Here is a 57,671-nt window from a genome sequence, read left to right on the forward strand (position 1 = left end):
ATTATTTTTCTTGGTGGTTTGCCCCCCCGCGCCCGGGCTGCACCCCGGGCGGTGTGTGGGGGGGGGGCCCGCGGGGGGTTTTTTTTAAACCGGGGGGGGGGGGGGCCCCCCCACCCCCCCCCCCCCCCCCCGCTCCCAGTTGGCTCGGGCTCAGGCCCGACGGGCCGTCAGACCTCCACGACCACAGGCAGGATCATCGGCCGGCGCCGGTAGGTGTCCGAGACCCACTTGCCCAGCGTGCGGCGCACGAGCTGCTGGAGCTGGTGGGGTTCCACGACGCCGTCCTGGGCGGAGCGTTCGAGCACTTCCGTGATCCTGGGGACCACGTCGCCGAAGGCGGAGTCCTCGATGCCGGAGCCGCGGGCCTGGATGTGCGGGCCGCCGGTGATCTTCCCGGTGGACGAGTCGATGACCACGAAGACCGAGATGATGCCCTCGTCTCCGAGGATCTTGCGGTCCTTGAGGGCCGGCTCACCGACGTCACCGACCGAGAGGCCGTCGACGTAGACGTATCCCGCCTGGACCTTGCCGGAGATCTTCGCCTTGCCCTCGACGAGGTCGACGGCTACGCCGTCCTCGGCGATGACGATGCGGTCGTGCGGGACGCCGGTCAGGGCGCCCAGCTCGGCGTTGGCCCGGAGGTGGCGCCATTCGCCGTGCACCGGCATCAGGTTCTTCGGGCGGCAGATGTTGTAGAAGTACAGCAGCTCGCCCGCGGAGGCGTGGCCGGAGACGTGGACCTTGGCGTTGCCCTTGTGGACGACGTTGGCGCCCCAGCGGGTGAGGCCGTTGATCACGCGGTAGACCGCGTTCTCGTTGCCAGGGATCAGGGACGACGCGAGGATCACCGTGTCGCCCTGGACGATGCGGATCTGGTGGTCGCGGTTGGCCATGCGGGACAGGGCCGCCATCGGCTCGCCCTGGGAGCCCGTGCAGACCAGGACCACCTCGCTGTCCGGGAGGTCGTCGAGGGTCTTGACGTCCACGACCAGGCCCGGGGGGACCCTCAGATAGCCCAGGTCCCGCGCGATGCCCATGTTGCGGACCATGGAGCGGCCGACGAAGGCCACACGGCGGCCGTACTCGTGTGCCGCGTCCAGGATCTGCTGGATGCGGTGCACGTGGCTGGCGAAGCTCGCGACGATGATGCGCTTGCGGGCGCCCGCGAAGACCTGACGCAGGACGTTGGAGATCTCCCGCTCGGGCGGGACGAATCCCGGCACCTCGGCGTTGGTCGAGTCCGAGAGGAGGAGGTCGATGCCCTCCTCGCTCAGGCGTGCGAACGCGTGGAGGTCCGTGAGGCGGCTGTCCAGCGGGAGCTGGTCCATCTTGAAGTCGCCGGTGTGGACCACCATGCCCGCGGGGGTGCGGATGGCCACGGCCAGCGCGTCCGGGATGGAGTGATTGACCGCGATGAACTCGCAGTCGAAGGGGCCGATGCGCTCGCGGTGCCCCTCCACCACCTCGAGGGTGTAGGGGCGGATGCGGTGCTCCTGGAGCTTGGCCTCGATGAGGGCGAGGGTCAGCTTGGAGCCGATCAGCGGGATGTCCGGCTTCTCGCGCAGGAGGAAGGGGACGCCGCCGATGTGGTCCTCGTGCCCGTGCGTGAGCACGATGCCCTCGATGTCGTCGAGGCGGTCCCTGATGGACGAGAAGTCCGGCAGGATCAGGTCGATTCCGGGCTGCTCCTCCTCGGGGAAGAGCACTCCGCAGTCGACGATCAGCAGGCGGCCGCCGAATTCGAAGACCGTCATGTTCCGGCCGATTTCGCCCAGGCCGCCGAGCGGGGTGACACGCAGGCCGCCTTCGGGGAGCGGCGGGGGCGTGCGGAGTTCGGGATGCGGATGACTCAAAAGACTCTCCTCACCACGCACGCCACGTACCGGTAGGGCACGTGGCGCGCGTGACGTTCGTGCAGAAGCAGTTGTCTGTGTGGGGTGCGCGGGCACCGGTGGCCCGCTTATTCAGTTGTGAAGCAGTTGCGCGGGGGTCCGCGCGAAGTCTGATGTCAGAGCTGTACCCCGCCGGCAGCAAGATCGATCTTGAGTTGCTCGATCTCCTCGGGCGCGCATTCGACCATAGGCGCGCGCAGAGGCCCGGCGGGCAGTCCCTGCAGGGCGAGCGCCGCCTTGGTCGTCATCACGCCCTGGGTGCGGAACATGCCCGTGTAGACGGCGAGCAGCTGCTGGTGGATCTCGGTGGCCTTCTGGACGTCGCCCGAGGTGTACGCCTCGACCAGGGCGCGCAGCTCGGGGGTGACGACGTGCCCGACGACCGAGACGAAACCGACCGCGCCGACCGAGAGCAGGGGCAGGTTCAGCATGTCGTCGCCGGAGTACCAGGCGAGGCCGGAGCGGGCGATGGCCCAGCTGGCGCGGCCGAGGTCGCCCTTTGCGTCCTTGTTGGCGACGATGCGCGGGTGCTCGGCGAGGCGGACGAGCGTCTCGGTGCTGATCGGGACGCCGCTGCGGCCGGGGATGTCGTAGAGCATCACCGGAAGGCCGGTGGTGTCGGCGACGGCCGTGAAGTGCCGGTAGAGGCCTTCCTGCGGGGGCTTGTTGTAGTACGGGGTCACGACGAGCAGGCCGTGTGCGCCGGTGCGCTCCGCGGCCCGGGCGAGTTCCATGCTGTGGTGGGTGTCGTTGGTACCGACTCCGGCCACCACGTGGGCGCGATCGCCGACCGCCTCCAGGACCGCCCGTACGAGATCCGCTTTCTCCGCGTCGCTGGTGGTCGGGGACTCGCCGGTGGTGCCGTTGATGACCAGGCCGTCGTTGCCTGCGTCCACCAGATGGGCGGCGAGCCGCTGCGCGCCGTCGAGGTCGAGTGCGCCGTCCGCCGTGAAGGGCGTGACCATGGCGGTGAGGACCCGCCCGAAGGGGGTCTGCGGAGTCGAGGTCGGAGCCATGGGTTACACGCTACTCGTTGCTCAGGACCGGGTCTGCCCATGGGGCAGGCGACAAGTCGCGACAAAGGTGGAGCCCGGCACTGCCTGCTCGGGGGTTCAAGCAGTGCCGGACCCGTTTGATCAGGCTAGATGAACTTCTCCAAATGCCGCAATACGGACACTTCGCGCGGCTGAACCGTACATCTGTACCTGATCGGGAAAACCTGGACGCGTTACGGCGCCACGCGGCCGTTCGCGTTGAAGGCGGCGTAGGTGAGCGGCATGAGCCGGGACCACTCGGCCTCCATCTTCTCGCCGACCATCTCGATCTCGCGCTGCGGGAAGGACGGGACCTTCGCCAGCTCGTGCTGGGTGCGCAGGCCGAGGAAGTGCATCAGCGAGCGGGCGTTGCAGGTGGCGTACATCGACGAGTACAGGCCGACCGGGAGGACCGAGCGGGCCACCTCGCGGGCGACGCCGGCGGCGAGCATTTCCTGGTAGGCCTCGTACGCCTGCCGGTAGGAGTCCTCCATCACACGGCCGACCAGTTCCTGCTGGGCCTGCGTGCCCTCGACGAAGACGTACTTGCCCGGGCGGCCCTCCTGGACCAGCTTGCGGGACTCGTCGGGGACGTAGAAGACGGGCTGGAGCTCGCGGTAGCGGCCGCTCTCCTCGTTGTACGACCAGCCGACGCGGTGCCGCATGAACTCGCGGAAGACGAAGATCGGGGCGCTGATGAGGAAGGTCATCGAGTTGTGCTCGAAGGGGCTGCCGTGCCGGTCCCGCATCAGGTAGTTGATCAGGCCCTTGGAACGCTCGGGGTCCTTCTTCAGCTCGTCCAGGGACTGCTCGCCCAGGGTCGAGACGCGTGCGGCGAAGAGGACGTCCGCGTCGGACGCGGTGTGCTTGACCAGCTCGACGGTGACGTCGCTGCGGAAGCTGGGTTTGAGGTCGTCGGCGGGAGTGTCGGTCACGGTTGGCAGGGCCTTCCCATCTCGTCGTGTGGCGACGCCACTCTACGGCCCGGCCGATTCGGCGCGATCGGTGCCGTGCCGCAATGAAGTCGGTGAAACAGGGCACCTCTGAGGGAGTTCGTTCGTCTCTACAGACGAAAGTGATCCGTCCCACCCTTGAAGGAGACATACCCCTGATGTTCGGTCGGCGTGAACCCGTACCGTTTGCCTTCGTCGCCGAGGCCGACAGGTTCCGCAGCAATGTCACTCCCCCACCGCGCGAGCGGTCGTCCTTCGGTCAGATGGCCGGGCGTTGGCTGCTGGGGCTCACCATCGTGGCGGGGCTCGTGGGGTCCCTGGTCATCGGGACGCCCGCGCTGACGCCCGACAAGACGGCTGATCAGCCTCAGCAGTCGCAGGCGTCCGACAAGCGCTGAACCCCACCGGGCCGGCGGTGACTCCATCCGGCCCCCCGCCAGTGGTGACCGGGGACACAGATCGGTAGCCTCACCGGGCACAGCCCACGCATGGATCGAGTGAGGACCAGCCGTGCCCCTGCCCTTCCTGACGGCCGACCGCGTTTTCGAGGCGGCGGACGACGTTCCGTTGCCCCACGAAGACCGTGACCGCTGGCGGCGTCCGTACCGGCCCGGGCCGTGGCGCGTCGTGGTGGCCGCCCTCGCGCTGCTGCTCGCCTCGTTCGTGCTGTTCGCGGCGGTCATCATCGCCGCGACGGCCCAACTCGCTTCGGCGGCCCTGGTGTTCGGTCTGGCGCTGCTCGTCATCGCCGTGGCGCTGCGGCTGCTGCGGGTGGGTGTGTGGGTCAGCCCACGCGGGCTGCGGCACGTGGGGTTCCTCACGACGCGTACGGCGTCCTGGGAGCAGGTCGTCTCCGTGCGTACGGTGCAGCAGCCGGTGCGCTGGCTGGGACTGCCCCGGACCGTACAGGGGCAGGCGCTGCTGCTCGGGCGCCAAGGCCGGGAGGCGGGCGATCTGCCGCCCTTGATGACCACGCACAACGCGGACTTCCTGGGGCGCTCGGAGGCCTTCGACCGTGCGGCCGACTCGGTCGAGGCGTGGGCCGCGGACTACGGCCCGCGCTGACGTCTGAAGCATGACGGACATGACGGAGGGGCCGGACCGTGAGATACGGTCCGGCCCCTCCGTCATGGGTGGGCGGCGGTTCAGGCCGCTTCGGGCTGCTTGCCGTCGTGCAGGGCGATCGCGCGCTGCATCGCCTTGCGGGCGCGCGGGGTGTCACGGGCGTCGTGGTAGGCGACGGCGAGACGGAACCAGGTGCGCCAGTCGTCGGGGGCGTCTTCCGTCTCGGCCTTGCGCCGGGCGAAGACCTCGTCGGCCGAGTCGCGGTCGATGCGCCCGCTGGGGGTGCGCCGCAGTTCGTCGACGGGCAGCCCGCCCTCGGCGTCGAGTTCGGCGGCGAGTTGATCGGCCCTGCGGGCGAACTGGGTGTTCTTCCACAGGAACCACAGGCCGATGACCGGCAGGATCAGCACCGCGACACCGAAGGTGACGGTGAGGGGCGTGCCGATCTCGATGAGCAGGACGCCGCGGCTGCCGACCAGGACGAAGTAGACGACCAGGACGGCGGCGGTGAGGGCGTAGGTGAGCTTCGCGCGCATGACGGTCAGGGGCTCAGTTCAGGTCCAGGAAGTGTTCGAGGCCGAACGTCAGGCCCGGGGTGCTCACCACGCGGCGGGCGCCGAGCAGGATGCCCGGCATGAAGCTGCTGTGGTGGAGCGAGTCGTGGCGGATGGTGAGTGTCTCGCCCTCGCCGCCCAGCAGGACCTCCTGGTGGGCCAGCAGGCCGCGCAGGCGGACGGAGTGCACGGGGATGCCGTCGACGTCCGCGCCCCGCGCCCCGTCCAGGGCCGTCTCCGTGGCGTCCGGTGCCTGGACCGCACCCGCCTCGGCACGAGCCGACGCGATGAGCTGGGCCGTGCGCGTGGCGGTGCCCGACGGGGCGTCGACCTTCTTCGGATGGTGAAGCTCGATGACCTCCACCGACTCGAAGTACGGTGCCGCGATCTGCGCGAACCTCATGTTCAGTACGGCCCCGATGGAGAAGTTCGGCGCGATGAGCACGCCCGTCTCCGGGGAGGCGGAGAGCCAGCCGTTCAGCTGCGCGAGGCGCTCGTCGGTCCAGCCGGTCGTGCCGACGACCGCGTGGATGCCGTGGCCGACGCAGAAGTCGAGGTTGGCCATGACGGAGTCGGGCGTGGTCAGTTCGACCGCGACCTGGGCGCCGGTTTCGGTCAGCGTCTCCAGCTTGTCGCCCCGGCCGAGGGCGGCGACCAGTTCCATGTCCTCGGCGGCTTCGACGGCTCGTACGGCTTCCGAGCCGATCCGGCCCTTGGCGCCGAGGACCGCCACGCGCAGCTTGCTCATCTCTTGTGCTTCCTTCACCAGGGGATCGTCAGGCGACGGCGTCGTCGAGGCGGGTCGCCTGTTTGTCCTTCAGCGGGCCGATGACCGACAGGGAGGGCCGCCGTCCCAGGATCTCGCGGGCGACCTCCCGGACGTCGTCCGGGGTGACCGACGCTATCCGCGACAGCATGTCGTCGACGGACATCTGCTCGCCCCAGCACAGCTCGCTCTTGCCGAGACGGTTCATCAGCGCGCCGGTGTCCTCAAGGCCGAGGACCGTGGACCCCTGGAGCTGGCCGATCGCACGCCCTATCTCGTCGTCCGAGAGGCCGTGCTGGGCGACCTGGTCGAGTTCGTCGCGGCAGATCTTCAGCACGTCGTGCACCTGCGAGGGCCGGCAGCCGGCGTAGACGCCGAACAGGCCGCAGTCGGCGAAGCCGGAGGTGTACGAGTACACGCTGTAGGCCAGGCCGCGCTTCTCGCGGACTTCCTGGAAGAGGCGGGAGGACATGCCGCCGCCGAGGGCGGTGTTCAGCACGCCCAGGGCCCAGCGGCGCTCGTCCGTGCGGGACAGGCCCGGCATGCCGAGCACGACGTGCGCCTGCTCGGTCTTGCGGTCGATCAGGTCGACGCGGCCCGCGGTGCGCAGGGCGCGCTTGCCGCTGCGCGGGGCGACCGGGTCAGCGGCCGGGTCCTTGAAGGCACCGGCCTTCTCGAAGGCGGCGCGGACCTGCCGTACGACCTTGGCGTGGTCGATGTTGCCGGCGCAGGCGACGACCAGGTGGGTCGGATCGTAGTGCTTCTTGTAGAAGCGGCGGATGCGGTCGGCGGTGAGGGCGTTGACCGTGTCGACCGTGCCGAGGACCGGGCGGCCGAGGGGGTTGTCGCCGAACATCGTGTGCGCGAACAGGTCGTGCACGCAGTCGCCCGGGTCGTCCTCGGTCATGGCGATCTCTTCGAGGATCGCGCCCCGCTCGACGTCGACGTCGTCCTCGCGGATGAGCGAGCCGGTCAGCATGTCGCAGACGACGTCGATGGCCAGCGGCAGGTCGTTGTCGAGCACGCGTGCGTAGTAGCACGTGTACTCCTTCGCCGTGAACGCGTTCATCTCGCCGCCGACCGCGTCGAGTGCGGCGGAGATGTCCAGGGCCGACCTGCGGCTGGTGCCCTTGAAGAGCAGGTGCTCCAGGTAATGGGTGGCGCCGTTGAGAGCCGGGGTCTCGTCGCGGGAGCCTACGTGCGCCCAGATGCCGAAGGTCGCGGAGCGGACCGAGGGCTGGGTCTCGGTGACGATGCGCAGGCCGCCGGGGAGGGTGGTCTTGCGGACCGTACCGATGCCGTTCTCGCCCTTGATGAGGGTTTGGGTACGGGCGACGGCCCGCGCCTCCGAGGAGGTGCGGGCCGTCGCCTGGAAGCCACGGGACGTCACTTGTCGCCGTCGTCCTTCTGCTCGTCGCCGTCTTCGCCCTCGATGACCGGGATCAGGGAGAGCTTGCCGCGGGAGTCGATCTCGGCGATCTCGACCTGGACCTTGGCGCCCACGCCGAGAACGTCCTCGACGTTCTCCACGCGCTTGCCGCCGGCCAGCTTGCGGATCTGCGAGATGTGCAGCAGACCGTCCTTGCCGGGCAGCAGGGAGACGAACGCGCCGAAGGTGGTCGTCTTCACGACCGTGCCCAGGTAGCGCTCGCCGACCTCGGGCATCGTCGGGTTGGCGATGCCGTTGATCGTGGTGCGGGCGGCCTCGGCGGAGGGGCCGTCGGCGGCACCGATGTAGATGGTGCCGTCGTCCTCGATCGTGATCTCGGCGCCGGTGTCCTCCTGGATCTGGTTGATCATCTTGCCCTTGGGGCCGATGACCTCGCCGATCTTGTCCACGGGGATCTTGACGGTGATGATCCGCGGGGCGTTGGGGGACATCTCGTCCGGCGTGTCGATCGCTTCCATCATCACGTCGAGGATGTGGAGGCGGGCGTCACGGGCCTGCTTGAGGGCCGCGGCCAGGACGGAGGCCGGGATGCCGTCCAGCTTGGTGTCGAGCTGGAGGGCGGTCACGAAGTCCTTCGTGCCGGCGACCTTGAAGTCCATGTCGCCGAAGGCGTCCTCCGCACCGAGGATGTCGGTGAGGGTGACGTAGTGCGTCTCGCCCTCGATCTCCTGGGAGATCAGGCCCATGGCGATACCGGCGACGGGGGCCTTCAGCGGCACACCGGCGTTCAGCAGCGACATGGTGGAGGCGCAGACCGAGCCCATGGACGTCGAGCCGTTGGAGCTCAGCGCCTCGGACACCTGGCGGATCGCGTAGGGGAACTCCTCGCGTGTCGGCAGGACCGGCACCAGGGCGCGCTCGGCGAGGGCGCCGTGGCCGATCTCGCGGCGCTTGGGGGAGCCGACGCGGCCGGTCTCGCCGGTGGAGTACGGCGGGAAGTTGTAGTTGTGCATGTAGCGCTTGCGGGTCACCGGGGAGAGGGTGTCCAGCTGCTGCTCCATGCGGAGCATGTTCAGGGTGGTGACGCCCAGGATCTGGGTCTCGCCACGCTCGAACACGGCGGAGCCGTGGACCCGCGGGATGGCCTCGACCTCGGCGGCCAGGGTGCGGATGTCGGTGACACCGCGGCCGTCGATGCGCTTCTTCTCCTTGATGACGCGCTCACGGACCAGGGTCTTGGTCAGCGAGCGGTACGCGGCGGAGATCTCCTTCTCGCGGCCCTCGAACTCCGGGAGGAGCTTCTCGGCGGCGAGACCCTTGACGCGGTCGAGCTCGGCCTCGCGCTCCTGCTTGCCGGCGATGGTCAGCGCGGAGGCGAGCTCCGGCTTGACGGCGGCGGTGAGCGCCTCCAGGACGTCGTCCTGGTAGTCGAGGAAGATCGGGAACTCGCCGGTGGGCTTGGCGGCCTTGGCGGCGAGGTCCGACTGGGCCTTGCAGAGCACCTTGATGAAGGGCTTCGCGGCTTCCAGACCGGCGGCGACGACCTCCTCGGTCGGCGCCTCGGCGCCGCCCTCGACCAGCTTGATGGTCTTCTCGGTGGCCTCGGCCTCGACCATCATGATCGCGACGTCGCCGTCCTCCAGGACGCGGCCCGCGACGACCATGTCGAACGCGGCGTCCTCGAGCTCGGTGTGCGTCGGGAAGGCCACCCACTGGCCGCGGATCAGCGCGACGCGGACGCCGCCGATCGGGCCGGAGAAGGGCAGGCCGGCCAGCTGCGTGGACGCGGACGCGGCGTTGATCGCGACGACGTCGTACAGGTGGTCGGGGTTGAGCGCCATGATCGTGGCGACGACCTGGATCTCGTTGCGCAGGCCCTTCTTGAAGGAGGGGCGCAGCGGGCGGTCGATCAGGCGGCAGGTGAGGATGGCGTCCTCGGAGGGACGGCCCTCACGGCGGAAGAAGCTGCCGGGGATCTTGCCGGCGGCGTACATCCGCTCCTCGACGTCCACCGTGAGGGGGAAGAAGTCGAGCTGGTCCTTGGGGTTCTTGGAGGCGGTGGTGGCCGACAGCACCATGGTGTCGTCGTCCAGGTACGCCACGGCGGAGCCGGCGGCCTGCTTGGCCAGGCGGCCCGTCTCGAAGCGGATGGTGCGGGTGCCGAAGGCGCCGTTGTCGATGACGGCCTCGGCGTAGTGGGTCTCGTTCTCCACTAGCGTTATCTCCTCGTCTTCGTCCTTGTCGCTGCCCGTGTGGCAGGGGGACGGTTGCGGAGAAGCGCTCCGGGCTGTGCGGGCCGGTCTTCGATCGAAGCACCCGGGGCTCGCTTCCCCCGGGGGCCACTACCGAGGACCGGCGGCGGCTGGGTGCGCCTCTCCTCTTCTTGTTGTGCTGTGTCGTCCGTATTGCGTTGTGCTACCACACTACAAAGCAGTGGTGACACTCCGCACGTACAGCAAAGGGAGCGGCCCCCATTCTCCGGGAACCGCTCCCCTTACGGCGTCTTACTTGGCGCCCGCCGCACCACGGCGGATGCCGAGGCGGTCGACCAGCGCGCGGAAGCGCTGGATGTCCTTCTTCGCCAGGTACTGGAGAAGGCGGCGACGCTGACCCACGAGGATCAGCAGACCACGGCGGGAGTGGTGGTCGTGCTTGTGGGTCTTGAGGTGCTCGGTCAGGTCCGAGATGCGGCGCGAGAGCATGGCGACCTGGACCTCGGGGGAGCCGGTGTCGCCCTCCTTCTGGCCGAACTCGGTGATGATCTGCTTCTTCGTAGCGGCGTCGAGCGGCACGCGTACTCCTCGTAGTCTGTGATGGCCACCGAGTGCCCCCGGTCTGTGTCTCGGGGGAGCTTCCATGACTCGGAAGGCGGGGATCCGCTGGGCGCGGCCTCCAGAGCGGTGGGCTCCGGGGGTGCGTACACAAACGGCCGTCGACCAGGGTACCAGGCGACCGGGGTCCTGTTTGCCCTGGTCTCCCGAACCTCCCGGCCGGAGCGGAGGTCGCCACTAGGGTGAGCGGATTCGGACCGTTCGTACGTCGGGAAGGGGTCGCTGCGGCATGGCGGAGACGGCTGAGGAGATCAAGGCACGCAAGGAGCGGGAGCGGGACGAGCTCTACGCCCTCGACATCTCCGGTGTCGAGTGGCACAGCGCGCCGGGCACCGAGGAGCACGAGGAGCGGGTCGAGATCGCCTATCTGCCCGAGGGGGCCGTGGCGATGCGGTCGTCGCTCGACCCGGGCACGGTGCTGCGCTACACGGAGGCGGAGTGGCGGGCGTTCGTACTCGGGGCGCGGGACGGAGAGTTCGATCTCGAGCCCGGCTCCGCGCAGTAGTGGCCACGCGCGCGTGGCCCCTGTCCGGGGCACGCGCGCGTAACGATCAGGCCACGACCACGGCCGCGCCGCCGGCGGCACAGCCCGCGGTTTCCTCACCCGCCGGCACAGACTGCCGCTGTCGTACGCGTCCGTGCCGGCCCAGGTGACCGGTGGCAGGGCCCGACCTCGTCGTCGGGAGTGACGGCGCCGCGTTCGGAGACGAGTCGGCCTGCCGCACCGGCTTGCCGTCACCGAGGTCGACGAGGGCCGCGTGTCGCGGAGGGCCTCCTTGCCACTGCGGTCGTGGAAGAGGACGGCGCCTCGGTTCTCGACGGTGACATGACGGGTCTTTCCGCTGATCGGTCCGCCGAGCCGGAGCGCTGAGGTCCCGTCGCCCACAGCCGCGTCTGTGCCCAACTCGAATCCGAAGGCACCGCTCCGTCATCTCCCGGAAGTCGAGCCTGCCCTGGCTCGGTGCGGCCGCGGGCTTGAGGTCCCCGTGCGCCGTCTCGGGCCCCCACAGCCACACCGCGGGACGACATCGGCAACGCAGCGGCGATCACGGGGATGCGCTTCCTGCGCGGCCGGTCGGCCGCCACCAGGACCGGGTGAGCACGGACGAGAGCGCGCCGAAGCTCAGCTCGGCGATCCCTTCGCTGGTCGGCGCAGACGGCGGCTCAGTTACCGGCCATGGACCGCGCGGACGCGTACACGTCGAACACGGCGAGTGTCAGCGGGACCAGTGTCAGCAGGACGAAGGTCTCGGCGATCTCCGTGAAGCGCCCCCAGAAGGGAGTGACTCCGCTGCGCGGTGCGATCAGGCCGATCGCCGTCAGCAGGCCGGCGGTCGCGGCGATCGCGGCCGCGAGCCACACCGAGCGGATGTCCAGGCCGGTGGTGTCGCCCTGGATCGCGTCGCGCAGGAATTCCCCGGGCGGGTTCAGGGCGAGCCCGAGACCGAGGAAGACGAGGGCGGCGAGACCGGCGGCAAGCGTGGCACCGACCTGCGCGGTGTAACGGAACAGGTGGGCGCGCATCAGCATGGCGATACCCGTGGCGAGGGCGAGGAGCTGCGCCCACACGTCGTCGGAGAAGCCGAGGACGATGGACGCGCCGACCGTGACGAGCGCGCAGCCACCGACCAGACCGACCAGGAGTTCGTGACCGCGGCGGACCTGAGCAGCGATGCGCCGGGCGTCGACGGGCTCGTGCTGACCGGTGGGCTCCTCGGTGGTGTAACCACGGCCCGGGTTGGGCGGTTCGAAGCCGATGGGCAGCCTGGCGAAGCGCATGGACAGGCCGGGCAGGAACGCGAGGGCGCTGACCGCGAGCGGCGCGCAGACAGCGGCCGTCTCGATGGGCTTCAGCTGCGTGAGCATCGCGACGAACGTGGTCAGCAGGCCGATACCGGAGGCGAACACGAACGCCACGAACGGGCCGTCTCCGCTGGGCGACACCAGCGTGAGGACCAGTGCGGCGACGAGGACGGCCGCACAGGCGAGCAGGAACTGCAGGCGTCCGATGCCCTGGCCCTCCGACAGCGGGAGCAGTCCGGAGCCGGCCACGGCGATGTTCGGCAGGGCACCCAGGCCCAGGGCGACGGCCGATCCGCGGTCGTCGTAGACCCGCGCGCGGACGCACGAGATGGTGATGAGGAGGAGACCGGTGACGGCGGCCAGGACGCCCTGGAGGCCGTTCATGTCGTGGCGGATCTCCGAACTCCAGACCACGAACGCAAGCAGCGCAGGCAGGACCCCGCCGGCGACCAGACCGGCGGCCCGGGTGAGGGTGCCGCTCCACAGCGTGCGGTCCTCGGTCACAGCGGAAGCGACCGCCTCGGAGACGTCGTCGTGGACCGCGGGCGGCAGCGACTCGGCGAACGGACGCAGTGTCAGCAGCTCGCCGTCGAGGATGCGCTGGGCGGCGAGGGAGCGGGACCCGTCGAGGACGGTGCCGTCCCGGCGCACGAGGTGGTAACCGACCGGGGCACCCTCGGCGGGGCTCTGCCGGGAGAACCGCAGAATCTCCGGGTAGAGGTCGGCGACTGACACGTCGTCGGGCAGCGCGACGTCGATACGGCTGTCCGGCGCCACGATGGTGACTCGGCAGAATCCGAACCCGGTGCCCGCCCCGGAAGGAGCTCCGGTGCCCGCTCCGCCGGTCGTGCCGGTCGGCGCGGAGGCCATCATGCTCACCTGCTGTTCCCCCTCGTCGATGGTGCGGCGCTCGCGGCGTCGAGCGCGCGAGCGCCGATAACGATGCTGTCGGGTCGCGCCTTGCCACCACCCGGGCGGCCGGTCGTATGAGCCCCGTCTCCCGGGAACAGGCGGCGAGCACTCCCCCACGAACAGTGCGGAATGTCTGGGTCTTCGGGCGCCCGCTTCGCAACTGCTCACTTGTCTCACGGGCACCCTACCGCCCACCGGTGTCACTGGTTGTCAGTAGGATCGCGCTTCGCGATCGACGCTCGCCGGACACGGGGCGGCGGACGGAACGGTCGGTCCGGCAAGGGAATTGGTGCGAAGTGAGCCACATCGTCGTCAAGCGCCCACCGAGGGCTCTGCCGCGGGAAGTGCCCACGGACGAGGTCCTCTTGCAACCGCCGCCGGAGCTGCCGCGCGGGGAGCGGGAAGGCGCCATGATGCAACTCCTGCCCATGCTCGGCATGGGCGGGTCGGTGGTGTTCTTCTTCAACCCTCAGGCTCAGCCCTTCATGAAGATCATGGGCATGGTCATGGTGGCCTCCACGATCGCGATGGGCATCGCGATGCTGATCCGCTACCGGCGGGGCAGCCAGGGCCAGATCGCCGACATCCGCCGCGACTACCTGCGGTACCTGTCGCAGACCCGGCGTGCGGCGCGGAAGACCGCCGAGGCACAGCGCGACGCCCAGTACTACCTGCACCCTTCGCCGGAGCAACTCTGGGCGCTGGTCGCCGAGGGCAGCCGGGTGTGGGAGCGCCGCTCCGGCGACGAGGACTTCGGGCAGGTGCGTGTGGGACTCGGCGCGCAGTCCCTGGCCACCCCGCTGCTCCCGCCGGAGACCGCGCCGGTGGACCAGTTGGAGCCATTGACGGCGGGCGCCATGCAGCGCTTCCTGGCCACACACAGCACGCTCGAGGATCTGCCGATGGCGGTATCACTGCGGGCCTTCTACCACGTGTCGATCAGCGGTGAGCCGGACACCGTGCGCGGCACGGCCCGCGCGGTGACGGGCGCCCTGGCCTCGCTGCACTCCCCCGAGGATCTCGTCATCGCCGTCGTCACCGGGCGGGATTGCGCACCCGAGTGGGAGTGGACGAAGTGGCTGCCACACGTACAGGCCAGGGGTGAGGCGGACGGCGCCGGCAGCCTGCGTCTGATCACCACGAACCCGCTCGAGCTGGAGGACCTGCTGGGGGCCGGGCTCCAGAGCCGCCCGCGCTTCCACCCGAGCGCGCCGCCGGTGCCCGAACAGCCACACGTGGTGGTCGTCCTGGACGGTGTCTCGCTGCCGCCGACGTCCCTGCTCGCCAGCCCTGAGGGGCTGCAGGGCGTGACGGTCCTGGAGGTCGTACCCGGCGAGCTCACCGCCGGACGCGGCGACCTGTCCGTCGTCGTGCGCCCGCGCGAACTGCGTCTGGAATCGGCGCACGGCATGGTCTACGAGGGCACGCCCGACGTCCTGTCCCACCCGGCGGCGGAGGCGCTCGCCCGGCAGCTGGCGCCACTGCGGATGGCCTCCGGCGGTGAGGACGACGAACCGCTCCTGGCCAACTTGGAGTTCACCGACCTGCTGAACCTCGGGGACGCCGCTGCCGTCGACCCGAGGCGCACCTGGCGGCCGCGTTCGCAGTCCGAGCGGCTGCGCGTGCCGATCGGTGTCGGCGAGGACGGCCGGCCCGTGATGCTCGACCTCAAGGAGGCCGCCCAGGAGGGCATGGGGCCGCACGGCCTGTGCGTCGGCGCCACCGGTTCCGGCAAGTCGGAGCTGCTGCGCACCCTGGTCCTCGGTCTCGCGGTCACCCACTCCTCCGAAACGCTGAACTTCGTCCTCGCCGACTTCAAGGGCGGTGCGACGTTCGCGGGCATGTCCCGGATGCCGCACGTGGCCGCGGTCATCACCAACCTCGCCGACGACCTGACCCTCGTCGACCGCATGGGCGACTCGATCCGCGGTGAGCTCAACCGCCGCCAGGAGATGCTCCGCGACGCGGGCAACTACGCCAACATCCACGTCTACGAGAAGGCCCGCGCGGCCGGTGCCGCGCTCCAGCCGATCCCCTCGCTCGTCCTCGTCATCGACGAGTTCAGCGAACTGCTCACGGCCAAGCCGGACTTCATCGAGATGTTCGTGCAGATCGGCCGTATCGGCCGGTCGCTCGGCGTGCACCTGCTGCTGGCCTCGCAGCGCCTGGAGGAAGGACGTCTGCGCGGCCTGGAAACCTACCTCTCCTACCGGATCGGTCTGCGTACGTTCTCGGCGGCCGAGTCGCGCGCCGCGATCGGCGTCCCGGACGCTTACGAGTTGCCTAACGTGCCGGGTTCCGGCTTCCTGAAGTACGGCACGGACGAGATGGTCCGCTTCAAGGCGGCGTACGTCTCCGGCGTGTACCGCTCCAGCGCCCAGCAGGCAGCGTCGTACGGCGGTCCGCTCCCGGTGGACCGCCGGCCCGTGCTGTTCACCGCGGCGCAGGTGCCGGTCCATTACGTGCCGGTGCCGCAGCAGCGGCAGGAGGAGGAGCCCGAGCGGACCGACGACGCGCTCGCCGACACCGTGCTCGACGTGATCGTGCGGCGGCTGGAGGCGCAGGGCCCGGCGGCCCACCAGGTGTGGCTGCCGCCACTGGACAGCCCTCCGTCGCTGGACTCCCTGCTGCCCGGCCTCGCCGCCGTGCCCGGCCGCGGGCTGACGCAGCCCGGGTACGAGGGCGCGGGCCGGCTGGTGATTCCCGTCGGCATCGTCGACAAGCCGTACGAGCAGCGCCGTGACTCGCTGTGGACGGACTTCGGCGGCGCGGCCGGCCACATGCAGATCCTCGGCGGTCCGCAGTCCGGCAAGTCGACCCTGCTGCGCTCGATCGTCGCCTCGTTCGCGCTGACGCACACCCCGCAGGAGGTCCAGTTCTACGGCCTGGACTTCGGTGGTGGCGGTCTGGCTTCCGTGGCGGGCCTGCCGCACGTCGGCGGCGTCGCCTCACGCCTCGACCCGGAGAAGGTCCGGCGCACGGTCGCCGAGGTGTACGGCATCATGACTCGCCGCGAGGAGTACTTCCGCACCTCGGGCATCTCCTCGATCGCCGAGTTCCGCACCCGGCGCGCACGCGGCGAGATCTCCACGACCGACCAGCCGTGGGGTGACGTCTTCCTGGTCGTCGACGGCTGGGGCAACTTCCGCCAGGACTACGAGGGTCTGGAGCCGGCCGTCGTCGACATCGCTGCGCGCGGCCTCGGTTACGGCATGCACCTGATCCTCACCGCCTCACGGTCGATGGAGGTCCGCTCCAACCTCAAGGACCACCTGATGAACCGCCTGGAGCTGCGACTCGGCGACGCGATGGACTCCGAGTTCGACCGCAAGGTGGCGGCCAACGTGCCGACCGGTGTCCCCGGGCGCGGCCAGACCCCGCAGCGGCAGCACTTCATGGCGGCGGTCCCCCGCATAGACGGTCTGTCCTCCGACACCGATCTGGCCGAGGCGACACAGGCGCTCGCCGCCGAGGTCTCCCGGCACTGGCAGCAGCCCGCTGCCCCAGCGGTGCGGCTGCTGCCCCGGGAGTTCTCGGCGCAGCAGCTCCCGCCCGGTAACCGCTTCCCGAACCGCGGCGTCGCCTTCGCGCTCGACGAGGACAACCTCGAGCCGGTGTTCGTCGACTTCGAGCAGGACCCGTTCTTCCTCGTCTTCGGCGAGAGCGAGTCCGGCAAGTCGAATCTGCTCAAGCTGCTCATCCAGCGGATCACCGAGCGCCACAACGGCAACGAGGCGAAGCTCTTCGTGGTCGACAACCGGCGCTCGCTGCTCGGCGTGACCCCGGACTCACATCTGGCGGAGTACATCCCCATGTCCAACCAGATGCAGCACCACATGGACGCGCTGGCCAACCTGATGCAGCGCCGTACGCCGACCGCCGATGTCACTCCCGAGCAGCTGCGCGACCGCAGCTGGTGGCAGGGCCCCACGGTGTACATCGTCATCGACGACTACGACCTGGTGTCCACGTCCAGTGGCAACCCGCTGGCAGGCCTCACGGAAATGCTGCCGTTCGCCCGGGACGTCGGTGTCCGCTTCATCATCGCCCGCTCCACCGCGGGCGCGGGTCGCGCGGGCTACGAGCCGTTCATGCAGCGTATGAAGGAGCTCGGCGCCCAGGGCGTCATCCTCGCCGGCGACTCCGCCGAGGGCGACCTGCTGGGGGGCGTACGGCCGCGTCCGATGCCCGCGGGGCGGGGCGTGTTCGTGTCGCGGAAGCGGGGGAAGCCATTGGTCCAGGTGGGGTTGGTGGCGGACGGGCTTCGGTGACGGGCACCGCCGGCTCGGCTCGGGGTCGCTTCGCTTCGACGGGGCGGCCCCGTTGCCGTGAGGTTCTGGGGAAACAGGAGACGGACAGGACGCGGAGGGATCCCGTTGGCCTGTGGTGACTCCCCCAAGGCCTCGTGGCACGCCTCGTCCCGTTCCCACACACAGCAGGGTGGGCGCCTCCCGTGCGCGCCCACCCTGTGCTCGTCCCGCGAACAGCCGTCCTTTACAGGAAGTAGCTGGCGGCCTTCTTGTCGCCTTCCATGTACGTACCACCAGACTGGCCGACGACGTGGCCGATGCCCGTCAGTGCCTGGTGGATGTCGTTTGCTTCCTTGTCCCAGCGGGCCAGCTTGTCGCCGAAGGTGCCCTGGGCTTGACCCGCCCAGTACTGCTTGCTGCTCTCGACCAGCTTGCGGAGCTCCGCCAGGTCCTGCTCCAGCTGCTTCGCCTCGTTGCCGATGTTCGTGGCCGCGAAGTCCAGCGCGTCATAAGTTACGGAAAGACCGTCACCGTTACGGCTCATGCCTACCTACCTCGTATCGCTCGTGTGCGGTGGGTGATGTGGGGTGAACTGTCATGCTCGATGCCCTGAAACCGGACCGGAGGTCTCGGTTCGGGCCACTCACATCGAGTTGAAAGCAGACGGCTGAACCGTAGGAGCACCGTCCTGGAGGTTGATGCGGTTGACTGCCGCGCGGACCTCGTCTTCCTTGCTGTCCTTGATGTTGCGCGTGGTGGTCATGGCATCCATGACCTCACCGAGGATGTTGCCGATCTTGCCGAGGGACTCGTTGATCTCGTACTGCTTCCGGTCGAACTCGGCGCGACCAATACCCTGCCACTGGCCTTCGAGGCCGTCGATGACGCCCTGAAGGTTGTGCACCCGCTTGCGGATGCTCTCGTACTTCTCGAACATCTGCTTCTGCAGCCTGACTACTGCTGCATCTTCGAGCTTCTGGTCCATCGCCATGGCCAGCCGTCCCTTCCGCTGTGTGTTGTCTGGTCGATTGGTCCCGCGTCACCTCGAGGTTCGGAGGAGGCGAACGCGATGTTGATACCGAGCCGAAGGCCCCGTGGCTCACGCCCAGGTACTCAGTCGGCTCGGGCGGCTGGTCCAGTCACCTGGCGCGGCGCGCCCGCAGTACGGCTGCGCCGGCACCGCCGATCACGATCACTGCGCCTGCGGCGCCCAGGGCGATCCACAGGGTGCTGTCGCTGCTGTCGTGGGCGGCCACTTCCGCGTTCGATCCTGCCGCCGAAGTACCGTCGGCTGAACCCTTTTCTGGGGCCTGTGACGCGGCTGATGCAGAAGCGGAGGGGGTGGAGGAGGAGCCGGCCGCGTTGTCGACGTTGTCGTTGTTGCGTGCGTCCCGTGCCCCTGCCTTGGCCAGTACGTCGCCGCCATTGATCTTCGCCAGCGGGTCGACGTCCGGCGCGCCGGCATCGTAGTCGGGGTCCGCCAGGACGACTCGCGGACGGACCATTCCATAGCCCGCGTACTTGCTGGGTTCATCCTTGGGCCAGCCGCGTCCGGCGGTGTCGATCAGCGCTCGGGTGACCTGGTTGACGGTCCAGTCGGGGTGGGCGGACCAGATGAGGGCGGCGGAGGCGGAGACGAGGGCGGCTGCGTGGCTCGTCCCGCGCTGTTCGCAGTACGAACGGAAAGCCTCGTCGCACCACCCAGGCACTCCGTCACCGGGCGCCACCAGGTCGGCGAAACCGTGCGATGACTTCTTGGCGAAGTCCGAAACGTTGTAGGAGGAGCCGACTGCCGCAACACCCAGTACGTAAGGGTAGATGGCCGGCGCATCGGGGAATCCGTCGTTTCCTACGGACGCGACAAGCAGCTTACCCTTGGAGGCAGCGTATTTCACGGCCGCCTTGCCCTCCTTGGAGTTCATTCCTCCGAGGGACATGTTGATGATCTTGGCGTCGCTGTCGGCCGCGGCTCTCAGGGCCTGCGCGGAATCGGGCGTCTTTCCGTACTCCGCCGGATCATTCTCCAGTCCGTCGAGAGCAACTCGGTAGGGAACGATCTTCGCTCCGGGCGCCAGTCCCTGAATGCCCCCGCCTGCTCCCGTGCCGGCGATCAGCTCCGCCATGGTGGTCCCATGGCCGGTGAAATCCTTGGTGACGTGATAATCGACAGCCTTGGGGACTTCGCCGGTCAGTACCTGGCTCTTGAGCGATGACGTGTTCGGGTTGACACCGGTGTCGATGACGGCAACCTTGACACCCTCCCCCGTGCTGACGTCCCACATCTGGTCGGTCTTCATCGGCCCCAGGTACCACTGCATCGACTGGGCGTCAGCCGCGGAGGCGTTCGGGGTCAGCCCTATGCTCAAGGCAGCCAGGGCGCCGGAGAGCGCGCTGATCGAACGCGCCCAGCTGCCGCACCGTGTCCCGAGCAGCGTCGTCGCTGACTTCATGGTGTTGTCAATCCTCGCTAGCACTCAGTTGACGAGCGGCGGCACATCGCGCCGGGGCTTATTGGGCAGGTGCGTTTCCTCGTCCTCGACCACATAGTCGGGACGCTGTGATCCCTGCGTCTCACTGTCGTCGCCGGGCTTGCCCTTGCCGCCAGGCCGCCGGGTGAGACCCGCGCCGCCTTGCGTCATGCCGTTGCGTTCCGCCTGGACAGCGGAGTTACGTCCCGTCGGGCTGCCTGTCACAGGCTTGGCCCCTCCCACGGCACCGCCGCGAGAAGCACCGCCTGCGCCGGCACCGGGCCTCACGCCGGCCTGAGGCGCGCCGAAGACGCCACGCTGTCCGGGACCACCCGTCGACGGCCTGGGACTGCTCGCCGGACCAGCGCCGACCACCGTGGCTCCGGGAATTCGCGGCCCGTTCTTCGCTCCGGTACCCCCGGTGGCTGCGGGCCGACCTCCGACCACGCCGTTCGCGCGGCCCGCGCCCGTGGCCGGGCCGCCATTGGCTCGGGCCCCCGTCATACCGCCGGGCCGGGGGGTGCCCCCGGAGACGCCTGAGTGGCCCATCGGGAAAGGCTTCGAACCAGCAGTGCCCCCCTTGGCGAGCGACTGTCCGGTTACCGTCGGACGGCCCATCGAGTTGGTGCCACCAGGACCCGAGGTCCGTCCGGTAGCGGGGTTGATCAAGCCGGACTGACTGCGCCCCTGGGCGGGGCCGGGAGTGCGCGGCCCAAGGGTTCCACCCGTAGGCCTTCCCTGGGACCGACCGGCGATCGAGGGCCCGTAGTTGTCGAACGATCCGGACTGGCCGCCCACTGCGGGTGGGGTACCGGTGACCGGCGAAACGGGCCCGGTAGCCGGCGTGGTGGGCGGCAAGGTACCGACGCTGTCAATGTTTGTACCGACAAAGTCGTCCGGATACGTGACCGTTCCGTTGCCGCGAATGCCCGGAACAGTTGTATCGCTTGTCCCCTGCACTCCTGCACGCCCGGCTGCTTCAACCGGCGCGTCGTAACGTGCGGTTGCTGCGGCGCTGCCGCTCGCTGCGGCAGACCCGGCAGATTCCGAGGGCCCAGCGGATCCTGCCCCGTAGGCAGCCGACGGCACCGGGACATTCGGCACCGTCCCGAACGTCGGGGGCTTCTCCTGCAACGCCGCGAGCTGCTGACTCGAGACCGCGTAGTACGACGCCAACCGATTCATCTGGTTGATCGCCTCTTGGCGGTCCTTCTCCACCTGTACTGCAGCGTCGTAGTCGTCCTTCTTGGCAGTTTTCTCTGCGTCAGTGAAGTTTTCCGGACGCTTGAGGTTCTTGGAGTCACGAGCGGGCATGGCCTTGCGTACCGATGAGAGACCCATCGAGGCAGCGACGAGCTGTTCGCCCGCCTTCCCGGCGAATTCACTCAGGTCGGTCGAGCCCGTGACGAGCGACTCACTCCATGCCCGGAAGGCCTTGCCACCTTCACCGACCCACGTGACACCTTTGACATCCTCGCGCAGTGTGTCCGCCGCAGTCTTGATGGCGGTCCGTGCGTCCAACAGTGCGTTGCCCGATGACTCCAAGTCCTCGGGGTCCGTCTGTTCGACCAGGTCGATCATCTCGTTGAGGTCGAGGTTTTTCGCGGCGAAGTCGGTGCTGGCGAAGACCGCCTTGCCAGGAGCGGTGGATCCGACCACCACTCGGAGAGGATCAGTCACCATCCGGGGGAAGAACCCGCTAACGCCCGAGTGTTCGACGTTCCGGGCGATGTCGGCGAAGGAGTTCTGGTTACGGGCGCGCTCGAGGTCGTCCTTGTGCTGTTCGTCGGTCATCGTCAGGCCCCAATCCCGGACTCGTGTCCGGCGGAGTGCTTGCGACTCGTCTGCTTCTCGATCTGGTCGATCTGCGACCGGATCTCCCAGAACCGCCGACGCTGCTCGTCCTCGAGCTTCTCGTAACCGTGGGCCGCACCCTGGACCGCGATTCCGATCGCCTCTATGTGAAGGTGCAGCGTCTTGGACAAGGTGGTGAGCTGCTCATGGACGCTGTTGTACTGGGTGTACATACTGCGCGCTTCAGGGAAGGCGTCGGCGCTCCCGCTGCTCAGAGAGGAGGCCTTGATCGTTTGCGCTCCTACCCTCTTCGGGTTGCCTGCCGACTCCTCAAGTGTCCGTAGCACCGCGTCCACTTGAGACACGAACTTCCCGAGCGCCTCGTTGCTCGCCTCCAGGTCCGCCTTTCTGGCCGCAGACGCGCCCCCCATCATGTCCGCTGGCAGCACGATGCCCCTCCCCGTTTCCCCGTGACATCCCGTCGAGGCCGATCACATCCGGGCCGGCCGCTCGCTCGCCATACGATCGCAAAGCGAGCTGCGCCTAACAACGCGTTTGCCACTCTAGTCAACCTGCACAACAGGTCCAACCGTGGTGCGTGATGCCTCAGTTACGAGGCCTGCGTGCGCCACCGTAAACCCGTGTGCCACGTTGCTCAGGTGCCGGTCGCCGCCATCGCGAAGCCGCCTCCGTGATCTTCGCCATACCTCGACAGGCGGGGCACAACAGCGCCCCGGGAGGAGAAAACCAGCCACAGACAGGCAACTCTGCGCCAACCTTGCACACGCACACATCACGACAAAGATCGGCACCGCTCCTCCTGTCGGCGTTTCCGTCTCTTCCACCGCAGATCCTGGGAACCTTCATGCCGGACAATCCGCACACCTGGAGACCTTCGATCTTCCCCGGTCCTACCAGGTTGCTAAGCTCCGGGAGCCGAGCAGCACGGGGGAAGAGGACGACCCATGGCATGGGACGAGTGGGAGCAGCTCAAGACTCAGGCTGCCGAACGGCAGTCCACGCAGATGCAGTTGAACCAGCTCGACCCGGGGGACGGATCGCCGGGTACGGCGGGAGGACCGTCGTCGTACGGCGATCTGAAGGTCGCCAACGCTTCGCTGACGAAGATCAGCAAATCCGCGCACAGCTTGTACAACGCGCTGTGGGACAAGGCTCGTGTCTCTGTCCCCAGCAGTGACTCCGCAGCCAGTGACCTGTCGAAGCAGGGCTTCGCGCTCGGGGCGGGGCTGCAGCACGTTTCGAACCGGTGGGAGGAACAGCTCAAGTCCCTCATGGACGCGTGTGCACAGATCACGAACCATCTGCAGGTCACCAAGAGGATCCACGCCGGCGACGACAACTTCATCGTGCGCCAGATGAGCAGCATCGACACCTTGGACACCGGCTTCGACGAGCGCGTGGGGCAGCCCGGCGAGAAGAACCCCGTGTACGGGGAGAAGAAGGACGAGAAGAAGAAGGACGAGTAGCGGCGGCCCGGGGGACGCCGGTGTGGTTCCCCGCGTTCCGGCCGGAGACCGGCACACGGCTCACCGACTCGCTCAACCGCGGCTCGACACTTCTGCAACTCCTGGACTTCTGGGGATAGAGACCGATGGACCTCGAAACACTGCGCGACGCCAACTTCAAGCTGCTCGACGACGCCGTCACGGACTGGTCGACCCTGGTCAAGCACCTGGAGACGCTGAAGAAGGACGCCGAGGAAGAACTGCACCAGGCCGCGAACAAGGCGGACTGGGCGGGTGTGAACGCTCAGGTGTCGAAGGAGTTCATCGGCAAGACGGCCGGTGAGTTCAGCGACGCGCACACGCAGGCGACGACCATCCACAAGATCCTCGAGGACACGCGGACAGAGCTGAAGGGCTATCACCAGCAGCTCGTGAGCGCGATAGACGGCGGCCGGAAGAACAATTTGACGGTCATCGGCTACGAGGGCGGGTTCACCGTCACCACGAATGTGCCGCCGGAGGGCCGGGCGCGGCAGGACAAGGACAACCAGTCCGAGATCAACGCGCTGCGCGATCAGCTCCAGAAGATCCTCGACAAGGCGACCGAGAGCGACAACTCGGCCCAGACCGTCCTGCAGGCCATCGCCGACCAGAGCAAGCTCGGTTTCTCGGACGCCTCGTACAAGGACCGGGACAGCGCCGCTGAGGCCGTCAAGCAGGCTGACGAACTGGCGAAGCTGGCGCGGAAGGACCCCAAGGACCTCAACCCCGAGGAGTTCGACCGGCTCCTCAACGGGCTCAACAAGTACGGCAACGACGATCTGTTCACCGAACGGTTCGCCACGACGCTCGGTCCGCAGAAGACCCTGGAGTTCTGGACCGGCGTCAACGACGCTCACAGGGGCAACTACGAGCTCGGGCAGGGACGGGGGGAGAAGTTCGACGATCTGCAGCGCAGCCTTGGCACGACGCTCGCCAACGCCACGCAGAGCGACTCGGTCGCCATGACCGAGTGGAAGCGCACGATGATCGACATCGGCGACAAACCGGTCTTCGGCACCAACGGCGGCGGCCCCATGGGCTTCCAGGTCATGAGCAACCTGATGCGGACCGGGGACTACGACGATCAGTTCCTGAAGGACTACGGCAACAAGCTCATGGCCACCGAGCGCAAGCTCACCGGCAACGGCGAGCACCAGAACATGGCGTGGCAGCACATGGGCGCGGACCCCTGGCTGAACCGCATCGGCGAGGACAGCGGCTCCGACCCGCTCACCGGCTACCTGAAGGGCCTCTCCAACAGCCCGGACGCGGCCACGGACTTCTTCAACCAGGAGTTCGTCAACAAGGACGACAAGGACAACCCCTTCGAGCGGGACACCGACGGCGACGGCAAGAACGGCAAGGTCACTCTCTCCAACTTCCAGTACCTCTTCGAGGAGCGGGAGTGGCCGCAGGAGAGCAATCTCAAGGGCGACGATCTCCACACCGGCGAGAACAACCTCGCCCTCGCACTGGAGGCGGCCACCACGGGTCACCCCGCGGGCGAGATGCCGACCATCGACACGCCGGCTCACAGCGCCGATCAGGCCAAGCTCATGCAGAGCCTGGTCGCGTCGATCGCGGACGATCCGGAGCGGCTCACCGGCCGTGGCTTCATGACCGACAGCGTCGGACAGATCACTTCCGAGTACCTGCCGGATATCAACCGGTCCATGACCGACGTCGAGCGGAGTCCGGACTCGGACAAGTGGCGGGAGGTGGAGAAGCTGTACCCCGTCGCCGGCTCCGAAGCCGAACTGGATCACGCGTCCGTGAGCAAGCTGCTCTTCGCCGTCGGCCAGAACCCCGAGGGATACGCCGCGGTCGAGGTTGGCCAGAAGGCGTATATGGGCAAGCTGATGGACTACCACCTGAACCCGGACCTCCCGGAGGCCCAACGACTGTCAGACGACGAGGAACTCGTGATCCGGCAGATTGCCGGACGGTCCGGCGAGGTGTCCGGCACTCTCGCGCTCGGCGCGCAGGAGTACATCGGACAGGAGGCCTCGGACAAGGACAAGGAATACGAGCACGCCGTCGCTCAGAAGAAGAACATCATCTCCGGCACGGTCGGCACCGTGGTCGGCGTCGGTACGTCCTTCGTCGCCACGCCCTGGGTCGGGGCAGCCGTCGGCGGCGCAGCCGGCACAGTCACCAGCACCGTCCTGGAATCGGTGTTCAAGGACGCAGAGGGTCACGCCATGGACCAGGCGCAGCAGACGGGCGGCGAGTACTGGCAGGAAGGCCTGACGCGGAACCTCACCATCACTGAGGACGCCGCCCGGACCGCGGCGGACAGGTACCACACGATGGACACGAGTGATGCCGGTATCACCGCCCGTGAGGCGGCACGCCAGGGTTACATCAACGCACGCGCCATCGTGGACGGACAGGCGCCCGGTACCATCGCCGCCTTCTGACCATTGCGGCTCGACGAAGGGGATCTTGTGAGTGTTCGCCCTGCGCCGTCGCGAAAGCGAGGCATGGTTGCCGTGTCGGCGATCACCGTCCTTGTCGCCGTGCTGTCGGGGTGTGGCGGTGACCAGTCCGAACGCGACTACGCGATTCCAAAGGATTTGTGTGGAGTCGCTGTTGACGCCGGTGAACTGGGCCCGTTCCTCCCGGACGGCAAGGAAATCACCGTGCGGGACAAGTCCGGTGGCGGGACGAAGGTGTGCGAGGTCGTCGTGGATGACGACCTGGCTCTGAGGGCTACCCAGGCGTGGGTGGAAGAGGGAAAGACCACCGCGTACTTCGCCTCCGGCCAGACGCTCACGCCTCCTGAGGAGTCGGCCGAGGGCGATCGCTTCCGGTACTCGGGGAACGAGGCCTTTGGTAAGACGAAGGGCTGCGTCGACGAGCAGCACGGCCAGGAGTTGTACACAGCGGTTCAGGCCCAGGGCTCGGAACATAAGGACGCCGATGCGATGAAACGGCTGATCACCGCCTATACGAGTGGGGTGGAAGACTCGGCCGAGTGCGAAGCGGAGGACTCGGAGTGATAGATCTCGGTCGAGGAGCACGCCGTCTGCACCGGCAGGTTCTCGCGTCCTGCGCGGCCCTCGCTCTGCTGGTCGGCTGCGGCAGTGTCGACGGCAGCGGCAGCGGCACCGGCACCGCGGGTGAGTCCGGGCCGCTCAGTGCCGAGCAGGTCGCGGCAGCCCTCCCTGACGCGAAGGCGGCCCCGGGGTGGGAGGTCACCTCGGAGCCGGTCGCGTATCCGCAGAAGAAGGCGCGGGAATTGAGGGTGGCCCGGTGCTACGAAGGGCCCGACGAGTGCTCGAAACCGCAGGTCACCGGGGTGTCGGCGCTGGCGGGCGGCCGTGGCAAGCCCCGGCTGGACTTCGTGCTCATCGCGTACGAGGACGCGGAGTCGGCGCGGGCTTCCTATGAGCCGGTATGGAAGGCTTGGCGTGGTCGGAGCGTCAAGCCGCGCGAGCTGGACCTCGGAAAGATCGGGGACGAGAACGATGCTGTGAGCGGTGTGCATCCCTCGCTCCAGGACGGGGCTGGGGCAGCCACCGCACAGGTGCGGGTCGGCAGTGTGATCATGGTGACAGTCGGTGAGGCAGGGCCTGGTATCGAGTTGCCGGGCACGCTCGAGAAGTTCACCGCCGTGTTCGCCGAACGCGCCGAGCAGGCCCAGGACGGAAAAACGCCTTCCGCAGCCCTGGACGACGCCGCCTGACCGGTCAGCACGCCCCCTCACGGGACGTCACCGTGAGCCGGTAGCCCAGCTCGGTGTACGTCCCCTCGCCTCCCGTGATTCCCGGTGGCGTGTAGTCGTCCTCCTTCGAGCGCACGCGCTCGATGTGGACGCAGAACTCGGCGTCGGCTCCGTTCGCGGAGACGGTGAAGTACGCGTCGGCGTCCGTGTTGCCGTCGGCAGCTGAGGCGGCGACGCCGTCCTGTGGGGCATCGCCGCCGTTCTCGACGACCTCGCTCTCGACGAGCGCCTCGTATTCGTAGATGCGGACGACGGGTTCGCCCGACTCGTCGACCCGGTACAGGAACCCGTCGAGCTCGTACGTGGCCTGTTCCACCGCGCTCTTCAGCTCGTCGTCGCTCCACTTCCAACGGTCCTGCAGGCCGAGGCCTCGAAAACCCATCACTGCGCAGACCGCCGCCATGGCTATGAGGACGATGCGGGCGACGACGAACGCCGCGTCCGGGACCTCCGGCGCGGACGGGTTCAGGGACTCGCGCCAGGAACGGACCCGCTGCGCCTTCACACAGGCCATGAGGAGCAGCAGAGCCGCCAGCACGAAGAGGATGATCGACAGTTGCGTCAGCATGCCGGGCCTCCCAGGCCTCTCCGGCGACGGCGCGCGTCCCGCACCGCCACCGCCGTCCCGCTCAGCCCCGCTGCCAGGACGAGGCCTCCGACCACGACGTAGGTGCCGAGGCGGGTGTTGCGTTCCTCCGGTGTCTCGCCGAAGTGGACGGGGGCCACCGAGGGTGCTTCGGCGCCGACCGGGTTCTGTTCGGGGCGGGGGGACTCGACGGGATGGGCCGGATCGACGTCGGTGAGGGCCTTGACCGGGTCGACGACGCCCCAGCCGACGAGGATGTCGTGGCCGGGGATGGTGCGTTCCGCGGTCTGTTCGATCTGGGCGACGATCTGCCGGGCCGTCCACTTGGGATACTTGGCCTTCAGCAGGGCGGCTACGCCGGCGACGTACGGGGCCGAGAAGCTGGTGCCGTTGTCGGAGCAGTGGCCGTCGCCGGGAACGGTGGAGATCATGTCGACGCCGGGTGCGGCGACCCCCACGAAGCTGCCGGACTGGGAGAAGGGGGCGCGCTCGTTGTTGCGGTCCGAGGAGGCCACGGCGAGGACGCCCTGGTACGACGCCGGGTAAGTGACCTTGACGTTGCCGCCGAGTCCGTCGTTGCCGGCCGAGGCGACGATGACCACCTGCCGGCCGAGGGCATAGTTCACCGCCTGTTCCAGCTCCTCGGCCGGTTTCACGGCGTTGGCCGTGTCCTGAGAGATGTTGATGACGTCCGCGCCCACGTCCACTGCGTGGCGGATCGCCTGAGCCAGGGTGAGCGCCGTGCCGTTGCCCTCCGCGTCGTTCTGCTTGATCGGGATGATCGTGGCCTCGGGGGCCAGGCCCACGAAGCCGCTCCCCTTCACCGGGCGGGCGGCGATGATGCCGGCCACGCGGGTGCCGTGGCCGACGGTGTCCGTCGTGCCGCTCGCGTTGCCGCGCTCGATCTTCTCGCCCTTCTTGTCCTTCTCAGGGAGGAGGTTTTTGCCCTTCGACGCGTCGACGGCCTCGGTGAGCTGGGGATTCTTGACGTCGACACCCGTGTCGACGACGGCGACCCGGATACCTTCGCCCTTCGTCTGCGCCCACAGCTCGTCGAGGTTGATGCGTTGCAGCGACCAGGGGCGGCCCTCGTACTTCTCCGAGGGGAAGGTGCACTGGCCGCTGTCGTCCGCCCGGGCCTCGTGGACCGGGAGGGCGAGTTGGGTCGTCGCGGTGAGGGCCGTCGCGGCGAGCAGCGTCACCACCAGCGAGCGGCTTCTGGTCCTCACGTCGCCTGCTTTCAGCATCAGTTCGCTCTCCTACCGGACGCTCGCGACTACGAGCCCTGCGGCTGCCGCGCCGCCGACTCGGACAGGCGGGGGCCCGTGGGCAGGAACCGCGACCACGCCAGAGGGACGGGGGCCGGGTCGACCTTCTCGTAGCCCAGCCTGGTCTGGGCGATCTTGGCCTCGGTCAGCGCCTGCTCGCGCTGCTCCTTGGAGGTACCGATGCCCTTGTCCTCGGTGGCGCTGTCGCTGTTGGACTGCAGCGCGTAGCGCAGGCCGGTGTCGGTGACCAGGAAGACGCTGCCTGCCTTGGTCTCGGTGCCCTGGAACTGGCGGTAGAGCTGTCCGGAGCCGGCGGTGACGTAGGCGCTGGAGGAGCCGGTGGGCAGCGACGCGGGGAAGTCGGTGCCGACCCAGGTGGACAGGGTGGTCGTGCCGTTCTTCGCGTCGACCGAGCGCAGGACGTTGCAGACGGTATTGCGGCCGGTGGTGGAGCTGGTGCCGTTGTTGACGGTCTTCGGCTTGTACGTCGGCCACTTCTTCTGGCCGCGGAAGGTGGTGCTGTCGACCACCGCGCCGGGGGCGACCTGTTGTGCCTCGCCGGTCTGCCCGACGGCGACGAGCTTGCCGCTGTTCAGCAGGAGGGTGGCGGTGAACTCGCTGATCCGGGCGACCTCGCCGGGGAGGACGACGTAGTACTGCATGCGCGTGCCGTCGTAAGCCTTGATGACCATGCCGACTTTGTCGTACTCGCCGAGGCTGTCGGACGCGCCGGCCTCGGCGCCGGGGGTACCGTCGATCGAGGGGATGGTGAGGGGGTCTCCCTTGTGCAGGGTGTCCAGCCAGTCCTGGGAGACGCGCTGCGGGGCGCGGCCCTGGGTGTCGAGGGCCTTGAGGAGTTCCCTGTCAGTGGGGTCGACGAGCGGGTAGGCCCAGCCGCGGTCGTCGACGACGTACTGCGTTTTGCCGTCCGGACCGACCACGTACATCAGGTCGTTCCTGGAAAGCTTGTGGCGGCCCTCCGTCCTTGTCCACTCCTTCTCGGCGAGGACGAACGCCGCCTTCTGGATAGCCCGTCCGCCGTCGCTGGGGCGCTCGCAGACCGCCCAGCGCTTGGTGGCCTCCGCCTCACCGGTGGAGGGCAGCCGGTCGGGGGCGTACGGGATGCCGAGGGTGGCGCCGTGCGGGGGCTTGCCGCTGTCGAGAACCTTCTCGTCGACCGTGATGATGCTGTTCTTGTCGGGCTTCAGCAGCAGTTTCGCCGAGGCCATGTTGAGCACCGGGTGCAGCTGCTTCTGGCCCTTCGTCTTCAGGACGACGTATCGCGTCGTCGAGTCGCTGGCGACGATGACGTGTTCGTTCGGGGTGTCCCAGCCTCTCGGGGCGGTAGGGCTGAAGAGCCCGATGGCGCCGAACACCGCGAGGATCACCACGGCGACCACCACCCCCGGCCAAACCGCGCTCAGCGGCTTCGGCGCGCCCTCTTCGGAACCCGACGGCGACGGCCGCAGAAACGAAGCGAGTGTGCGACGCTTCGCGAAGGTGTAGGCGTTGAGTTCATCGCGGCGTGATGCCATCTGTGTCCGCTCTCTCCCCGTTGCGGAGCCCTGGGGACGGTGATGGTGACCGTCGCCCGCCCGTGGTTGCCTCTGGTGCCTCGGTTGTCAGACCCGGCCCCTACTATGCCTGTTGCGTGACCGTGCGTGTGTCACGGGCAGTGCGCTCAGGACTCGCGGCAGCGAGTGGGCAGAGGTATTCGTGAGACATTCGGGGGGTTTGGGGTGATGGCTTCCGCACGGCGGTCACAGTCACGATCGCAATCGAGGTCGCGTTCGGGCAGCGCCGGCCGGGCGGCGCCCAGCGACGGCGGCGCGGCGTCAGGCGCTGTCACGCCGCATCTGAGGGCACGTTCGGGACGCGGAGGTTCCTTCGCCGTACAGCGGCTGGTGTTGCTCGAACTGGCCGCGGCACTCGTCCTGTGCGGCTGGGTGACCGGGACATACGCGCTCGTCCCGGCCGCCGTCGCGGCCGTGATCCTTGTGGTGCTCGCGCTGGTGCGGCGCCGAGGGCGCTCCCTGCCCGAGTGGCTGGCCCGCGTGCAGGCCCTGCGCTCCCGCCGCCGCAGGGCCGCCAACAGCACAGTGCCGCCGGGCACAGACCCGGGGCTGGCCCCCGCCGTCGAGTGCGACCCGAGCCTGCGCACCTACAGCTACAGCCGCGGCAACGACCGTGACCAGCGGCCCGTCGGCATGGTCGGTGACGGTGGCTTCCTCACCGCGGTCCTGCAGGTGGAGGCAGACTTGGGGGCGCTGCGCGCGGAGCGCGGCCGCCGCCCGCTCCCTCTGGCCCCGGTGCGGGACGCACTGGATGTCGACGGAATCCACCTGGAGTCCGCCCAAATCGTGGTGCACACCCAGCCCGCGCCCGCGCCGCACCTGCCCCAGCAGTCGGTCGTGGTGACCAACTACACACAGCTACAGGGGCAGACGGCCTCTCCGGCCGTCCGCATCATGTGGATCGCACTGAAGTTGGACCCGGAGTTGTGCCCGGAGGCGGTGGCCGCCCGCGGCGGCGGGCTCGTTGGGGCCCAGAAGAGCCTGGTGCGGTCCGTGGAGCATCTGGCGAGCCGGCTGACGGGCGCCGGGTTCCGGGTGAGCGTGCTCACCGAGGAGGAGGTGACCTCCGCCATCGCCACCTCCGCCTGCGCCAACCCGACGGTGACCACCCAGGCCGGGCATAACGAGTCGCCCCGGCGGCGCACCGAGGAGACCAGTCGCAGTTGGCGGTGCGACAACCGCAGACACACCACGTACTGGGTGCGCCGCTGGCCCTCGCTCGGCGGCTCCGGTACCGCTCTGCCGCAACTGGTCGCGCAGTTGACCGCGGTGCCCGCCCTTGCGACGACGCTCAGCCTGACGCTTGCCCGGGGCGGACAGCAGGAGGTGACCCTTACCGGGCATGTACGGGTCACCGGGCGCAGCAGCACAGAGCTCGCCTCGTCACGGCGCGAGTTGGAACGCGTGGCACGGCAGGCGCAGACCGGACTCGCCCGACTCGACCGGGAGCAACTGCCCGGAGTCCTGGCCACGCTGCCGCTCGGAGGTGCACGCTGATGGCCCCCCTGACGACCCGGACCTCGTCCGCCAACTCCCCCACGGCGCCCGCTCCGGATGCGGCCCCGCCGTCCCGGACCCGCTCCGATGGCGGCGGCCTGGCCGTGCGGCTGCGCACCGGCTTCGGACTGCTCGGCCCCCGCCATCCGCGACACACGCTGCCGGTTGACCAACTCGACGCGTTGTCGCTGCCCATCGGTGACGATGGCGTGGTCGTCGGCGTCACCCCCGAGGGCCAGCCCGCCGTGCTCGGGGTGAACCGTCCGACGCCTTACGACGTGCTGCTGATCGGCGGTCTGTGGACGGCCCAGGTGCTCGCGCTGCGCGCCGCGGCGACGGGCGCGCGGGTCGCCGTCGAGACCGGCCGTGCCCAGCACTGGTCGCAGATCGTCCAGGCAGTGGGCGGCGGCCAGTCCGGGATGACGGTGCACGACGTGGGCCGGGTCCCTCCCCTCGGCGCCTCGGCCGGCAGCCCGGTCCTGGTGGTCCGGGACTGCGGTATGCGTCCGCCGCGCGGACGCGTGGTGTCGGCGCCCTGGCAGTCGGTGCTCACCCTGCTGCCGTATCTCAGCCCGGTGGCACCCCGGCTGATGCGTCAGGCGCGACTCACCGGAGTGCAGCGGGTGTCGCCCGACGAGGCGGCCGAGATAGGCCGGGTGATCGGCCTGCCGCGCACCGAGTACGAACCGCTACCGACCCTCGCTGACGGGGTGACCCTGTGGTGCACCGACGGTGACCGCCAGTACGTCATGACGCAGCCCACGGACGCCGAGATCGGTTTGCTCGGTGCAGCCCGGCGGATGGACTGACCGCGAACCCGCGCCGGTTCCGCCGACTTTGTGTCGGACGCACATCACTCGGACGGACGCGCCTGCCGTGTCCGCCTCTTTCTTGATTAGGCTGGGGCGGGGGACGAGGCGATGACCCAACAGGGTGACGCGACATCGGGGGTGACCCAGGGGGTAGCTCACTGATTCGTGCGTCGGCAATGGTCGCCCCAGCACGGCATGAGGGTGCTCGAGCACACCAGGAGGAACACTGTGAGCAGCGATCGGGACGGGATCCGCGGGGGCTGGGCGACACCCGGCGATGACCAGCCCGACGCGGAGTCCGCAGCGGAGATGACGGGCGAGTTCACCATCGACTACGCCCCGCCCGCCTGGTACACCCAGAACGCCTCGGGGAGTTCGTCCTCGGGGCAGGGGGCGGGCGCGTCCGAGGACTCCAGCGCTTCAGGGGCGCCCGGCTCCGGGCCGGGGGCTTCGGGTGTGCAGGGGGGTTCCGGGGCGAACGGCGCTTCCGGGGTGCCCGGTGGTTCCGGAGCGGCTGGGCCTGCCGGGGTGCCTGGCGGTTCCACCGCGCCTAAGGGGCCCGTGCCACCGCTGCCCGGGTTGACTCGGCCGGCGCACGCCAATCCTGACGGTGGGCCTTCGGCCCTGCCGACTTCTCTGCCGGGGCAGGGCTCCGCACCGGCTCCGGCGCCCGGGGCGCCCTTCACTCCTCCCGCGCCGGCTCCCGCTCCCGGCGCCCCGTTCACGCCTCCCGCGCCGACTACCGCTCCCAACGCCCCGTTCGCGCCTCCCGCGCCCGCGCCGGGTGCGCCCTTCGCGCCGCCGGCGCCGCCCACGCCCTCTTCGGGAGGTCCTTCGGCCGTGCCCAGGCTTCCCATGGGGAGCGGGTTCGAGCCGCAGGGGTCGCCGCAGGGGGACCCGTCTCCGGGGCAGGCCGAGGCGCCCGCGGGGGACGCGGCCTCTCCTTCGGCCGTGCCGCACATCCCCGTCGGCGGGTATCAGTCGCAGTGGACGCCGCCGGCTCCGCCGCAGGCCCCGGCCGTTCCCGGGACTCCGGCGACTCCGCCTGCCGCTCCGGCGACTCCGCTTCCTGCTCCGGCGGCACCGGCCACTGCTGAGGCTTCGAGCACCCCCGAGGCTTCGAGCGCTCCCGAGGCTTCGACTGCGGCGGTTTCCGGTGATGCCGCCGAGCCGGAGAACGGCGATCTGGAGAGCGGTGCCACCATGCGCTTCTCCGCCATCGCCCTGAAGCGGGAGATCGAGGAGCGTGCCGCTGCGGAGGCGGCTTCCACGCCCGACGCCCCCGAGGCCACCGAGGCCACCGAGGCCACCGAGGCGAAGGACGCCGACGAGGCCGGTGGCGGTGTCCGTGCCGAGGGCGCGGATGACGGCGCTCCCGGTGTGGAGGCAGACGACTCCGCTGCGGTTTCCGATTACGCGCTGAACGCGGACTCCTTCACCGACGTGCCGCCGGACGATGAGGCCGAGTCGGAGAACACACGGCCCGAAGCGGGGGATGCGGCACCCGAGGCCCTCGAGCCGCAGGCTGCAGCACCCGAGGGCACAGAGGTGGAGGACGCCGAGCCCCAGGACGTCGAGACCGAGGACGCCGGGTTGGCAGACGCGGAGCCCTCGGACGCCGCCGACGCCGACGAGGCCGAATCCGAGCAGGCACGGATCGAGGACGCGCAGCCCGAGGAGACGGTGTCCGAGGACGCACAGTCCGCGGACACGCAGCCCGAGGACGTTCAGTCCGGGCACGCGATGCCCGGCTCGGACGAGCCTGTGGGCCCGGTACCGGCCGGGGCCGAGCACGAGGGTGAGGACTCGGTGGCGTCCGCTGCCGAGCCGGCCGACGCGCCCCCCGCCGACCGCGCGCCCGGGCGGAGTGAGCCCGAGGGCGCCGTACCGGCCGCCCCGGTCTCCCCCGACGCCCCCCACAGCGCGCCGTCCGACTTCACTCCCCCGCCCCCGCTGGGCGTGCCGCCGCTGCCGCCGTCGTACCAGCCTGCCGCTCCGGCCCCGGCGAGCGAGTGGCCCGCCCAGCCGCAGCAACAGCCGGCGCAGCCCTCGGACCCGAACGCGCCCGCTCAGCCGCAGCCGACGGCCGCACAGGGACAGCCCCCGGTGCCGCCGCAGGCCTCCGTGCCGGCGCACCAGCCGCCGTTCCAGCCGCAGGCGCCGCAGCCCGCGCCCGCCGCGTGGAACCAGCCTGCCGCGCCGACGCCGCCCCACCAGCCGCCCGCGCAGCCCACACCGCAGCCCGGCGGCTACGGCTTCCCGCAGCAGGGCACCCCGGCCACTGCCCCGCCCACCCCGCCAAACGGCTACGGCTTCCCGCACCCCGGCGCACCCGCCCCGGCCACACCCGGCCCCCAGAGCGGCTACGGCTTCCCCCAGCCGGGCGCTCCGACCCCGGACGCCCAGCAGCCTCCGGTTCAGCCGCCTCACAGCACCCCGGCCTCCGCGCCCGACGCGCAGGGCGGCTACGGCTTCCCCCAGCCGGGCACCCCGCCCACCCCGCCGGGCGGCTACGGCTTCCCGCACCCCGGTGCCCAGCCGCCGCACCAGCAGGCCCAGCCGCAGCCTCACATCCCCCCGCAGGCCCAGCCCCACCCGGAAGGCCGGTTCCCGCAGCCCGACCCGTCGGGGCAGCCGCAGCCGGGGCAACAGCCGCAGCAGCCGGTCGACCCCCGTACCGGCGCCGCCTGGCCGCAGCCCATGCAGCACGACCAGCGGCAGCCGACCAACCCCGGGGCGGCTCCGCTCGGTTACACCGCTGCGGTGGAGCTGTCGTCCGACCGGCTGCTCAACAGCAAGAAGCAGAAGGCGAAGAGCAGCCGTCCGGCCGCCGGTGGCGGGCGGTTCAAGATCGGCGGCAAGAAGGAGGAGGCCGAGCGGCAGCGCAAGCTCGACCTGATCCGTACGCCCGTGCTGTCCTGCTACCGGATAGCGGTGATCAGCCTCAAGGGCGGTGTCGGCAAGACGACCACGACCACCGCCCTCGGCTCCACGCTCGCCACCGAGCGGCAGGACAAGATCCTCGCGATCGACGCCAACCCGGACGCGGGTACCCTCGGGCGCCGGGTGCGGCGGGAGACCGGGGCCACCATCCGTGACCTCGTCCAGGCGATCCCGTATCTCAACTCGTACATGGACATCCGGCGGTTCACGTCGCAGGCGCCCTCCGGTCTGGAGATCATCGCCAACGACGTCGACCCGGCCGTGTCCACGACCTTCAACGACGAGGACTACCGGCGCGCGATCGACGTGCTGGGCAAGCAGTACCCGGTGATCCTCACCGACTCCGGTACCGGTCTGCTGTACAGCGCCATGCGCGGTGTGCTGGACCTCGCCGACCAGCTCATCATCATCTCGACGCCGTCCGTGGACGGGGCGAGCAGTGCGAGCACGACGCTGGACTGGCTGTCCGCCCACGGGTACGCCGACCTCGTCTCGCGGTCCATCACCGTCATCTCCGGGGTACGCGAGACCGGAAAGATGATCAAGGTCGAGGACATCGTGTCGCACTTCGAGACGCGCTGCCGGGGCGTCGTCGTCGTGCCCTTCGACGAGCATCTGGCCGCCGGCGCCGAGGTCGACCTCGACATGATGCGGCCGAAGGTGCGGGAGGCGTACTTCAATCTCACGGCGATGGTCGCCGAGGACTTCATCCGCCACCAGCAGGCGCACGGCCTGTGGACGTCCGACGGGAACCCGCCGCCGGTCGCTGCCCCGCCGCTGCCCGGCCAGGCCATGCCGGGTCAGCCCGTGCCCGGTCAGCCCTACGCCCAGCCGGGGCAGCAGCCGGCTCCCGGCCAGCCGGGCCCGTATCCGCAGCAGCCACAGCCCGGCCAGCCGTACCCGCAGCCCGGCCAGCCCTACGCCCAGCCCGGTCAGCCCTACGCCCAGCCCGGTCAGCCCTACGCCCAGCCGGGACAGCCGCAGCCGTACCCGCAGGCCGCGGGTCAGCCGCCCTACCCGCAGGCCGCGGGTCAGCCGCCCTACCCGCAGCCCGGGCAGCCGGGCCAGCCGGGGCAGCAGCCCGGGCAACCGGCGGCGCACCCCGGCCAGCCGTACCCGCAGCCGGGACAGCCCCCGGCCGCTCCCCCGCAGCCGGGCTACGGCTACCCCCAGTCCGAGCAGCCGGGCTACGGCTACCCCCAGCCCGGGCAGCCGGGTCACCCGGCCCAGCCGGACGGGCAGACCCCGCCGCCCCCGCCTCCGACGCAGTAATCGCCTCACCCGGTCGGCCCCTTCTCAGGGGCCGATCCCCTTCGGGCCCGCGCCGCTTCGACTCGGCGCGGGCCTCGGTGCGTTCAGGGGCGAATTCCGTTGCCAGGCCCTGGCCAGGAGCGCGTCAGTGGTCTCGACCAATGGGGGCAGAAAGCTCGCCAACTCGTTATTTCCGCAGGCCACAAGGGGTGAATGCGCCGTTGACGGGTGAGAGAGCCGCTGGTACACACACATCACGCATCTGACAGCTGATCAACCCGTCCTTCCCGTCCGAGCGATGACGCGAGGTCCGACCATGGGCACGAACGATCAGAAACGCAGCCTCCCGCACGGCCTCCGGCTCGTCGCCCTGGCCGGGGCCGCCGCGCTCACCCTCACCGCCGGTCTCGCGACCCCGCTCGCCCCGGCGCCCCAGCAGGCCCGGGCGGCCGACGACGGCAAGAAGGTGCTGACCGTCGCCGTGGCGCAGAGCGTGGACTCGCTCAGCCCGTTCCTGGCGGTCCGCCTGCTCAGTACGAGCATCCACCGGCTCATGTACGAGTACCTGACGAACTACGACCCCAAGGACAACCACGCCATCGCGGGCCTGGCGACCAAATGGGAGCCGTCGCCGGACAAGCTGACCTGGACCTACACGATCCGCGACAACTCCACGTGGTCGGACGGCCGCCAGGCCACCGCCGAGGACGCGGCGTGGACGTTCAACAAGATGATGACCGACACCGGCGCGGCCACGGCGAACGGCAGCTACGTCGGGAACTTCAGGAAGGTGACGGCCCCGAGCCCCACCAAGCTGGTCATCGAGCTGAAGAAGCCGCAGGCCACGATGGCCGCGCTGGACGTGCCGATCGTGCCGAAGCACGTGTGGGAGAAGGTCTCGGACTTCTCCGAGTTCAACAACGACAAGAGCTTCCCGGTCGTGGGGAACGGCCCGTTCGTGCTGAGCGGCTACAAGGCCGACAGCTATGTCCGGCTCAAGGCCAACAAGGACTTCTGGCGCGGGTCGCCGAAATTCGACGAGCTGGTCTTCCGCTACTACAAGGATCAGGACGCGGCCGTGTCGGCGCTGCGCAAGGGCGAGGTGTCCTTCGTCGCCGGGTCCCCGTCCCTGACGCCCGCTCAGGCGGAGTCGCTGAAGGGCGCGGAGGACATCCAGGTCAACGACGCCCCCGGCCGCCGCTTCTACGCCCTCGCCACCAACCCGGGCGCGAAGGCGAAGAACGGCGAGAAGTTCGGCGACGGCCACCCCTCCCTGCTGGACCAGCGGGTGCGCAACGCCCTGTTCCGGGCCGTGGACCGCGAGGCCATCATCGACAAGGTGTTCCGGGGCCACGCCGTCGAGGGCGAGGGCTACATCCCGCCGCGCTTCCAGGACTACTTCTGGAAGCCCTCCGCGGACCGGAAGCTGGCGTACGACCCGGCCGAGGCGGCGCGGCTGCTCGACCAGGCCGGGTACAAGAAGAACGGCGACGGCAAGCGCGTCGGCAAGGACGGCAAGCCGATCACCTACCGCGTGCTGTGCCACGCCACCGACCCGAACGACAAGGCTGTCGGCAAGTACCTCCAGGAGTGGTGGGGCGAGCTCGGCATCGGCGTCCGGCTCAACTGCTTGGACAACGTCACCGACCCGTGGCTCGCCGGCAAGTACGACCTGGCGTTCGACGGCTGGTCGGTCAACCCCGACCCGGACTTCGTGCTGTCCATCCACACCTGCGGGGCGCTCCCGGCGACCCCGAAGGACACGGGCGCGACGGACAACTTCATCTGCGACAAGAAGTACGACCAGCTCTACGCCCGGCAGCTCACCGAGTACGACCCCGCCAAACGGGCGGACATCGTCAAGCAGATGGAGTCGCGGCTGTACGACCTCGGGTACATGAACGTCATGGCGTATCCGAACGCGGTCGAGGCCTACCGGACGGACCAGATCAAGTCGATCACGACCATGCCGGCGAAGGCCGGCAACATCTACGGCCAGGACGGCTACTGGAGCTGGTGGTCGGCGGTGCCCGCGGACTCCGACGGCTCCTCCGACACCGCGTCGTCGACGGGGGTCGTGGTCGGGATCGTCGCGGGGGTCGTGATCCTCGGCGGGCTCGGCGCCTTCGCGGCGATGCGGCGGCGGGCCACCGCCGAGGAACGCGAGTGAAGCGGCGAGCGGGTACCCATGACCGCTGACGCGACCCCCGCGCTGGTCGAGGACAAGCAGCGGACGGCGACCGGGCCACGGGTGGGCAGGGGTTCCGCGTACCCGCGGTACCTGGCGGGCAAGGTGGCCGGTGCCGCCGTATCGCTGCTGGCCGTCCTCGTGACCAGCTTCTTCCTCTTCCGGCTGATCCCCGGCGACCCGGTGAAGACCATGACGGGCGGCCGTCAGGTGTCGGCGGAGCAGCTGGCCGCCTACCGTGAGGAGTTCGGGCTGGACCTGCCGTTGTGGCGGCAGTTCACGGACTACTGCGGCAAGGCGCTCACGGGTGACTTCGGGACGTCGTACCAGTTCCGCGCCCCCGTCATCGACAAGATCACCGAGGCGCTGCCGAACACCCTGCTGCTCACCGGTACCGCCTTCGTCCTCTACACCGCGCTGGGCATCTTGCTCGGCACCCGGTCGGCGTGGCGGCACGGGAAGCTGGGCGACCGCGTCAACACGGGCCTCGCGCTGACGCTGTACTCCATCCCGTCCTTCTGGCTGGGGCTGCTGCTGATCATCGTGCTGTCGGTGGGCATCGGGCCGCTGCCCGGCATGTTCCCGACCGGCGGTATGGAGTCGGGCGGCGAGGAGGGCTTCGCGTACGTCCTCGACGTGGCGCACCATCTGGTGCTTCCGGTGGTGACGCTGGTGGCCGTGGAGTACGGGCAGACGCTGTTGGTCACGCGGTCGGCGCTGCTGGACGAGATGGGCAGCGACTATCTGACGACGGCACGGGCCAAGGGGCTGCGCGACGACCTCGTACGCCGTCGGCACGCCGTGCCGAACGCGCTGCTGCCGACCGTGACGCTGATCTTCATCAACCTCGGCCGGACGGTGGCGGGCGTGATCCTCGTGGAGACGGTGTTCTCCTGGCCCGGCCTCGGCGGGCTCTTCTACCAGGCGCTGAGCGTGCCCGATCTGCCACTCGTGCAGGGGCTGTTCTTCGTGTTCGCCGCCGCGGTGATCCTGATGAACACCCTCGCCGACCTGGTCTATCCACTGCTGGACCCCCGGGTGGCCCGATGACGACCTCGACCGGCACGGCCCCGAGCCCGCGCGCCCTGGCCCGGCAGCGCCGCAGGGCGTCCGTCGCCCGCTTCTGGCGGCAGTACCGCTCCGAACGGGCGGGGCTGTACGGCCTGACCGCGCTGTCCCTGTGCGCGCTGCTGGCGCTGTTCGCACCGCTGTTCGTCGGGTCCGACGTGAGCAGCGTGACCGGCGCGCCGGGGCGTCCGATGCAGAGCCCGAGCGCCGAGTTCCCGCTAGGCACCGACCAGTTCGGGCGGGACCTGCTGGGCCTGGTGATCTGGGGCTCGCGGGTGTCGCTGCTGGTGGGGCTGCTCGCGGCCGTGCTGTCGGTCGCGATCGGCACCCTGATCGGGGTGACGGCGGGGCACTTCAAGGGCTGGTACGCGACGGTGATGATGCGGATCACCGACTGGTTCCTGGTCATGCCGACGCTGGTGCTGGCGATCGCCCTGGCCACCGTGATGTCCCGCTCCCTGACCACGACCGTCGTGGCGATCGGCGTCACCACCTGGCCGACCACGGCCCGGCTGGTGCGCGCCCAGACCCTCGCCGTGGAGACCCGGCCGTACATCGAGCGGGCGCAGGCGCTGGGCGGTGGCCACTGGCACATCATGTCCCGGCACGTGCTGCCCAACGTGATGCCGCTGGTGCTGGCCCAGACGACCCTGATCATCTCCTCGGCCATCCTCGCGGAGGCGACCCTCGCCTTCCTCGGCCTGGGCGACCCCACGGTCGTGTCGTGGGGCGGGCTGCTCCAGGAGGCGCGGGAGGCGGGTGCGGTCAGTGCCGGGGACTGGTGGTACCTGGTGCCGCCGGGCATCGCCATCGCCGTGGTGGCGCTGGCGTTCACGCTGTGCGGGCGGGCCGTGGAGTCCGTCCTCAACCCCAGGCTGGGGGTGTCGCGTTGAGTCTGCTCGACGTCAGGAACCTGACCGTGACGTACGCGGGCGGGGCGGCCGCCGTACGCGGGGTGGACCTGCGCCTGGAGGCGGGGCACAAGCTCGGCCTCGCCGGGGAGTCCGGCTGCGGCAAGTCCACGCTGGCGCTGGCCCTGCTGCGGCTGCTGCCGACGGGCACCCGGATCACCGGGGAGGTGCTCCTCGACGGCGAGGACGTGCTGGCCATGAAGTGGGGCCGGGTCCGGGCGGTCCGCTGGGCCGGTGCCTCCGTCGTCTTCCAGGGTGCGATGCACTCCCTCAACGCGGTTCACCGCGTCGGCGACCAGATCGCCGAGCCGATCCTGCTGCACAAGAAGGCGACCCCGGCAGGGGCGAAGAGGAAGACGGGCGAGCTGCTGGAGCAGGTCGGCCTGCCCGCCGCCCGCGCCGGCGCCTTTCCGCACGAGCTGTCCGGCGGCCAGCGCCAGCGCGTCATGATCGCCATGGCCCTGGCCTGCGATCCCCGGCTGATCATCGCCGACGAGCCGACGACCGCGCTCGACGTGATGATCCAGGCCCAGATCCTCCGGCTCATCGAGCAGCTCGTCACGGACCAGGACCTCGGTCTGATCATGATCAGCCATGATCTGGCGGTCCTCGCCGACACCTGCGACCGGCTCGCGGTGATGTACGCGGGCCGGGTGGTCGAGGAGGGGCCCGCCCGGCAGGTGTACGAGGACGCCCGGCACCCGTACGCCCGGGCCCTGTCGGCCGCTTTCCCGCGCATCGGCGACCCGGCGTCCCGGTTCGCGCCGCAGGGGCTCGCGGGCGACCCTCCGGACCCGGCCGCGCTGCCGTCGGGGTGCACGTTCCATCCCCGCTGTCCGGTGGCGCTGGAGTCGTGTTCCGCGCAGGACCCGGTGCTGCGCGCGGCGGGACCGGAGCGGCAGGCGGCGTGTGTGCTGGTCGGGCCGCCGGGCGCGGAGGTCCGCGGAGAGCGCGCGCCGGCGGGATCCGGGGGCCGGGAGAAGGGCCCGGCCGACGGGCCGGGAGCCCTTGAGGAGCGGTCGGCCGAGGGCCCGGAGGCCCTGGAGGAAGCGAGGCCCAGCACGCCATGACCACGTCCCCCACGGCCCCCGAGGCCTCCACGGCCCCACTGCTGAGCGCCCGGGGCCTCCACGTCACCTTCCCCGGCCGACACGGCGGCCCCCGGGCCCGGGCGGTGGACGGCGTCGACCTCGACATCCGCCACGGTGAGATCGTCGCGCTGGTCGGCGAGTCCGGCTGCGGCAAGACGACCCTGGCCCGCAGCCTGCTCGGCCTGGTCGCGCCGACGGCGGGCCGGGTCACCTTCGACGGCCGCCCGCTGGAGTACTCCGGCCGGTCCCTCAAGGCCTACCGCAAACGCGTCCAGCTGGTCCTGCAGGACCCGAGCGGCTCCCTCAACCCCCGCCACACGGTGTACGACGCGGTCGCCGAGGGCCTGCGCATCCACGGCCACGGCGGCGACGAGCGCACCGCGGTCGCCGAGGCCCTGTCCCGGGCCGGACTGCGCCCCCCGGAGCGCTTCTTCCTGCGTTACCCGCACGAACTGTCCGGCGGGCAGCGCCAGCGCGTCGTCATCGCCGGGGCTCTCGTCCTGGAACCCGAACTCCTCGTCGCCGACGAGCCCGTGGCGTCCCTCGACGCCTCGGTGCGCGGTGAGATCCTCGCCCTGTTGCTACGACTGCGGACCGAACTGGGCCTGTCCGCCCTGGTCGTCACACACGACCTGGGCCTGGCGTGGAACATCGCCGACCGGGTGGCCGTGATGTACCTGGGCCGGATCGTGGAGACGGGCGCGGTCGAACAGGTCCTGACGGCCCCGCGGCATCCCTATACGCAAGCGCTGCTGTCGGTCCTCCCGGAGGCCCCGGGCGCCCCGGTGGTCCTCACCGGCGAGCCCCCGGACCCCTCCCGCGTCCCGCCCGGCTGCCGCTTCCACGCCCGCTGCCAGATCCTGGCCGGTGGTGAGGCGGAGGCAGCGGGGGTGGCGGACGCGTGCAGGGGCCAGGACCTGGAGGTGCTGAGCGGGGACGGTGACTCGCAGGTCGCTTGTCACTGGGCGGTTTCGCATGCGCCCCTCAGGGGCGCGGGGCTGTAACGATGTGCGGCTCCGCCGCGTGGGCGCGACAAGCCCCCACACACCCGCAGACGGCCCACAAGCGAACTAGGCAGCCCCGTCGGCCGCCACCAACTCCCTGCACTTCTCGACGTCCTGCCCCATCTGAACCAACAGCGCATCCAGCGTCTCGAACTTCGCCTGCCCCCGCACGAACGCCAAGAAGTCGACGGCGACATGCAACCCGTACAGATCGAGCCCCACCCGGTCGATGGCGTACGCCTCCACCGTCCGCTCGGTCCCCTCGAACTGCGGATTCGTCCCCACGGAGATCGCCGCCGGCATCGCTTCGCCCTGGGCGTGCAGCCAGCCGGCGTACACACCGTCGGCCGGAATGGCGGTGTGCGGCAGCGTCTCGACGTTCGCGGTCGGGAAACCCAGTTCGCGTCCGCGCTGGGCGCCCCGGACGACGACGCCCTCCACCCGGTGCGGACGCCCCAGGATCTCCGCCGCGCCCTGGACGTCGCCCTCGGCGACCAGCCGCCGCGTCAGCGTGGAGGAGAACGGCTCCCCGCCGCCCGCCTCACCCGTCACGTACAGGTCGACGACCTCGACCTCGAAGTCGTAGGTCTTGCCCTGTGTGGACAGGAACTCCACGTTGCCCGCGGCCTTGTGGCCGAAGCGGAAGTTCGGGCCCTCGACGACGGCCTTGGCGTGCAGCTTGTCGACCAGGACCTTGACGACGAAGTCGGCCGGGGACAACTTCGAGAACTCGGTCGTGAAGGGGAGGATGAGCACCGCGTCCACGCCCAGGTCCGCCATGAGTTCGGCGCGGCGGTGGTGCGGGGCGAGCAGCGGCGGGTGGCTGCCGGGGCGGACGACCTCGCTGGGGTGCGGGTCGAAGGTCACGACGACGGCGGGCACGCCCAGTTCCCGGGCGCGGTTCACGGCGTGCCGGATGATCAGCTGGTGACCACGGTGCACTCCGTCATAGGAGCCGATGGTGACGACGCTGCGCCCCCAGTCCTGGGGGATGTCCTCCAAGCCACGCCAGCGCTGCACTGTGCCTGCTCCTTGTCGAAAACTCGTCGAACCCGTGTCCGGTCGGTTGTCCGTGGTTGCCTCGTGCGCAGGTCTAAGGGTGCCATGCCGGGTGCTTCCTGCCCTCATCGGCATGGGGGCTGTGACAGGGCGCACGACACCGTACTGCGCCCCGGCCCCCGAAGGCCGGTCACACGGGGACGCCGGCGCCCGCCAGGTCCTCGATCATCCGGTGGGAACTGGGCCCGACCAGCGCCGCCCATTCCCCGGGCGCGTCGGCCAGCCAGGCGGCCGCGCGGGCGGCGAAGCCGGGCACGTGCCGGCCCAGGTCGACCAGGGCGCGGTCGAAGCGGGTAGCGCCCTGAGGGGTGCGCCCGAGGAGCAGTCCGACGCGGTGGACGAGGTCGCGCAGGTCGTCGCCGCCGTTGCGGGCGGCGGCGTGCAGCAGCGCGTCCAGGACGTCGGTGTCGTGCTCACGGGCGAGGAGGACCTCGCGCAGTTCGCGGCGCAGCGGACGAGAGGCGGGGATGCCGGGCGGGGTGAGGACGGCGGCGAGGGCGCAGCGCAGCCGCACGTCGCCGTCCTCCAGCAGGCCGGTGACCAACGGCAGGAGTACGGGCCGTGCGGTGGGGCCCCGGTCGAGCCGCTGGTCCGCGTACGCGGCCACCTGCCCGGCGAGTTCCGGCCGCCCGCGCGCCGCCCGGCACAGCAGCGCGGCGATCCGCCGGGCCAGACCGGGCGGGGTCGCGTCGGCGAGTGCCCGCAGTGCCTCTTCCGCGTCCGGGCGCTCCAGCCGGGCCGCGAACGCCCCGAGGACCGGCTCGGGGTCGGTCAGGAGGGCTCCGGCCAGTGCGTCCGGCGAGAACCGCGGGTCGCCGGCCGCGAAGTGCTCCAGTGCCCTCGGGAGGTAGCGGGCCCGGGTGTGGGGATCCTGGACGAGGAGGGCGAGTGCGCCGCCGTGCAGGGCGCGGTCGGCGGGGCGGGCGAGCAGGGTGAGGGCCGCGTAGCGCAGGAGGGCGCGGTCGCCTCCCGTGCTCACGTGCGGGGCGACGCGCAGTCCGTGGACCACCGCGGCGCTCCGCCGCGCGGGCCGCTCGTCGCGCGCCCACCGGTCGGCGGCCCGGCACACCGCCGACGGCTCCTCCTCGGCGAGCACCGCGAGCAGTTCGTCGGCCCGTGGGTGCGCGCGGTCGACGAGCACGTCCGTCAGATCGTCCAGGGCGGTGTGACGGTGGGTGTGCAGCAGCACCTGCGCGGCCGTGGCCACGGTCGCGTGCGGGGTGGCCGGCAGCGGCTGCTCGTCGTCGAACCAGCGGACGAGCTGGGGTTGCAGGGCGGTGGGGTCGGCGGTGAGGAGTCCGGCGACGGCGTCCAGGAACCGGGGCCCGGCCTCGCACGGCGGCCGGTCGGCATGGACCAGCCGCCGCAGCAGCGCGCAACGCGCCTCCAGCGGAAGCCGTACGCCGGTCCAGAAGGGCGGCCCGAGCTCCTCCGGTACGGGCCGCTCCTGCCGCCGCCAGGCCACGATCCGGTCGGCGAGCAGCCGCAGCACGTCCGTGTACGGTGCCGCGTCGGGCAGGGCGGACAGCGTCCCCGCGAGCAGCCGTACGGCCCACCAGGACCGCGGGTCGGCGTCCAGCGCGTGCACCAGGTCCGCCAGGCGGGAGGCCAGGTGACCGGCGCCGTGCTGGCGGGCGAGGTACAGCAGGGCCTGGATCACCGGCCCGATGCGGTGACGCGGCACGGGGTCGGTCTGCGCGTCCCCGCCGCGGTGGACGAGGGCCTGCAGCGCCTCGTCGAGGTCGAGATGCGCGCCCTGGAGCCAGTCGGCGAGCCCCTCGTGCGCGAAGCGGTAGCCGGGCCCGGCCGGCACGAGCAGGCCCTCGGCCAGCACGGCCGACGCCCAGCCCGAGCAGCCGCCGAGCCGCTCCGGCCCGGTGCCCCACGGGAACACCGCCTCGAACGCCTCCCGGTCCAGGTCCCCCTGCCCCGGGCCGAGGCCGCGCCGGGCGGCCTCGTGCACCTGCCCGGCGACCTTGGCCGCCAGCCGGCGTACGGCCGTGCCGTGCAGGCCGTTTCCGGTGGCCAGCCGGGTGGCGATGCGCAGCGACATCAGGTCCAGGTAGGCGGAGAAGACTTCGTCCCGGCCGACGGGGCCGGCGAGCCGAACCGGCGTTCGGGACGCGTCGGTGAGCTCGTCCCGGATCTCGGCGAGCAGGCGCAGGGTGAGGGGGTGCCGGGCGTCGGCATCACCGAGTGCACCCTCGGCGATGCCGTACCGCAGCCGGGCCTCCCGCGCCTCGTCCTCGGTGAAGTCGCCGAGTCGTACGCACGCCGGACGGGCCTCGTCCTCGGTGAAGTCGCCGAGTCGTACGCGCGCCGGATGGTGCAGCAGGCCGGCCACCTCCTCCCAGTACTCCGGCCGGCAGGCCACCACCAGCCTCGCTCCCGTCTCCCTGAGCCAACGCAGGGTCCCACCCGCCCACTCGGCCAAGCGACGGGCCGCCGCCGGGGGCATCTCCTCGGGGCCGTCCAGAAGGAGCAGCAGGGGTCTGCCGAGCGAACCGGCCAGGCGGGCGAGGCGTTCGGGCGTCATGTCCCCCGGGTCGGCCGGGGAGGGCAGACAGGGCGGAGACGGGGCCTGCGCGCCGGCCACGACGGGGACGGCCCGGGTCAGCGCCCTGCGGACCGCGTCCGCCACCGACGTGTCGTCGTCCCGCAGGTCGCAGCCGCGCAGCCAGAGCGTGGGATGCCCGGTGCGGCCGCGGCGCGCGGCGAGCGCGGCGAGTTCCGTCGTGCGACCGCTGCCGGGTGCCCCGACGAGACCGATGGCGGCCTGCGTGCCTGCCGCGAAAGCGTCGAATTCGGCGGCCACGCCCGTCCGTTCGACCGGCTCGGGGACTCCGGTCCCGCCGGGCGGGCCCTCCAGACCCACCGATGCGCCGGTCAGTTCCAGCACCCCGGCGAGGTTCAGGTCGGCCCCGAAGGCAGGGACCGTCGCGGCGTTCTCGGCGAGCAGCCCGGCGAGCGGGCCCGCCGCTCCGGCGACCCCCGCACGCAGCGGGACGGCGAACCCGACGTCGCGATGCCCGGAGCTGAGCGCGGTGCCGAGGACTCCCACGACGGCGCCGGTCCCGGCGTCGAGCACGGGGCCGCCGGCCGCTCCACCGCCCAGCCGCAGCGCGTCCCGCCCCGCCGTGCCGACCGCCAGCTCCAGCGCGTCGTCGAGACGGTGGAAACGGTCCATGGCCGCGTACGTCACGGAGGCCGGGCCCAGCACCCGGGCCTCGCGCCAGCCGCCGGCGGCGATCCGTACATAGGCGCCGGTCCCTGCCCCGTCCCGCACGGTCACGGGCAGCGCCCGCACACCGAGTCCCTCGGTCCGTACGAGGGCCAGGTCCAGCGCGGGCAGCGGGGTGACCGCGTCGGCGGACACGACCCGGCGGCGTCCACCGGCGCCGTGCAGCACGAGCCGGGAGAGGCCGTCGACGGCCTCGTGGCTGGTGATCAGTGTGCCGTGGTGGTCGGCCAGGAACCCGGTGCCCCGGGGGCGGCCCGCCAGATCGTGGACACGGACGAGGCGGTCGTCGGGGAGCACCCCCTCCTCGGGGACCACCCCCTCCTCGTGCCCCGCTGTCTCAGGGCCGCGGACCGCCCCGCCCTCGTGCCCCGCTGTCCCGGGGCCGCGGACCGCCCCGCCCTTGTGCCCCGCTGTTCCGGGGCGGTCCGGGGAGCCTGGTGAGCTGTCGTCCGTCTCCCGGGACCGGTTCCGCGACGCCATCGTCGAGCCTCCCCGCCGTACACCCGTGCCCTCGCGTTCGACAGTAGGGGCGAGATGATCAGCGGGACAGGTCGCTCTGTGAAAGCGCCCCCTTCCGCTCCCCCGGTTCACTCCGAGCGCCCGCACGAACGGGTGAAGGAACGGGGGCGGCTGGATACACCCTAGGGGTGGGGGAACCGAGGGGGGACCGTGGAGCGGCGGCAGTGGAGGTACCCGTGGCCGCCGTTCCACGGGCGGACACCCGCTCCCCGAGCCGTCAGGCGAAGACGGCCAGGCTCCTGGCCTTGCCCCGCTGCTCCTCGACTAGCGCGAGGAAGCGGCCCTCCGGGTCGAAGACGGCGACGGGGCCGGAGCCCGCGTATGTCTCGGGCATCTCCAGCCGGACGCCGTTGGTGAGCAGCTTGGCCCGCCGGGCGTCGACGTCCCACCGGGGGAACGCGGCAGCGGCGGCCTCGGCCATCGGCATCACGGTCAGCTCCTGCTGGAGCTGGTCGAGGGTGCGGGCCGCGTCCAGCTTGTAGGGGCCGACGCGGGTGCGGCGCAGCGCGGTGAGGTGACCGCCGACCCCCAGACCGGCGCCCAGGTCGCGGGCCAGGGCCCGGATGTAGGTGCCGGAGGAGCAGACGACCGAGACGACCAGGTCGAGGACGGCCGTGCCGTCGTCGGCGACGGCGTCCCGGACGTCGTACACGCCGAAGGAGGAGACCGTCACCGGCCGGGCCGGGATCTCGAACTCCTCGCCCTCCCGGGCCCGCTTGTACGACCGCACCCCGTTGATCTTGATGGCGCTGACCTTGGACGGCACCTGCATGATGTCGCCGGTCAGCGCGGCGATGCCGGCGTCGATGGCGTCGCGGGTGACCTTCGAAGCGTCCGTGGAGGAGGTGATCTCACCCTCGGCGTCGTCCGTGAGGGTGTTCTGCCCGAGCCGGATGGTGCCCAGGTACTCCTTCTCGGTCAGCGCGAGGTGGCCGAGGAGCTTGGTCGCTTTCTCGACGCCGAGGACGAGGACGCCCGTCGCCATCGGGTCGAGGGTGCCGGCGTGCCCGACGCGTCGCGTCCTGGCGATGCCGCGCATCTTGGCGACGACGTCGTGCGAAGTGAAGCCCGACGGCTTGTCGACGATGACAAGGCCGTCGGGCGTGGTGGGCTTCTGGGTCATTCGGCGGTGTCGTCCGTCTCGTCGTCCTCGGGCTTGCGGTACGGGTCGGCGTCGCCGGCGTACTTCGCACCCGCGGACGCCTCGCGCACCTTCTCGTCGGACTGGCGCGCCTTGTCGAGGAGGTCCTCGATGGTGCGGGCGTTGTCCGGCAGGGCGTCCATGACGAAGGTCAGGGTCGGCGTGAACTTCACACCGGCGGCCCGGCCCACCTCGGAGCGGAGGACGCCCTTGGCGCTCTCCAGGCCGGCAGCGGCCGCCACGCGCTCCTCGTCGTCCCCGTAGACCGTGTAGAAGACGGTCGCCTCCCTTAGGTCACCCGTGACCCGGGTGTCCGTGATGGTGACGTGGGAGCCGAGCCGCGGGTCCTTGATCCCCCGCTGCAGCTTCTGGGCCACCACCTCTCGGATGAGGTCCGCCAGCCTCTTAGCCCGCGCGTTGTCGGCCACTGGTCCGTCTCCTTAAGTGCTTACTTGTTGCTTCAGTCTTCGTCGCTGTGGAGCCTGCGTCGAACCGAGAGCAGTTCGACTTCGGGCCGGCCGGCGACGAGCCGCTCACAGCGGTCCAGGACATCGGTGAGGTGTCCCGTCTCCCCTGAGACCACCGCGAGCCCGATCTCGGCCCTGCGGTGGAGGTCCTGGTTACCCGTCTCGGCCGCGCTCACCCCGTACTTGCGCTGGAGTTCGGCCACGATCGGGCGGACGAGAGAGCGTTTCTCCTTGAGCGAGTGGACATCGCCGAGGAGCAGATCGAAGGACAGAGTCCCCACATACATGTGTGATCCGGATGTCCCGCCGGTTCGGGGTACGGGCGCCACGCTTCGACGCCGATACGGGAACCGTACACGCAACGGCCGGGGCCGATCGACGGAATAAGTCCCGCCGATCGGCCCCGATCGTGACTCAGGTCAGACGCGCGGCTTCTCGCGCATCTCGTACGTCGCGATGACGTCGTCGACCTTGATGTCGTTGAAGTTGCCGAGGTTGATACCGCCCTCGAACCCTTCGCGGATCTCGGTGACGTCGTCCTTGAAGCGACGCAGGCCCTCGATGTTGAGGTTCTCCGCGACCACCTTGCCGTCGCGGATGAGGCGCGCCTTGGTGTTGCGCTTGACCTCGCCGGAGCGGATGAGAACACCCGCGATGTTGCCCAGCTTGGACGACTTGAAGACCTCGCGGATCTCCGCCGTGCCGAGCTCGACCTCCTCGTACTCCGGCTTGAGCATGCCCTTGAGGGCCGCCTCGATCTCCTCGATCGCCTGGTAGATGACCGAGTAGTACCGGACGTCGACACCCTCGCGCTCGGCCATCTGCTGCGCACGCCCGGCGGCGCGCACGTTGAAGCCGATGACGATGGCGTCGGAGCCCATGGCCAGGTCGATGTCGGACTCCGTGACCGCACCGACGCCGCGGTGCAGGACGCGGATGTCGACCTCTTCGCCGACGTCCAGCTGGAGCAGCGAGGACTCGAGCGCCTCGACGGATCCGGAAGCGTCACCCTTGATGATCAGGTTCAGCTGCTGGATCTCGCCGGCCTTGAGCACCTTGTCCAGGTCCTCGAGGGAGACGCGACGCGTGCGCTTGGCGAACGCGGCGTTGCGCTCACGGGCGGCACGCTTCTCGGCGATCTGACGGGCCGTACGGTCCTCGTCCACCACCAGGAAGTTGTCGCCCGCACCCGGGACGTTGGTCAGGCCCAGGACCTGAACCGGCGTCGAGGGACCGGCCTCGGCGACGCTGTTGCCGTTGTCGTCGTGCATCGCCCGGACTCGGCCGTACGCGTCGCCGACCACCATGGTGTCGCCGACCCGCAGCGTGCCTCGCTGGACGAGGACCGTCGACACGGCACCACGGCCGCGGTCGAGGCGGGACTCGATCGAGATGCCCTGCGCGTCCTGGTTCGGGTTGGCCCGCAGGTCGAGCGAGGCGTCGGCCGTGAGGACCACGGCCTCCAGCAGGGAGTCGATGTGCAGACCCTGCTTGGCGGAGATGTCGACGAACATGGTGTCGCCGCCGTACTCCTCGGCCACCAGGCCGTACTCGGTCAGCTGACCGCGCACCTTGGTCGGGTCGGCGCCCTCGACGTCGATCTTGTTGACCGCGACGACGATCGGGACCTCGGCCGCCTTGGCGTGGTTGAGCGCCTCGACCGTCTGCGGCATGACGCCGTCGTTGGCCGCGACGACGAGGATCGCGATGTCCGTCGACCGCGCACCACGGGCACGCATGGCGGTGAACGCCTCGTGACCCGGGGTGTCGATGAAGGTGATCTTGCGCTCTTCGTCGTTGACCTCGGTCGCGACCTGGTAGGCACCGATGTGCTGGGTGATGCCGCCGGCCTCGCCCGCGATGACGTTCGTCTTGCGGATGGCGTCGAGGAGCCGGGTCTTACCGTGGTCGACGTGACCCATGACGGTGACGACGGGCGGACGGACCATCAGGTCCTCCTCGTCGCCCTCGTCCTCGCCGAACTCGATGTCGAAGGACTCGAGGAGCTCGCGGTCCTCCTCCTCCGGGCTGACGATCTGAACCGTGTAGTTCATCTCGTCGGCGAGGAGCTGCAGCGTCTCGTCGGAGACGGACTGCGTGGCCGTGACCATCTCGCCGAGGTTCATCATGACCGCGACGAGCGACGCCGGGTTGGCGTTGATCTTCTCCGCGAAGTCGGTGAGCGAGGCACCGCGCGACAGGCGAACGGTCTCGCCGTTGCCGCGAGGCAGCATCACACCGCCGACCGACGGGGCCTGCATGGCCTCGTACTCCTGGCGCCTCTGCCGCTTCGACTTGCGGCCACGACGCGCGGGACCGCCCGGACGACCGAAGGCACCCTGCGTGCCACCACGGCCACCGGGACCACCGGGACGGCCACCGAAGCCGGGACGGCCACCGCCACCGGGACCACCGGGACGACCGGCGAAACCGCCGCCACCGCCACCGGGACCACCGGGACGACCGGCGAAACCGCCACCGCCGCCACCGGGACGACCGGCGAAGCCGCCGCCACCCGGGCGACCGCCGCCGCCACCGGGACGACCGCCGCCGCCGGGACCGCGGCCACCGGGGCCACCGCCGCCGGGACGCGGGCCGGCAGCAGGACGCTGCGGCATCATGCCGGGGTTCGGACGCGGGCCACCGGGACCGCCGCCGGGACGCGGGCCGCCGCCCTGCGGACGGGGCATGCCGCCCGGGGTCGGACGCGCGCCGCCCGGAGCCTGCGGACGAGGACCGCCGCCGGCACCCTGCGGACGAGGACCGCCCTGGCCCTGGCCCTGCGGACGCGGGGCGCCACCGGGCGCACCGGGGCCGCCCGGACGCGGGGCACCGCCCGGACGGGGCGCCTGCGGGCGCGCCATGCCGGTGGAGCCACCAGAGGTGAACGGGTTGTTGCCCGGACGGGGACCCGCGGGGCGGGCACCGGGACGCGGAGCGCCGCCACCCTGGCGCGGAGCGCCGGGACGGTCGCCACGGTCACCACGGCCCTGGCCACCCTGGCCGGGGCCGCCCTGACGCGGAGCACCCGGACGCGGCGCCTGGCCGGCCGGACGCGGGGCGCCCGGACGCGGGCCGGAGCCCTGACCCTGGCCCTGGCCCTGGGAAGCGGCCGGTGCGGCGGGAGCCGCCGGGGGTGCCGTGAACTCGGGCGTGGTCGGAGCCGGGGACGCCGGGGCGGGCCGCGGCGCGGGCTTCGGGCCCGGGGTGGGACGGGGGCCGGGAGTGGCCGGCGCGGCCGGGGCCGCGGGCTTCTCTGCGGCGGCCGGCTTGGGGGCCGGCGGGCGCGGGGCGGCCGGACGGGCAGCCTGCGCGGGAGAGGGGGCACCCGGCTTCGCCGGGGCAGCCTTGCGGGCGGGGGCGGGCTTGCCGCCTCCGCTGCCCTGCTGGAGGGCGTCCGTCAGCTTGCGTACAACGGGCGCTTCGATCGTCGAAGACGCCGAACGGACGAATTCACCGAGTTCCTGGAGCTTGGCCATGACGACCTTGCTCTCGACGCCGAACTCCTTGGCGAGTTCGTAGACCCGGACCTTAGCCACTTCGCTCCTTTGAGGTCCGGGTTGCGTCCGGACCGTCGCTAGTTCATGGGCGTACTCATCGCGTACTCATCGAGTGCTCATCGCAATCTCGACCTGCTTTCGACTCGCGAGGTACCTAGCCGCACGGGGTTCCGTGCGGCACGTCTTACCGTGTTGCCTGCTCGGCAACTGTTGTCTGCTCGACGTACTGGCGCAACGCCTTTGTGTCGAGCGGTCCCGGGACGCGCAGTGCCCTCGGGAACGCCCGGCGGCGTACCGCCTGGTCGAGACAGACCAGTGCGGGGTGAACGTACGCACCCCGGCCGGGCAGCGTACCGCGTGGATCAGGGACGCACGCGTCCTTGATCGCTACGATCCGCAGCAGTTCGGCCTTGGCCGCTCGCTCCCGACACCCCACACAGGTGCGTTCAGGGCATGCGCGGGCGCGCGTCCGGCCAGACACTGCTAAGTCTACCTCCCCGTACGCTCCTCACCCCTTTGGGGCAGGATTCGAACAGTTGCCGCGCATGAACCTGTCGTGATCTGAACGGCGCGCGGCTTGGATCTATTCCTCGGAACCGGCCGCGGCCGGCTCGGTGTCCGGGCGGATGTCGATCCGCCAGCCGGTCAGCCGGGCCGCGAGGCGGGCGTTCTGCCCCTCCTTGCCGATGGCCAGGGACAGCTGGTAGTCGGGCACGGTCACCCGGGCCGACCGGGTCGCCATGTCCACGATCTCCACCTTGGAGACCCGGGCCGGGGACAGCGCGTTCGCCACCATGTCGGCCGGGTCGTCCGACCAGTCCACGATGTCGATCTTCTCACCGTTCAGCTCGGCCATGACGTTGCGTACACGTCCGCCCATGGGGCCGATGCAGGCGCCCTTGGCGTTCAGGCCGGAGCGGGTCGACCGTACGGCGATCTTCGTGCGGTGACCGGCCTCACGGGCGATCGCGGAGATCTCCACCGAGCCGTCGGCGATCTCCGGCACCTCCAGGGCGAAGAGCTTCTTCACCAGGTTGGGGTGCGTGCGCGACAGCGTCACGGACGGGCCGCGGACGCCCTTGGCGACCCGGACGACGTAGCTGCGCAGCCGCATGCCGTGCTGGTAGGTCTCCCCCGGCACCTGCTCCTGCACGGGCAGGATGGCCTCCAGCTTGCCGATGTCGACCAGCACGTTCTTCGGGTCGCGGCCCTGCTGGACCACTCCGGTGACGATGTCGCCCTCGCGGCCGGCGTACTCACCGAGCGTGGCGTCGTCCTCGGCGTCGCGCAGGCGCTGCAGGATGACCTGCTTGGCCGTGGTGGCGGCGATACGGCCGAAACCGGACGGGGTGTCGTCGAACTCGCGGGGCTCCTGGCCCTCCTCGAGGTCGTCGGGGTCCTCCTTCGCCCACACGGTCACATGGCCGGTCTCCCGGTTGAGCTCCACGCGCGCGTGGCGGCGGCTTCCCTCGGTGCGGTGGTAGGCGATGAGGAGGGCCGACTCGATCGCCTCGACCAGCAGGGGAAAGGAGATCTCCTTCTCCCGAACCAAGCCCCGCAGGGCGCTCATGTCGATGTCCACGGCTACGCCTCCTCTTCCTTCTTGTTGTCCTTGCGGCTGAATTCGACCTGGACACGCGCCCGCACGATGTCGTCGAAGGCGAGTCTGCGCGCGGTGGCCTTGCGGCCCTTCACCCCGGGCACCTCGGTGTCGACACCCTCGTCGTCGACCTTCAGGATCCTGGCGACCAGCTCGCCGCCCTCGGCCAGCTGGAACTTCACCAGCCGCTCGGTGGCGCGGACGTAGTGCCGGTGTTCCGTGAGGAGGCGCTCCGCGCCCGGGGTGCCGACCTCGAGGGTGTACTCGCCCTCGCCCATCGCGTCCGTCTCGTCGAGCTTCGCCGAGAGCGCGCGGCTCACATCGGCGATCTGGTCCAGGTCGGCGCCCGTGTCCGAGTCGACGACGACGCGCAGCACACGCTTGCGTCCGACGGAGTCCACCTCGATCTCCTCGAGATCCAGGCCCTGGGAGCTGACGAGCGGTTCCAGTAGCTCTCGCAGCCTCTCGCTCTGGGTGGTGCTCATCCGGGTGACTCCTCGGCCGCGTGTGCTGTTGTGGGATGGGTCGCGTGTCTGGTCAAAGGGTATCCGGTCGCGGGGAGTGTTGCCGTCCACCCGGTCACGACCGGTGCCGCTGAGTGATGCCGGGCGGGGGCCCGGGTACCGTGATCACGGGCGCGCAGCCTTGCGGTCCCTTCTTTCTCGAATGTTTCTCGACACGAGCCCCGAGGACGTCTGACGTGCCGTTCCCCCCATCGCCGCGTACCCGCTCGGGGCCGCGCAGAAGGAGTCTGCTCGCAGCCGCCCCGGCGGCCCTCGCCCTGACGGGCTGCACCGGAGGGGACTCCGGCGGCCCGGCCGGAGACGGTACGTCGGCCGCCGACCGGGCACGCGCGCATGCGGCCCGCGACAGCGAGGGGCTGGCGGAGCGCTACGACGCGGTGATCGCCGCCCGGCCGGGGCTCGCGGGCCGGCTGCGGCCGCTGCGCGAGGAGGTCGTACGGCATGCGCGGGCGTTCGGCGGTGGCCGAAAAGCATCGCCTTCGGGACCCCCTTCCGTGTCGCCCTCTGCGCCCTCTGCGGCCTCTTCGGCCTCTGGGACCTCTCGGGCCCGTGGGGCCTCGCCCTCCCCGTCCGCGGCCGTGCCGGGGAACGACAAGGACGCCCTCGCCGGGCTCGCCGCGGCGGAGCGGGAGCTCGCCGACCGGCGGGTCAAGGCGCTGGGCGGGGTTCCTGGCGAGCTGGCGCGGCTGCTGGCGTCGGTGGCGGCGGCCGGAGCGGCGCACGTGTATCTGCTGACGGAGGGTGAGGCGTGAGCGAGGAGAAGGACGGGGAGCTGCGGGCTCTGCAGGCGGCGCTGGCGGCCGAGCACGCGGCGGTCTACGGGTACGGCGTCGTCGGCGGCAGGATCGGCGAGGGGCAGCGCACCCGGGCGGCCACGGCGTACGACGCACACCGGGCGCGCAGGGACGCGCTGGTGCGCGAGGTGAAGGACCTGGGAGGCCGGCCGGTGGCCGCGTCGGCCGGTTATGCGCTGCCCTTCCAGGTGCCGGACGCGGAGGCGGCCGTGCGGCTCGCCGCCGAGCTGGAGGACCGGGTGGCCGGGGTGTACGCCGACCTGGTGCGCGCGGCGGGCGGCGGGCGGCGGGCCCTGGCCGCCGAGGCGCTGCGGGAGGCGGCGGTGCGGGCGGTGCGCTGGCGCGGCGAGAGCGTAGCCTTCCCTGGGCTCGCCGAGCGGGCCGGTACGGCCCCGCCCTCGGCGGCGCCGACGGCGTGACCCGCGCAGGGCACGCACCGCGGACAGCACGAAGGGAACGACTCGCGCATGGTTTTCGAACCGCCGAAGCGTCTGGTGAGGGCGCTCGGTGAGACGGCGCCGGACGGTGACGACTGGCTGGAGAAGCTGCCCTCGGCGGCGCAGCAGGCCGTCGCGCTACGCGAGTTGACCGTGGAGCGGGTGCAGGTGCCCGGTGGGCGCAGCAGCCTGGTCGTGCTGGTGCGGGCGGCCGACGGGACACCCGCCGTGCTCAAGCTGGCGCCGAACCGGGCCCGTCCGGAGGCGGAGCGGGCCGCGCTCGCGCACTGGGCCGGGCGGGGTGCCGTACAGCTGCTCGAACCGGTGTCGACGGAGGGCGTGCTGCTGTTGGAGCGGCTGCATCCGGACGTGTCGGTGCGGTCGCTGCCGGAGGCGAAGGCGCTGCTTGAGGCGGCGGGAACGCTGCGGCGGCTGTGGGTGGAGCCGCCCGCCGACTTCCCCTTCGAGACGGTGGCCGAGCGGACCGGGCGGCAGGCCGAGGCGATGCGGGCGCGGGCCCGGGCCGAGCCCGAGGTGGCCGCTCTGGTCGATCTGGCGCTGGCGGCGCGCGAGGAGTTGCTGGCCGCGCCGCCCGAGCACCGGCTGCTGCACGGCACGTTCCGGCAGAGCAAGGTGCTCGGCGGGGAACGGATGCCGTGGCTGGCCGTGGGGCCCGACCCGGTGGTCGGAGAGTGCGCCTTCGATCTGGCCCGGCTGGTCCGGGACCGGGTGGAGGACCTGATCGCCCAGCCGTCCGGCGCGGCCACGACCCGGCGCCGGGTGAAGCGGCTCGCCGAGTCCCTGGACGTGGACCAGGACCGGCTGCGGGGCTGGACGCTGTTCCGGGCCGTGGAGTCGGGCGTGCGCGCGGGGCGGGTCGGGCGGCCGCGGGACGCGGAGCTGTTGCTGGAATTCGCGGGGTGGCTGTAGGGCGCCGGGCCCGAGGGGCGGGGATCGAGGGGGAAGCCGCGAAACACGCACCGGCGGTTCGGCCCGGCCCCGGAGCACCGCTTCGCTCCTTGCCCCGAAGCCCCGCTTCGCTCCGCGTCCCGAAACCCGAAGCCCGGGAGCCCTGAAGCCTCGCTTCGGTCTTTGTCCCGGAGCCCCGGAGCCTCGCTTCGGTCTTTGTCCCGGAGCCCCAGAGCCCTGCTTCGGTCCTTGTCCCGCAGCCCCGCAGCCCCGCAGCCCCGGGCGGACTGAATCGTCAGCCCGCCCGGCCCTCTCGGTGCTACGCCGTGAGGCGGGCGAC

46 protein-coding genes (1 of these 46 running past the window's edge) are annotated in these 57,671 nt (G+C 70.7%); 19 read left to right on the forward strand and 27 right to left on the reverse strand.

All coding sequences use genetic code 11. The features are described 5' to 3' along the window. Positions 1–167: 167 nt before the first annotated feature. From ACFY5B_RS26575 to thyX, 3 genes are all read right to left on the reverse strand, one after another. Positions 168–1,853, reverse strand: coding sequence for a ribonuclease J (locus tag ACFY5B_RS26575; protein WP_389973477.1), 1,686 nt, complete (start codon positions 1,851–1,853; stop codon positions 168–170). Between the two features lie 155 nt (positions 1,854–2,008). Then, the gene (dapA, locus tag ACFY5B_RS26580) at positions 2,009–2,908 is read right to left on the reverse strand and encodes a 4-hydroxy-tetrahydrodipicolinate synthase (RefSeq protein ID WP_104789166.1); all 900 of its coding nucleotides are present in this window, start codon (positions 2,906–2,908) and stop codon (positions 2,009–2,011) included. A 212-nt stretch (positions 2,909–3,120) separates the two neighbouring features. Further along, entirely contained in the window at positions 3,121–3,861 is a 741-nt protein-coding gene (gene thyX, locus ACFY5B_RS26585; RefSeq protein WP_389973480.1) for an FAD-dependent thymidylate synthase, read from the reverse strand. Positions 3,862–4,037: 176 nt separating this feature from the next. On the opposite strand from thyX, the gene ACFY5B_RS26590 reads away from it, so the two are divergent. Continuing rightward, positions 4,038–4,277: a hypothetical protein gene (locus ACFY5B_RS26590; RefSeq protein WP_389974039.1), complete on the forward strand. Its 240-nt coding sequence runs from the start codon at positions 4,038–4,040 to the stop codon at positions 4,275–4,277. A gap of 112 nt (positions 4,278–4,389) precedes the next feature. Beyond that, positions 4,390–4,944: a hypothetical protein gene (locus tag ACFY5B_RS26595; protein ID WP_389973483.1), complete on the forward strand. Its 555-nt coding sequence runs from the start codon at positions 4,390–4,392 to the stop codon at positions 4,942–4,944. Positions 4,945–5,024: 80 nt separating this feature from the next. Here ACFY5B_RS26595 and ACFY5B_RS26600 read toward each other — a convergent pair whose 3' ends face one another. From ACFY5B_RS26600 to rpsO, 5 genes are all read right to left on the reverse strand, one after another. After that, positions 5,025–5,480, reverse strand: a complete 456-nt coding sequence (locus tag ACFY5B_RS26600) for a hypothetical protein (RefSeq protein WP_389973486.1) — start codon at positions 5,478–5,480, stop codon at positions 5,025–5,027. Between the two features lie 13 nt (positions 5,481–5,493). Further along, positions 5,494–6,246 (reverse strand): 4-hydroxy-tetrahydrodipicolinate reductase, encoded by a 753-nt coding sequence (gene dapB / locus ACFY5B_RS26605; RefSeq protein ID WP_389973489.1) that lies wholly within the window; start codon positions 6,244–6,246, stop codon positions 5,494–5,496. Positions 6,247–6,274: 28 nt separating this feature from the next. Then, a complete protein-coding gene (locus tag ACFY5B_RS26610) occupies positions 6,275–7,654 on the reverse strand; it encodes a M16 family metallopeptidase (protein ID WP_389973492.1) in 1,380 nt (459 codons plus the stop codon). After that, positions 7,651–9,867, reverse strand: coding sequence for a polyribonucleotide nucleotidyltransferase (locus ACFY5B_RS26615; RefSeq protein WP_389973495.1), 2,217 nt, complete (start codon positions 9,865–9,867; stop codon positions 7,651–7,653). The genes ACFY5B_RS26610 and ACFY5B_RS26615 overlap by 4 nt, the downstream gene beginning before the upstream one ends. Positions 9,868–10,158: 291 nt before the next feature. After that, on the reverse strand, positions 10,159–10,446 hold the full coding sequence (gene rpsO / locus ACFY5B_RS26620; protein WP_003993372.1) for a 30S ribosomal protein S15: 288 nt from the start codon (positions 10,444–10,446) through the stop codon (positions 10,159–10,161). A 268-nt stretch (positions 10,447–10,714) separates the two neighbouring features. On the opposite strand from rpsO, the gene ACFY5B_RS26625 reads away from it, so the two are divergent. Next, positions 10,715–10,990: a DUF397 domain-containing protein gene (locus ACFY5B_RS26625; protein ID WP_389973498.1), complete on the forward strand. Its 276-nt coding sequence runs from the start codon at positions 10,715–10,717 to the stop codon at positions 10,988–10,990. Positions 10,991–11,649: 659 nt separating this feature from the next. Here ACFY5B_RS26625 and eccD read toward each other — a convergent pair. After that, a complete protein-coding gene (gene eccD / locus ACFY5B_RS26630) occupies positions 11,650–13,161 on the reverse strand; it encodes a type VII secretion integral membrane protein EccD (RefSeq protein ID WP_389974042.1) in 1,512 nt (503 codons plus the stop codon). Between the two features lie 335 nt (positions 13,162–13,496). On the opposite strand from eccD, the gene eccCa reads away from it, so the two are divergent. After that, entirely contained in the window at positions 13,497–17,471 is a 3,975-nt protein-coding gene (eccCa, locus tag ACFY5B_RS26635; RefSeq protein WP_389973501.1) for a type VII secretion protein EccCa, read from the forward strand. Between the two features lie 223 nt (positions 17,472–17,694). Here the strand turns inward: eccCa and ACFY5B_RS26640 are convergent, their stop codons facing one another. From ACFY5B_RS26640 to ACFY5B_RS26660, 5 genes are all read right to left on the reverse strand, one after another. Continuing rightward, positions 17,695–17,994: a WXG100 family type VII secretion target gene (locus ACFY5B_RS26640; RefSeq protein WP_389973503.1), complete on the reverse strand. Its 300-nt coding sequence runs from the start codon at positions 17,992–17,994 to the stop codon at positions 17,695–17,697. Between the two features lie 99 nt (positions 17,995–18,093). Continuing rightward, positions 18,094–18,441: a hypothetical protein gene (locus ACFY5B_RS26645; protein ID WP_389973506.1), complete on the reverse strand. Its 348-nt coding sequence runs from the start codon at positions 18,439–18,441 to the stop codon at positions 18,094–18,096. Between the two features lie 148 nt (positions 18,442–18,589). Beyond that, on the reverse strand, positions 18,590–19,900 hold the full coding sequence (locus ACFY5B_RS26650) for a S8 family serine peptidase (protein ID WP_389973509.1): 1,311 nt from the start codon (positions 19,898–19,900) through the stop codon (positions 18,590–18,592). 24 nt (positions 19,901–19,924) lie between these two features. Beyond that, positions 19,925–21,712, reverse strand: coding sequence for a hypothetical protein (locus ACFY5B_RS26655; RefSeq protein WP_389973512.1), 1,788 nt, complete (start codon positions 21,710–21,712; stop codon positions 19,925–19,927). Positions 21,713–21,714: 2 nt separating this feature from the next. Then, positions 21,715–22,161 (reverse strand): hypothetical protein, encoded by a 447-nt coding sequence (locus tag ACFY5B_RS26660; RefSeq protein ID WP_389973515.1) that lies wholly within the window; start codon positions 22,159–22,161, stop codon positions 21,715–21,717. 516 nt (positions 22,162–22,677) lie between these two features. Between ACFY5B_RS26660 and ACFY5B_RS26665 the strand changes: the two genes are divergently transcribed. From ACFY5B_RS26665 to ACFY5B_RS26680, 4 genes are all read left to right on the forward strand, one after another. Further along, complete coding sequence (locus ACFY5B_RS26665) at positions 22,678–23,199, forward strand: hypothetical protein (RefSeq protein ID WP_389973518.1); 522 nt, start codon at positions 22,678–22,680, stop codon at positions 23,197–23,199. Between the two features lie 125 nt (positions 23,200–23,324). Continuing rightward, on the forward strand, positions 23,325–25,640 hold the full coding sequence (locus tag ACFY5B_RS26670; protein WP_389973521.1) for a hypothetical protein: 2,316 nt from the start codon (positions 23,325–23,327) through the stop codon (positions 25,638–25,640). A 72-nt stretch (positions 25,641–25,712) separates the two neighbouring features. Continuing rightward, positions 25,713–26,222: a hypothetical protein gene (locus tag ACFY5B_RS26675; protein WP_389973523.1), complete on the forward strand. Its 510-nt coding sequence runs from the start codon at positions 25,713–25,715 to the stop codon at positions 26,220–26,222. Beyond that, the gene (locus tag ACFY5B_RS26680) at positions 26,219–26,908 is read left to right on the forward strand and encodes a hypothetical protein (protein WP_389973526.1); all 690 of its coding nucleotides are present in this window, start codon (positions 26,219–26,221) and stop codon (positions 26,906–26,908) included. Before ACFY5B_RS26675 ends, ACFY5B_RS26680 begins: the two co-directional genes overlap by 4 nt. A gap of 4 nt (positions 26,909–26,912) precedes the next feature. Here the strand turns inward: ACFY5B_RS26680 and ACFY5B_RS26685 are convergent, their stop codons facing one another. Genes ACFY5B_RS26685 through eccB form a run of 3 tightly spaced genes read right to left on the reverse strand, consistent with a single transcriptional unit; the run spans position 26,913 to position 30,336 of the window. Next, on the reverse strand, positions 26,913–27,515 hold the full coding sequence (locus ACFY5B_RS26685) for a hypothetical protein (RefSeq protein ID WP_389973529.1): 603 nt from the start codon (positions 27,513–27,515) through the stop codon (positions 26,913–26,915). Further along, positions 27,509–28,762, reverse strand: coding sequence for a type VII secretion-associated serine protease mycosin (mycP, locus tag ACFY5B_RS26690; RefSeq protein WP_389973532.1), 1,254 nt, complete (start codon positions 28,760–28,762; stop codon positions 27,509–27,511). Before mycP ends, ACFY5B_RS26685 begins: the two co-directional genes overlap by 7 nt. 47 nt (positions 28,763–28,809) lie before the next feature. Next, entirely contained in the window at positions 28,810–30,336 is a 1,527-nt protein-coding gene (gene eccB, locus ACFY5B_RS26695) for a type VII secretion protein EccB (protein ID WP_389973535.1), read from the reverse strand. 207 nt (positions 30,337–30,543) lie between these two features. Between eccB and eccE the strand changes: the two genes are divergently transcribed. From eccE to ACFY5B_RS26735, 8 genes are all read left to right on the forward strand, one after another. After that, complete coding sequence (gene eccE / locus ACFY5B_RS26700) at positions 30,544–31,872, forward strand: type VII secretion protein EccE (protein WP_389973538.1); 1,329 nt, start codon at positions 30,544–30,546, stop codon at positions 31,870–31,872. Continuing rightward, complete coding sequence (locus tag ACFY5B_RS26705; RefSeq protein ID WP_389973541.1) at positions 31,872–32,681, forward strand: hypothetical protein; 810 nt, start codon at positions 31,872–31,874, stop codon at positions 32,679–32,681. The genes eccE and ACFY5B_RS26705 overlap by 1 nt, the downstream gene beginning before the upstream one ends. Before the next feature lie 198 nt (positions 32,682–32,879). Then, positions 32,880–36,899 (forward strand): SCO5717 family growth-regulating ATPase, encoded by a 4,020-nt coding sequence (locus tag ACFY5B_RS26710; RefSeq protein WP_389973545.1) that lies wholly within the window; start codon positions 32,880–32,882, stop codon positions 36,897–36,899. Between the two features lie 295 nt (positions 36,900–37,194). Continuing rightward, positions 37,195–39,048, forward strand: a complete 1,854-nt coding sequence (locus ACFY5B_RS26715; RefSeq protein ID WP_389973548.1) for an ABC transporter substrate-binding protein — start codon at positions 37,195–37,197, stop codon at positions 39,046–39,048. Positions 39,049–39,066: 18 nt separating this feature from the next. Further along, the gene (locus tag ACFY5B_RS26720; protein WP_389973551.1) at positions 39,067–40,116 is read left to right on the forward strand and encodes an ABC transporter permease; all 1,050 of its coding nucleotides are present in this window, start codon (positions 39,067–39,069) and stop codon (positions 40,114–40,116) included. Beyond that, positions 40,113–41,027, forward strand: coding sequence for an ABC transporter permease (locus ACFY5B_RS26725; RefSeq protein WP_389973554.1), 915 nt, complete (start codon positions 40,113–40,115; stop codon positions 41,025–41,027). Before ACFY5B_RS26720 ends, ACFY5B_RS26725 begins: the two co-directional genes overlap by 4 nt. Continuing rightward, positions 41,024–42,115 carry an ABC transporter ATP-binding protein gene (locus tag ACFY5B_RS26730; protein WP_389973557.1) on the forward strand — a complete coding sequence of 364 codons (1,092 nt, stop codon included), beginning with the start codon at positions 41,024–41,026 and terminating at the stop codon, positions 42,113–42,115. The genes ACFY5B_RS26725 and ACFY5B_RS26730 overlap by 4 nt, the downstream gene beginning before the upstream one ends. After that, positions 42,112–43,140 (forward strand): ABC transporter ATP-binding protein, encoded by a 1,029-nt coding sequence (locus tag ACFY5B_RS26735; protein WP_389973560.1) that lies wholly within the window; start codon positions 42,112–42,114, stop codon positions 43,138–43,140. Before ACFY5B_RS26730 ends, ACFY5B_RS26735 begins: the two co-directional genes overlap by 4 nt. A gap of 66 nt (positions 43,141–43,206) precedes the next feature. On the opposite strand, the gene ACFY5B_RS26740 is transcribed toward ACFY5B_RS26735, so the two are convergent. The 9 genes from ACFY5B_RS26740 to rimP all read right to left on the reverse strand — a co-directional run bounded on the left by ACFY5B_RS26740 (position 43,207) and on the right by rimP (position 55,152). Continuing rightward, positions 43,207–44,160, reverse strand: a complete 954-nt coding sequence (locus ACFY5B_RS26740) for a bifunctional riboflavin kinase/FAD synthetase (RefSeq protein ID WP_389973563.1) — start codon at positions 44,158–44,160, stop codon at positions 43,207–43,209. A gap of 169 nt (positions 44,161–44,329) precedes the next feature. Continuing rightward, the gene (locus ACFY5B_RS26745) at positions 44,330–47,920 is read right to left on the reverse strand and encodes a trypsin-like peptidase domain-containing protein (protein WP_389973566.1); all 3,591 of its coding nucleotides are present in this window, start codon (positions 47,918–47,920) and stop codon (positions 44,330–44,332) included. Positions 47,921–48,176: 256 nt separating this feature from the next. Continuing rightward, entirely contained in the window at positions 48,177–49,082 is a 906-nt protein-coding gene (gene truB, locus ACFY5B_RS26750) for a tRNA pseudouridine(55) synthase TruB (protein WP_389973569.1), read from the reverse strand. Next, on the reverse strand, positions 49,079–49,528 hold the full coding sequence (gene rbfA, locus ACFY5B_RS26755; RefSeq protein ID WP_389973572.1) for a 30S ribosome-binding factor RbfA: 450 nt from the start codon (positions 49,526–49,528) through the stop codon (positions 49,079–49,081). Before rbfA ends, truB begins: the two co-directional genes overlap by 4 nt. A gap of 32 nt (positions 49,529–49,560) precedes the next feature. Next, positions 49,561–49,854: a DUF503 domain-containing protein gene (locus ACFY5B_RS26760; protein ID WP_030853207.1), complete on the reverse strand. Its 294-nt coding sequence runs from the start codon at positions 49,852–49,854 to the stop codon at positions 49,561–49,563. A 132-nt stretch (positions 49,855–49,986) separates the two neighbouring features. Then, positions 49,987–53,106, reverse strand: coding sequence for a translation initiation factor IF-2 (gene infB, locus ACFY5B_RS26765; RefSeq protein ID WP_389973576.1), 3,120 nt, complete (start codon positions 53,104–53,106; stop codon positions 49,987–49,989). Between the two features lie 145 nt (positions 53,107–53,251). Next, entirely contained in the window at positions 53,252–53,548 is a 297-nt protein-coding gene (locus ACFY5B_RS26770; RefSeq protein ID WP_389973578.1) for a YlxR family protein, read from the reverse strand. A gap of 102 nt (positions 53,549–53,650) precedes the next feature. Beyond that, positions 53,651–54,649 (reverse strand): transcription termination factor NusA, encoded by a 999-nt coding sequence (gene nusA, locus ACFY5B_RS26775; protein WP_389973581.1) that lies wholly within the window; start codon positions 54,647–54,649, stop codon positions 53,651–53,653. Between the two features lie 2 nt (positions 54,650–54,651). Continuing rightward, positions 54,652–55,152, reverse strand: a complete 501-nt coding sequence (gene rimP, locus ACFY5B_RS26780) for a ribosome maturation factor RimP (RefSeq protein ID WP_389973584.1) — start codon at positions 55,150–55,152, stop codon at positions 54,652–54,654. A gap of 215 nt (positions 55,153–55,367) precedes the next feature. On the opposite strand from rimP, the gene ACFY5B_RS26785 reads away from it, so the two are divergent. Genes ACFY5B_RS26785 through ACFY5B_RS26795 form a run of 3 tightly spaced genes read left to right on the forward strand, consistent with a single transcriptional unit; the run spans position 55,368 to position 57,352 of the window. Beyond that, entirely contained in the window at positions 55,368–55,943 is a 576-nt protein-coding gene (locus tag ACFY5B_RS26785; RefSeq protein WP_389973587.1) for a hypothetical protein, read from the forward strand. Beyond that, on the forward strand, positions 55,940–56,404 hold the full coding sequence (locus tag ACFY5B_RS26790; protein WP_389973590.1) for a ferritin-like domain-containing protein: 465 nt from the start codon (positions 55,940–55,942) through the stop codon (positions 56,402–56,404). The genes ACFY5B_RS26785 and ACFY5B_RS26790 overlap by 4 nt, the downstream gene beginning before the upstream one ends. 48 nt (positions 56,405–56,452) lie before the next feature. Then, positions 56,453–57,352, forward strand: coding sequence for an aminoglycoside phosphotransferase family protein (locus tag ACFY5B_RS26795; protein ID WP_389973593.1), 900 nt, complete (start codon positions 56,453–56,455; stop codon positions 57,350–57,352). 298 nt (positions 57,353–57,650) lie between these two features. Here ACFY5B_RS26795 and ACFY5B_RS26800 read toward each other — a convergent pair whose 3' ends face one another. Then, on the reverse strand, positions 57,651–57,671 hold the end of the coding sequence (locus ACFY5B_RS26800) for a proline--tRNA ligase (protein WP_389973596.1). The gene runs 1,680 nt beyond the window's last position; only the last 21 of its 1,701 coding nucleotides appear in the window; the start codon falls outside the window, past its right edge; it ends in the stop codon at positions 57,651–57,653.

Origin of the sequence: Streptomyces sp. NPDC013187 (genome assembly GCF_042899705.1) — a bacterium.
GTDB lineage: Bacteria > Actinomycetota > Actinomycetes > Streptomycetales > Streptomycetaceae > Streptomyces > Streptomyces hawaiiensis_A.

Coding starts and splice junctions, on each gene's coding strand:
- dapA (WP_104789166.1), bottom strand. CDS start 2,908: ATGGCTCCGACCTCGACTCCGCAGACCCCCTTCGGGCGGGTCCTCACC.
- ACFY5B_RS26590 (WP_389974039.1), top strand. CDS start 4,038: ATGTTCGGTCGGCGTGAACCCGTACCGTTTGCCTTCGTCGCCGAGGCC.
- ACFY5B_RS26600 (WP_389973486.1), bottom strand. CDS start 5,480: ATGCGCGCGAAGCTCACCTACGCCCTCACCGCCGCCGTCCTGGTCGTC.
- dapB (WP_389973489.1), bottom strand. CDS start 6,246: ATGAGCAAGCTGCGCGTGGCGGTCCTCGGCGCCAAGGGCCGGATCGGC.
- ACFY5B_RS26625 (WP_389973498.1), top strand. CDS start 10,715: ATGGCGGAGACGGCTGAGGAGATCAAGGCACGCAAGGAGCGGGAGCGG.
- eccD (WP_389974042.1), bottom strand. CDS start 13,161: ATGATGGCCTCCGCGCCGACCGGCACGACCGGCGGAGCGGGCACCGGA.
- ACFY5B_RS26640 (WP_389973503.1), bottom strand. CDS start 17,994: ATGAGCCGTAACGGTGACGGTCTTTCCGTAACTTATGACGCGCTGGAC.
- ACFY5B_RS26645 (WP_389973506.1), bottom strand. CDS start 18,441: ATGGCGATGGACCAGAAGCTCGAAGATGCAGCAGTAGTCAGGCTGCAG.
- ACFY5B_RS26650 (WP_389973509.1), bottom strand. CDS start 19,900: ATGAAGTCAGCGACGACGCTGCTCGGGACACGGTGCGGCAGCTGGGCG.
- ACFY5B_RS26655 (WP_389973512.1), bottom strand. CDS start 21,712: ATGACCGACGAACAGCACAAGGACGACCTCGAGCGCGCCCGTAACCAG.
- ACFY5B_RS26665 (WP_389973518.1), top strand. CDS start 22,678: ATGGCATGGGACGAGTGGGAGCAGCTCAAGACTCAGGCTGCCGAACGG.
- ACFY5B_RS26670 (WP_389973521.1), top strand. CDS start 23,325: ATGGACCTCGAAACACTGCGCGACGCCAACTTCAAGCTGCTCGACGAC.
- ACFY5B_RS26685 (WP_389973529.1), bottom strand. CDS start 27,515: ATGCTGACGCAACTGTCGATCATCCTCTTCGTGCTGGCGGCTCTGCTG.
- eccB (WP_389973535.1), bottom strand. CDS start 30,336: ATGGCATCACGCCGCGATGAACTCAACGCCTACACCTTCGCGAAGCGT.
- eccE (WP_389973538.1), top strand. CDS start 30,544: ATGGCTTCCGCACGGCGGTCACAGTCACGATCGCAATCGAGGTCGCGT.
- ACFY5B_RS26705 (WP_389973541.1), top strand. CDS start 31,872: ATGGCCCCCCTGACGACCCGGACCTCGTCCGCCAACTCCCCCACGGCG.
- ACFY5B_RS26710 (WP_389973545.1), top strand. CDS start 32,880: ATGAGGGTGCTCGAGCACACCAGGAGGAACACTGTGAGCAGCGATCGG.
- ACFY5B_RS26715 (WP_389973548.1), top strand. CDS start 37,195: ATGGGCACGAACGATCAGAAACGCAGCCTCCCGCACGGCCTCCGGCTC.
- ACFY5B_RS26720 (WP_389973551.1), top strand. CDS start 39,067: ATGACCGCTGACGCGACCCCCGCGCTGGTCGAGGACAAGCAGCGGACG.
- ACFY5B_RS26725 (WP_389973554.1), top strand. CDS start 40,113: ATGACGACCTCGACCGGCACGGCCCCGAGCCCGCGCGCCCTGGCCCGG.
- ACFY5B_RS26735 (WP_389973560.1), top strand. CDS start 42,112: ATGACCACGTCCCCCACGGCCCCCGAGGCCTCCACGGCCCCACTGCTG.
- ACFY5B_RS26745 (WP_389973566.1), bottom strand. CDS start 47,920: ATGGCGTCGCGGAACCGGTCCCGGGAGACGGACGACAGCTCACCAGGC.
- truB (WP_389973569.1), bottom strand. CDS start 49,082: ATGACCCAGAAGCCCACCACGCCCGACGGCCTTGTCATCGTCGACAAG.
- ACFY5B_RS26760 (WP_030853207.1), bottom strand. CDS start 49,854: ATGTATGTGGGGACTCTGTCCTTCGATCTGCTCCTCGGCGATGTCCAC.
- rimP (WP_389973584.1), bottom strand. CDS start 55,152: ATGAGCACCACCCAGAGCGAGAGGCTGCGAGAGCTACTGGAACCGCTC.
- ACFY5B_RS26795 (WP_389973593.1), top strand. CDS start 56,453: ATGGTTTTCGAACCGCCGAAGCGTCTGGTGAGGGCGCTCGGTGAGACG.